General features: G+C 43.5%; 69 protein-coding genes and 1 tRNA gene (2 of these 70 only partly in view). 10 read left to right on the top strand and 60 right to left on the bottom strand.

Translation table 11 applies throughout. The features are described 5' to 3' along the window. The 6 genes from JF50_RS06360 to JF50_RS06335 all read right to left on the bottom strand — a co-directional run. Window positions 1–904, bottom strand: the 5' portion of a protein-coding gene (locus JF50_RS06360) for an ABC transporter permease (RefSeq protein WP_039608589.1). It extends 428 nt beyond the left edge of the window; the window shows 904 of its 1,332 coding nt (coding positions 1–904); it begins with the start codon at window positions 902–904; the stop codon falls past the left edge of the window. A gap of 2 nt (window positions 905–906) precedes the next feature. Further along, window positions 907–1,152, bottom strand: coding sequence for a hypothetical protein (locus tag JF50_RS06355; RefSeq protein ID WP_039608588.1), 246 nt, complete (start codon window positions 1,150–1,152; stop codon window positions 907–909). A gap of 848 nt (window positions 1,153–2,000) precedes the next feature. Continuing rightward, window positions 2,001–4,628 carry a methionine synthase gene (metH, locus tag JF50_RS06350; RefSeq protein WP_039608587.1) on the bottom strand — a complete coding sequence of 876 codons (2,628 nt, stop codon included), beginning with the start codon at window positions 4,626–4,628 and terminating at the stop codon, window positions 2,001–2,003. A gap of 11 nt (window positions 4,629–4,639) precedes the next feature. Further along, window positions 4,640–5,662, bottom strand: coding sequence for a homocysteine S-methyltransferase family protein (locus JF50_RS06345; protein WP_419177499.1), 1,023 nt, complete (start codon window positions 5,660–5,662; stop codon window positions 4,640–4,642). Window positions 5,663–5,720: 58 nt separating this feature from the next. Next, window positions 5,721–6,668, bottom strand: a complete 948-nt coding sequence (locus JF50_RS06340) for a homoserine O-succinyltransferase (RefSeq protein ID WP_039608585.1) — start codon at window positions 6,666–6,668, stop codon at window positions 5,721–5,723. A gap of 300 nt (window positions 6,669–6,968) precedes the next feature. Then, window positions 6,969–7,163 carry a hypothetical protein gene (locus JF50_RS06335; RefSeq protein ID WP_039608584.1) on the bottom strand — a complete coding sequence of 65 codons (195 nt, stop codon included), beginning with the start codon at window positions 7,161–7,163 and terminating at the stop codon, window positions 6,969–6,971. Between the two features lie 233 nt (window positions 7,164–7,396). Between JF50_RS06335 and JF50_RS06330 the strand changes: the two genes are divergently transcribed. Next, window positions 7,397–8,284: a DMT family transporter gene (locus JF50_RS06330; protein WP_039608583.1), complete on the top strand. Its 888-nt coding sequence runs from the start codon at window positions 7,397–7,399 to the stop codon at window positions 8,282–8,284. Between the two features lie 158 nt (window positions 8,285–8,442). On the opposite strand, the gene JF50_RS06325 is transcribed toward JF50_RS06330, so the two are convergent. The 48 genes from JF50_RS06325 to JF50_RS06095 all read right to left on the bottom strand — a co-directional run bounded on the left by JF50_RS06325 (window position 8,443) and on the right by JF50_RS06095 (window position 45,271). Further along, window positions 8,443–9,453, bottom strand: a complete 1,011-nt coding sequence (locus JF50_RS06325) for a phage late control D family protein (RefSeq protein WP_039608582.1) — start codon at window positions 9,451–9,453, stop codon at window positions 8,443–8,445. Window positions 9,454–9,459: 6 nt separating this feature from the next. Further along, window positions 9,460–9,672 (bottom strand): tail protein X, encoded by a 213-nt coding sequence (locus tag JF50_RS06320; protein WP_039608581.1) that lies wholly within the window; start codon window positions 9,670–9,672, stop codon window positions 9,460–9,462. Next, window positions 9,672–10,124, bottom strand: coding sequence for a phage tail protein (locus tag JF50_RS06315; RefSeq protein WP_039608580.1), 453 nt, complete (start codon window positions 10,122–10,124; stop codon window positions 9,672–9,674). The genes JF50_RS06320 and JF50_RS06315 overlap by 1 nt, the downstream gene beginning before the upstream one ends. 37 nt (window positions 10,125–10,161) lie before the next feature. Beyond that, window positions 10,162–13,917, bottom strand: a complete 3,756-nt coding sequence (locus JF50_RS27325) for a hypothetical protein (protein WP_052262154.1) — start codon at window positions 13,915–13,917, stop codon at window positions 10,162–10,164. Window positions 13,918–14,063: 146 nt separating this feature from the next. Further along, on the bottom strand, window positions 14,064–14,189 hold the full coding sequence (locus tag JF50_RS27760) for a hypothetical protein (RefSeq protein WP_256370531.1): 126 nt from the start codon (window positions 14,187–14,189) through the stop codon (window positions 14,064–14,066). 5 nt (window positions 14,190–14,194) lie between these two features. Then, window positions 14,195–14,452, bottom strand: a complete 258-nt coding sequence (locus JF50_RS06305) for a phage tail assembly protein (RefSeq protein ID WP_039608579.1) — start codon at window positions 14,450–14,452, stop codon at window positions 14,195–14,197. Between the two features lie 3 nt (window positions 14,453–14,455). Beyond that, a complete protein-coding gene (locus JF50_RS06300) occupies window positions 14,456–14,971 on the bottom strand; it encodes a phage major tail tube protein (RefSeq protein ID WP_023397066.1) in 516 nt (171 codons plus the stop codon). After that, complete coding sequence (locus tag JF50_RS06295; protein ID WP_039608578.1) at window positions 14,971–16,359, bottom strand: phage tail sheath C-terminal domain-containing protein; 1,389 nt, start codon at window positions 16,357–16,359, stop codon at window positions 14,971–14,973. The genes JF50_RS06300 and JF50_RS06295 overlap by 1 nt, the downstream gene beginning before the upstream one ends. Window positions 16,360–16,528: 169 nt before the next feature. Beyond that, on the bottom strand, window positions 16,529–16,864 hold the full coding sequence (locus tag JF50_RS06290) for a GPW/gp25 family protein (protein ID WP_039608577.1): 336 nt from the start codon (window positions 16,862–16,864) through the stop codon (window positions 16,529–16,531). Continuing rightward, entirely contained in the window at window positions 16,864–17,166 is a 303-nt protein-coding gene (locus JF50_RS06285) for a PAAR domain-containing protein (RefSeq protein ID WP_039608576.1), read from the bottom strand. The genes JF50_RS06290 and JF50_RS06285 overlap by 1 nt, the downstream gene beginning before the upstream one ends. Before the next feature lie 3 nt (window positions 17,167–17,169). Continuing rightward, window positions 17,170–18,000 carry a phage baseplate assembly protein V gene (locus JF50_RS06280; RefSeq protein ID WP_039608575.1) on the bottom strand — a complete coding sequence of 277 codons (831 nt, stop codon included), beginning with the start codon at window positions 17,998–18,000 and terminating at the stop codon, window positions 17,170–17,172. An 8-nt stretch (window positions 18,001–18,008) separates the two neighbouring features. Continuing rightward, complete coding sequence (locus JF50_RS06275; protein ID WP_039608574.1) at window positions 18,009–18,581, bottom strand: hypothetical protein; 573 nt, start codon at window positions 18,579–18,581, stop codon at window positions 18,009–18,011. 94 nt (window positions 18,582–18,675) lie between these two features. After that, window positions 18,676–18,903 (bottom strand): phage tail assembly chaperone, encoded by a 228-nt coding sequence (locus JF50_RS06270; protein WP_039608573.1) that lies wholly within the window; start codon window positions 18,901–18,903, stop codon window positions 18,676–18,678. 2 nt (window positions 18,904–18,905) lie between these two features. Next, entirely contained in the window at window positions 18,906–19,682 is a 777-nt protein-coding gene (locus JF50_RS06265) for a hypothetical protein (RefSeq protein WP_039608572.1), read from the bottom strand. 19 nt (window positions 19,683–19,701) lie between these two features. Next, on the bottom strand, window positions 19,702–19,932 hold the full coding sequence (locus JF50_RS06260) for a tail fiber assembly protein (RefSeq protein ID WP_039608571.1): 231 nt from the start codon (window positions 19,930–19,932) through the stop codon (window positions 19,702–19,704). A 3-nt stretch (window positions 19,933–19,935) separates the two neighbouring features. Then, complete coding sequence (locus JF50_RS06255) at window positions 19,936–20,637, bottom strand: hypothetical protein (RefSeq protein ID WP_039608570.1); 702 nt, start codon at window positions 20,635–20,637, stop codon at window positions 19,936–19,938. 16 nt (window positions 20,638–20,653) lie between these two features. Then, a complete protein-coding gene (locus JF50_RS06250; RefSeq protein ID WP_039608569.1) occupies window positions 20,654–21,220 on the bottom strand; it encodes a phage tail protein in 567 nt (188 codons plus the stop codon). After that, window positions 21,220–22,524, bottom strand: a complete 1,305-nt coding sequence (locus tag JF50_RS25970; protein WP_052262153.1) for a phage tail protein I — start codon at window positions 22,522–22,524, stop codon at window positions 21,220–21,222. Before JF50_RS25970 ends, JF50_RS06250 begins: the two co-directional genes overlap by 1 nt. Then, entirely contained in the window at window positions 22,517–23,416 is a 900-nt protein-coding gene (locus JF50_RS06240) for a baseplate assembly protein (RefSeq protein WP_039608568.1), read from the bottom strand. Before JF50_RS06240 ends, JF50_RS25970 begins: the two co-directional genes overlap by 8 nt. Window positions 23,417–24,673: 1,257 nt before the next feature. Next, entirely contained in the window at window positions 24,674–25,111 is a 438-nt protein-coding gene (locus JF50_RS06235) for a hypothetical protein (RefSeq protein ID WP_039608567.1), read from the bottom strand. A 9-nt stretch (window positions 25,112–25,120) separates the two neighbouring features. Then, on the bottom strand, window positions 25,121–26,587 hold the full coding sequence (locus JF50_RS06230) for a hypothetical protein (protein ID WP_039608566.1): 1,467 nt from the start codon (window positions 26,585–26,587) through the stop codon (window positions 25,121–25,123). A gap of 9 nt (window positions 26,588–26,596) precedes the next feature. Further along, the gene (locus tag JF50_RS06225; RefSeq protein WP_039608565.1) at window positions 26,597–26,815 is read right to left on the bottom strand and encodes a hypothetical protein; all 219 of its coding nucleotides are present in this window, start codon (window positions 26,813–26,815) and stop codon (window positions 26,597–26,599) included. Window positions 26,816–26,823: 8 nt separating this feature from the next. Next, window positions 26,824–28,014, bottom strand: coding sequence for a hypothetical protein (locus JF50_RS06220; protein WP_039608564.1), 1,191 nt, complete (start codon window positions 28,012–28,014; stop codon window positions 26,824–26,826). Further along, window positions 28,011–29,996, bottom strand: a complete 1,986-nt coding sequence (locus JF50_RS06215; RefSeq protein WP_039608563.1) for a DUF4815 domain-containing protein — start codon at window positions 29,994–29,996, stop codon at window positions 28,011–28,013. Before JF50_RS06215 ends, JF50_RS06220 begins: the two co-directional genes overlap by 4 nt. Before the next feature lie 8 nt (window positions 29,997–30,004). Then, the gene (locus JF50_RS06210) at window positions 30,005–30,484 is read right to left on the bottom strand and encodes a hypothetical protein (RefSeq protein WP_039608562.1); all 480 of its coding nucleotides are present in this window, start codon (window positions 30,482–30,484) and stop codon (window positions 30,005–30,007) included. Window positions 30,485–30,641: 157 nt separating this feature from the next. After that, window positions 30,642–31,499 (bottom strand): phage tail protein, encoded by an 858-nt coding sequence (locus JF50_RS06205; RefSeq protein ID WP_039608561.1) that lies wholly within the window; start codon window positions 31,497–31,499, stop codon window positions 30,642–30,644. Further along, window positions 31,484–32,323: a baseplate assembly protein gene (locus tag JF50_RS06200; RefSeq protein ID WP_039608560.1), complete on the bottom strand. Its 840-nt coding sequence runs from the start codon at window positions 32,321–32,323 to the stop codon at window positions 31,484–31,486. Before JF50_RS06200 ends, JF50_RS06205 begins: the two co-directional genes overlap by 16 nt. A 32-nt stretch (window positions 32,324–32,355) precedes the next feature. Next, window positions 32,356–32,709, bottom strand: a complete 354-nt coding sequence (locus tag JF50_RS06195) for a hypothetical protein (RefSeq protein ID WP_039608559.1) — start codon at window positions 32,707–32,709, stop codon at window positions 32,356–32,358. A gap of 7 nt (window positions 32,710–32,716) precedes the next feature. Further along, entirely contained in the window at window positions 32,717–33,505 is a 789-nt protein-coding gene (locus JF50_RS06190) for a hypothetical protein (RefSeq protein WP_039608558.1), read from the bottom strand. Window positions 33,506–33,568: 63 nt separating this feature from the next. Then, window positions 33,569–34,483, bottom strand: a complete 915-nt coding sequence (locus tag JF50_RS06185; protein ID WP_039608557.1) for a hypothetical protein — start codon at window positions 34,481–34,483, stop codon at window positions 33,569–33,571. Between the two features lie 4 nt (window positions 34,484–34,487). Next, the gene (locus tag JF50_RS06180) at window positions 34,488–35,042 is read right to left on the bottom strand and encodes a phage tail protein (protein WP_039608556.1); all 555 of its coding nucleotides are present in this window, start codon (window positions 35,040–35,042) and stop codon (window positions 34,488–34,490) included. A gap of 14 nt (window positions 35,043–35,056) precedes the next feature. Continuing rightward, window positions 35,057–35,947, bottom strand: coding sequence for a phage tail protein I (locus JF50_RS25965; RefSeq protein ID WP_052262152.1), 891 nt, complete (start codon window positions 35,945–35,947; stop codon window positions 35,057–35,059). After that, complete coding sequence (locus tag JF50_RS06170; protein ID WP_039608555.1) at window positions 35,940–36,971, bottom strand: baseplate assembly protein; 1,032 nt, start codon at window positions 36,969–36,971, stop codon at window positions 35,940–35,942. Before JF50_RS06170 ends, JF50_RS25965 begins: the two co-directional genes overlap by 8 nt. A gap of 74 nt (window positions 36,972–37,045) precedes the next feature. Then, window positions 37,046–37,348 carry a hypothetical protein gene (locus tag JF50_RS06165; RefSeq protein WP_039608554.1) on the bottom strand — a complete coding sequence of 101 codons (303 nt, stop codon included), beginning with the start codon at window positions 37,346–37,348 and terminating at the stop codon, window positions 37,046–37,048. A 2-nt stretch (window positions 37,349–37,350) separates the two neighbouring features. Next, the gene (locus tag JF50_RS06160) at window positions 37,351–38,247 is read right to left on the bottom strand and encodes a hypothetical protein (protein ID WP_039608553.1); all 897 of its coding nucleotides are present in this window, start codon (window positions 38,245–38,247) and stop codon (window positions 37,351–37,353) included. A gap of 98 nt (window positions 38,248–38,345) precedes the next feature. Beyond that, a complete protein-coding gene (locus JF50_RS06155) occupies window positions 38,346–38,714 on the bottom strand; it encodes a hypothetical protein (RefSeq protein ID WP_052262151.1) in 369 nt (122 codons plus the stop codon). 10 nt (window positions 38,715–38,724) lie between these two features. Then, a complete protein-coding gene (locus tag JF50_RS06150) occupies window positions 38,725–39,339 on the bottom strand; it encodes a hypothetical protein (RefSeq protein ID WP_039608552.1) in 615 nt (204 codons plus the stop codon). A gap of 108 nt (window positions 39,340–39,447) precedes the next feature. After that, window positions 39,448–39,909 carry a hypothetical protein gene (locus JF50_RS06145; protein WP_039608551.1) on the bottom strand — a complete coding sequence of 154 codons (462 nt, stop codon included), beginning with the start codon at window positions 39,907–39,909 and terminating at the stop codon, window positions 39,448–39,450. Window positions 39,910–39,922: 13 nt separating this feature from the next. Then, window positions 39,923–40,699 carry a hypothetical protein gene (locus tag JF50_RS06140; protein ID WP_039608550.1) on the bottom strand — a complete coding sequence of 259 codons (777 nt, stop codon included), beginning with the start codon at window positions 40,697–40,699 and terminating at the stop codon, window positions 39,923–39,925. A 60-nt stretch (window positions 40,700–40,759) separates the two neighbouring features. After that, window positions 40,760–41,029 carry a hypothetical protein gene (locus JF50_RS06135; RefSeq protein ID WP_052262150.1) on the bottom strand — a complete coding sequence of 90 codons (270 nt, stop codon included), beginning with the start codon at window positions 41,027–41,029 and terminating at the stop codon, window positions 40,760–40,762. 9 nt (window positions 41,030–41,038) lie between these two features. Beyond that, a complete protein-coding gene (locus tag JF50_RS06130; RefSeq protein ID WP_063360345.1) occupies window positions 41,039–41,593 on the bottom strand; it encodes a phage tail protein in 555 nt (184 codons plus the stop codon). Window positions 41,594–41,618: 25 nt separating this feature from the next. Beyond that, window positions 41,619–42,629 (bottom strand): phage tail protein I, encoded by a 1,011-nt coding sequence (locus JF50_RS06125; protein WP_039608548.1) that lies wholly within the window; start codon window positions 42,627–42,629, stop codon window positions 41,619–41,621. Between the two features lie 2 nt (window positions 42,630–42,631). Beyond that, complete coding sequence (locus tag JF50_RS06120; protein ID WP_039608547.1) at window positions 42,632–43,468, bottom strand: baseplate assembly protein; 837 nt, start codon at window positions 43,466–43,468, stop codon at window positions 42,632–42,634. A 118-nt stretch (window positions 43,469–43,586) separates the two neighbouring features. Further along, window positions 43,587–43,835: a hypothetical protein gene (locus JF50_RS06115; RefSeq protein WP_145925043.1), complete on the bottom strand. Its 249-nt coding sequence runs from the start codon at window positions 43,833–43,835 to the stop codon at window positions 43,587–43,589. Beyond that, on the bottom strand, window positions 43,832–44,230 hold the full coding sequence (locus tag JF50_RS06110; protein WP_200890378.1) for a 3TM-type holin: 399 nt from the start codon (window positions 44,228–44,230) through the stop codon (window positions 43,832–43,834). Before JF50_RS06110 ends, JF50_RS06115 begins: the two co-directional genes overlap by 4 nt. After that, complete coding sequence (locus JF50_RS06105; protein WP_039608545.1) at window positions 44,227–44,646, bottom strand: glycoside hydrolase family protein; 420 nt, start codon at window positions 44,644–44,646, stop codon at window positions 44,227–44,229. Before JF50_RS06105 ends, JF50_RS06110 begins: the two co-directional genes overlap by 4 nt. 15 nt (window positions 44,647–44,661) lie before the next feature. Next, a complete protein-coding gene (locus JF50_RS06100; protein ID WP_039608544.1) occupies window positions 44,662–45,021 on the bottom strand; it encodes a hypothetical protein in 360 nt (119 codons plus the stop codon). After that, window positions 44,996–45,271, bottom strand: coding sequence for a helix-turn-helix domain-containing protein (locus tag JF50_RS06095; RefSeq protein WP_039608543.1), 276 nt, complete (start codon window positions 45,269–45,271; stop codon window positions 44,996–44,998). The genes JF50_RS06100 and JF50_RS06095 overlap by 26 nt, the downstream gene beginning before the upstream one ends. Before the next feature lie 582 nt (window positions 45,272–45,853). Between JF50_RS06095 and ettA the strand changes: the two genes are divergently transcribed. From ettA to JF50_RS06070, 5 genes are all read left to right on the top strand, one after another. Next, window positions 45,854–47,518, top strand: coding sequence for an energy-dependent translational throttle protein EttA (gene ettA / locus JF50_RS06090; RefSeq protein ID WP_039608542.1), 1,665 nt, complete (start codon window positions 45,854–45,856; stop codon window positions 47,516–47,518). 110 nt (window positions 47,519–47,628) lie between these two features. Further along, window positions 47,629–47,991 (top strand): PilZ domain-containing protein, encoded by a 363-nt coding sequence (locus JF50_RS06085; RefSeq protein ID WP_039608541.1) that lies wholly within the window; start codon window positions 47,629–47,631, stop codon window positions 47,989–47,991. 23 nt (window positions 47,992–48,014) lie between these two features. Next, entirely contained in the window at window positions 48,015–48,419 is a 405-nt protein-coding gene (locus JF50_RS06080; RefSeq protein ID WP_039608540.1) for a DUF350 domain-containing protein, read from the top strand. A 9-nt stretch (window positions 48,420–48,428) separates the two neighbouring features. Then, window positions 48,429–49,022, top strand: a complete 594-nt coding sequence (locus JF50_RS06075) for a DUF1190 domain-containing protein (protein WP_039608539.1) — start codon at window positions 48,429–48,431, stop codon at window positions 49,020–49,022. A 32-nt stretch (window positions 49,023–49,054) separates the two neighbouring features. Continuing rightward, a complete protein-coding gene (locus tag JF50_RS06070) occupies window positions 49,055–50,224 on the top strand; it encodes a glutathionylspermidine synthase family protein (RefSeq protein WP_039608538.1) in 1,170 nt (389 codons plus the stop codon). 32 nt (window positions 50,225–50,256) lie between these two features. Here JF50_RS06070 and JF50_RS06065 read toward each other — a convergent pair whose 3' ends face one another. Together JF50_RS06065 and JF50_RS06060 are read right to left on the bottom strand one after the other, a co-directional pair. Continuing rightward, window positions 50,257–51,090 (bottom strand): CheR family methyltransferase, encoded by an 834-nt coding sequence (locus JF50_RS06065; protein ID WP_039608537.1) that lies wholly within the window; start codon window positions 51,088–51,090, stop codon window positions 50,257–50,259. Between the two features lie 16 nt (window positions 51,091–51,106). Further along, window positions 51,107–52,039, bottom strand: a complete 933-nt coding sequence (locus JF50_RS06060; protein WP_039608536.1) for a chemotaxis protein CheV — start codon at window positions 52,037–52,039, stop codon at window positions 51,107–51,109. Between the two features lie 140 nt (window positions 52,040–52,179). On the opposite strand from JF50_RS06060, the gene flgA reads away from it, so the two are divergent. From flgA to flgN, 3 genes are all read left to right on the top strand, one after another. Next, window positions 52,180–52,887, top strand: coding sequence for a flagellar basal body P-ring formation chaperone FlgA (flgA, locus tag JF50_RS06055; RefSeq protein WP_039608535.1), 708 nt, complete (start codon window positions 52,180–52,182; stop codon window positions 52,885–52,887). Between the two features lie 71 nt (window positions 52,888–52,958). After that, the gene (flgM, locus tag JF50_RS06050) at window positions 52,959–53,282 is read left to right on the top strand and encodes a flagellar biosynthesis anti-sigma factor FlgM (RefSeq protein ID WP_039608534.1); all 324 of its coding nucleotides are present in this window, start codon (window positions 52,959–52,961) and stop codon (window positions 53,280–53,282) included. Further along, window positions 53,275–53,703, top strand: a complete 429-nt coding sequence (gene flgN / locus JF50_RS06045) for a flagellar export chaperone FlgN (protein ID WP_039608533.1) — start codon at window positions 53,275–53,277, stop codon at window positions 53,701–53,703. The genes flgM and flgN overlap by 8 nt, the downstream gene beginning before the upstream one ends. Before the next feature lie 70 nt (window positions 53,704–53,773). Here flgN and JF50_RS06040 read toward each other — a convergent pair whose 3' ends face one another. Beyond that, complete coding sequence (locus JF50_RS06040) at window positions 53,774–54,244, bottom strand: LPP20 family lipoprotein (RefSeq protein WP_039608532.1); 471 nt, start codon at window positions 54,242–54,244, stop codon at window positions 53,774–53,776. Between the two features lie 125 nt (window positions 54,245–54,369). Here JF50_RS06040 and JF50_RS06035 point away from each other — a divergent pair, with 125 nt between their 5' ends. Next, window positions 54,370–55,563, top strand: a complete 1,194-nt coding sequence (locus JF50_RS06035; protein WP_039608531.1) for a flagellar assembly protein T N-terminal domain-containing protein — start codon at window positions 54,370–54,372, stop codon at window positions 55,561–55,563. Between the two features lie 23 nt (window positions 55,564–55,586). Here the strand turns inward: JF50_RS06035 and JF50_RS06030 are convergent. The 3 genes from JF50_RS06030 to JF50_RS06020 form a co-directional block, all read right to left on the bottom strand. Then, a tRNA-Arg gene (locus JF50_RS06030) sits at window positions 55,587–55,661 on the bottom strand. Window positions 55,662–55,824: 163 nt separating this feature from the next. Continuing rightward, window positions 55,825–56,466: a FlgO family outer membrane protein gene (locus tag JF50_RS06025; protein ID WP_039608530.1), complete on the bottom strand. Its 642-nt coding sequence runs from the start codon at window positions 56,464–56,466 to the stop codon at window positions 55,825–55,827. A gap of 5 nt (window positions 56,467–56,471) precedes the next feature. After that, window positions 56,472–56,583, bottom strand: the final stretch of a protein-coding gene (locus JF50_RS06020; RefSeq protein WP_039608529.1) for a FlgO family outer membrane protein. The gene runs 545 nt beyond the window's last position; 112 of the gene's 657 nt are visible here — the last part of the coding sequence; its start codon lies off the right edge, out of view — the gene reads right to left on this strand; it ends in the stop codon at window positions 56,472–56,474.

The following is a 56,583-nucleotide window of genomic DNA, read 5'->3' as shown; positions in this document are numbered from 1 at the left end:
CATTCACATCAAAAACACGATTCATTTGCTCTCTTGGAAAACGTCCAAATTCGCGTTGCTCCATCGCATAATTGTTCACGAAGTTTAGATAATCACTGCGCTGTTCTGCCGAGTTTAATTCAACCCAAAAGTACAACCAGACGCACTCTGAATTGAGCACTGAGTTCAGTTCATTTAGGTCATAATCGCCCCAGCAATAAATACTGGTATCTTTTGTCGATAACCAGTTATTGTTTACCTGAGTCCGAAAAGGAATAAACATATCGCGAGCTTCAGTGAACATTTCTGAGCCCTCTAAATAGAACCTTGGTATTAATGGCCAATCATCCAAAACACCCACCACACGATATAAAAGGCCACCAATTAATACTTCTTTACCTATGGAGTTCTGCCCATCAAATAATCGTTCATTTCGTTGTTTTGATAAAACCACCACTTGCGTTCCTTGTTCATCCTCAAGTGATGACCACGGATTACCGTATAAAAAAGGCGCCTCGAACATGCCAAAAAACTCGTGTGTTGTCGGCCTGATATAAGTTGATATGGCTTCATTGATAGGCTGCGTCGAGCTACGTGCCATCGCTTTGTGGCTGCTTATAATTGTCTGGTTAACACCGACTTTTTGCCTATATAAATTCATCGCATCTTGGTATGTGACGAACATAGGAATATCTTCCTTACCATCTCGCATCCGAAACATTTGATCCGGACTCCAAGAGCTTAAATGTACCGTAAACAAACGTTCGCTCTTACTTGGAATTGGGTCCTTACTCATCATATAGCTGACTGTATAAGTGATCATGGTTGCTGCTATGCCAACCGAGATCGTCGCAATCATCAAAAAGCTTAAAAGAGGGGTTCTTCTCAAGCTTATGACTGCCAGCTTGATATAATAAATCAGCATATTCACTCCTGAGTAGCTTTGGCGATATTTAATACATTACAGAGTGAAGACAAGTTATACTTTTCAAGTACCTTGCCCTCTTGCCTAAGATTTACTTTCAAACGGTAGTTAACTAGCTGAGAGACATTTATTTTACATATCATTGCAATTAACCCATTAACAAAAATTGCGATACCAAACGGCAGTGAAAAGTATTTTTTAAAAATACACTTGCTGTTTGAATGGGCAAAAATTGAATTACTTATCATTATTATTCCTCACAAATCCTTGATTAATATATGAACTTCCTTTTTCACTTGTAGAGCTACTCGCTCTATTATCTCTTTCATTTTATTACATAGCCATATTAGCGGGCTATTTAATTTGCTCCCGAAAAACAAAAAATACACAATATAAAAACCCAAAAGATACATAACAAACATCTAAAAGTCACCAATAAAGCCGTTTAAACACAAGTTACACCACTAATTAACGCTGACTTCAAAGGGATGATTTTTTGTATGTTATACAAAAGCTGAATTGCATTTAATCTATATAAAAATTGATTTAAGAGCACAAACTTAGCAGCTTAGTGCGCTAGCCTATTAAATTAATTAGGTTACTTAACGGCAGTATCTCAGTAGCAGCTTAACCTTTTTAACTAACCCACCTTAAACCCACTTTTATCCGTGCCTAATGGTCAAAAAACTTTCTTTATTTACCTTCAACGTGACGTATCTGCTTCATAAAATTGAAGTGTTAAACGATACGACAATGTACAAGCATGCAAAGCCAGATAAAATGTCCCATCGATTAACCAAATCTAATATTTTAGTCACGAAATCGATATTAATAATTTCATATCTCAATAAAAGCTAAGTATCTGAAGTTAGGCTTAAACCAATGTTTATTAGATCATATAAATGCTGTGCATCATGTTATATGTCTACTAAACACGCCTATTAGAAAACACTTTTTACCTAAAGTACACACAAAAATATAACATGTTGCTATTTATATGCAACTTACTCATGATAATGGAGACAACTGGGATTAAAAATGAATAAGCGCATCAGAAACATCGCTATCTGATGCACTTCAAGAAGGGTAATTAAGCTTAAGCTTCATAACCTAAGTTAGGGGATAACCATCGCTCAGCTTCCTCTACAGACATATCACTTCTGCGAGCATAATCTTCCACCTGATCTTTTTGGATTGCTGCAACCGCAAAATACTTTGAATCAGGGTGTGAGAAATACCAACCTGAAACCGCAGCACCCGGCCACATAGCATAAGAGCTGGTCAATTTCATATTGATACGATTTTCTACATCCAGTAACGCCCAGATTTTTTTCTTCTCAGTGTGCTCAGGACAGGCAGGATAACCCGGTGCAGGACGAATACCTTGGTAGTTTTCACGGATAAGCTCTTCGTTGGTCAGCGACTCATCCGCCGCAAACCCCCAGTGCTCCTTTCGAACTTGTTCGTGCAAATACTCAGCAAAAGCTTCAGCTAATCTATCTGCAACCGCTTTAACCATGATCTTGTTGTAGTCATCTTGCTGTGCATCAAACGCATCCGCTAAGTCATCCTCTTCAAGACCCCCTGTCACCGCAAATGCGCCAAAATAATCATCTATACCTTTTGGTGCGACATAGTCTGCCAAGCAATAATTCGGAAAATCCGTTTTTTCTGTTTGTTGACGTAACTGACACGATTTTAGAATAACTTCTGAGCGAGACTCATCGGTGTAAATTTCAATATCATCATCCACACGGTTTGCAGGGAATAAACCAATGACGCCAAGCGGTTGTAATTTGCCTGTTTGCTCCAAGTCATCGAGCATGGCGTTGGCATCAGCAAATAACTTTTTGGCTTCTTCACCAACAATCTCATCTTCTAAAATACGCGGATATTTACCCGCTAAAGACCATGTCATGAAGTAAGGTGTCCAATCTATGTATTTACGTAAAGTGGCAATACTGACATCTTTAAACTCCGTAATACCCAGCTTTTTAGGTTTTGGTGGGATATAGTTATCCCAATCCAATTTTGTCGCATTGTCACGCGCACGGGCTAACGTCACCGGCTTTGAACGCGGCTTTTTACGCGCTTGTTGCTCACGTACTTTGACATATTCATTGGCTGTTTTCTCTAGGAACACAGGCTTTTGAGTATCACTTAATAGACTAGAAACCACCCCAACAGCTCGGCTGGCATTATTCACATAAATAACGCCTTTGTCATACTGAGGCTCAATCTTCACCGCAGTATGGGCTTTAGATGTAGTTGCACCACCAATTAATAACGGAATATCAAAGCCGCGACGTGTCATTTCTTTCGCCACATGTACCATTTCATCCAGTGATGGAGTAATAAGGCCAGATAAGCCAATGGCATCTGCTTTTTCATCAATGGCCGTTTGCAAGATCTTTTCAGCAGGGACCATGACACCTAAGTCAACCACTTCATAGTTATTACACTGCAACACAACCCCCACAATATTTTTACCAATATCGTGAACATCGCCTTTTACGGTAGCCATAACGATTTTACCGTTGCTTGCGCCCTCTTCTTTTTCCGCTTCAATAAACGGGTCAAGATAGGCCACAGCTCGCTTCATGACACGGGCCGATTTAACCACCTGAGGCAGGAACATTTTACCGGCACCAAATAAGTCACCGACCACATTCATACCATCCATCAGTGGTCCTTCAATCACTTGGATTGGCTTATCAAAGCTTAAACGACACTCTTCTGTATCTTCATCGATATATTCAGTGATCCCTTTTACAAGGGCATGCTCTAACCTTTTCGCAACTGGCCATGTGCGCCACTCTAAATCTTCTTTTTTCTCAGCTTGCGCCATACCTGAGTATTTAGGAGCAATATCCACTAAGCGCTCACCCGCACCTGGATCAGTATTGAGGATCACATCCTCAACAGCATTTCTCAATTCAAGTGGAATATCGTCATACACCGCCAATTGACTGGCGTTGACTATCCCCATATCCATACCGGCTTTGATGGCATGGTATAAAAAGACTGAATGGATAGCTTCACGAACTGGGTTGTTGCCTCGGAACGAGAACGACACGTTCGACACACCGCCTGATACCTTACAGTGCGGGAGGTTTTGTTTTATGCGGCGCGTGCCCTCAATAAATTCAACGGCATAGTTATCATGTTCTTCAATACCGGTGGCAACGGCAAAGATATTCGGATCAAAGATAATGTCTTCTGGCGGGAAGCCAAGCTCATCGACAAGAATTTTGTACGAGCGCTGACAAATTTCAAACTTACGATCTGCCGTTTCAGCCTGACCAACTTCGTCAAACGCCATCACAACAACAGCTGCACCAAAGCGCTTTAATACCTTAGCCTGTTGTACAAAAGGCTCTCTGCCCTCTTTCAACGAGATAGAGTTTACAATGGCCTTACCCTGAATACACTTCAGGCCAGCGACAATGACATCCCACTTCGAGGAGTCAACCATAATAGGCACTTTTGAGATTTCAGGCTCAGAGGCAATCAAGTTTAAAAACTTCACCATCGCCATTTTTGAGTCCAACATGGCTTCATCCATGTTGATATCAATCACCTGTGCACCGCCTTCAACCTGCTCTCTGGCAACTTCCAGCGCTGTTTCGTAATCTTCTTCTAAAATGAGGCGTTTAAATCGCGCTGATCCTGTGACATTGGTTCTTTCCCCAACGTTAGTAAATACAGCTGTAGATTGCGTCATAATGATACTTCCTAATTCAGATTACAGGCTTCAAGGCCAGATAAACGCATACGTACTTCAAGCTCAGGGAGCTTACGCGGTGACACAGTAGCCAAACCATCCGCAAAGGCTTTAATATGCTCAGGCGTCGTACCACAGCACCCGCCAACTATATTAATAAAACCTTCTTTACCCCAGTCAACAATCTCTTTACTCATGTCATCGGCTTCTAAATCATACTCACCAAATTCATTTGGTAAGCCTGCATTAGGGTGCACGGACGTAAAGGTTTCACATACGCGTGATAACTCTTCAACATAAGGACGCAGTAAATCAGGTCCCAACGCGCAATTTAAACCAATAGAGATCGGTTTGATATGGCGAATAGAGTTATAAAATGCTTCTGTGGTTTGCCCTGATAAAGTACGACCAGACGCATCAGTAATAGTGCCTGAAATCATTACAGGCAACCTAACTCCTGCTTGATCAAATGCCTCTTCTACACCATAGGCAGCCGCTTTTGCATTGAGCGTATCAAAAATTGTTTCAATCAAGATAAGGTGCGCGCCGCCTTCAATTAAGGCAAGGGTTGATTCAATATACGCTTCCACCAGCGCATCAAAAGTCACATTACGATAACCCGGATCATTTACATCAGGAGAAATAGAGCATGTTTTTGACGTCGGACCAAGTACTCCGCCCACATAACGTGGTTTACTTGGATCCTTAGCAGTAAATTCATCACAGACTTGGCGGGCTAATTTCGCTGACTCGAAATTAATTTCACGGCTTAAGCTCGCCATGTCATAGTCTTCCATCGAAATGGTGGTCGAGTTGAAGGTATTAGTTTCGATAATATCAGCACCGGCTTCTAAATATTCACGGTGAATTTGCTTAATCACATCAGGCTGCGTGAGGCTCAATAAATCATTGTTGCCTTTGATCAACACATGCCAATCTTTAAAGCGCTCACCACGGTAATCTTCTTCCTCAAACTTGTGTTTTTGGATCATGGTACCCATGGCACCATCTAAAATGACAATACGCTCTTGCATGGTTTTTTTCAGCGCTTCAGATACGGCTTGGCCATCGACAGGCTCAAATGGCACACTGTTATTCGGCATAATTGTTAGTCCTTACGTCTTGGCTAACGAGATTAATATCGTACGGAGTTGTTTGGTAAACATAATAGTTTAACCAATTTGAAAATAATAAAAAGGCGTGACTTTGCCACGTTTTCGATGGCTTGGCGTCAACGTCATCATTTGGAAAATAATTATCTGGCATTGGGGCATCCGGCGCATTTTGCAAATCACGCAAATATTCTTTTTGCAGTGTATCAGCATCATATTCGGGGTGCCCAGTAATATACACCTGGCTACCTGTTTTATTTTTAAGTAAGTAAGCACCCACAACTTCTGAACCTGCTAATACAACTAAATCTTCCTTATTATTAATCTTATCTATATCGATATAGCCATAGCGAGAATGCGGTACTAAAAATTCATCATCAAATCCGCGTGTCAAAGCGCCGTGATCAAAATATACTTGATGTTTAAACACACCACATAGCTTTTGCGCTTTCAGATCTCGCTTTAAACCATGATGATGAAACAAACCAGCATGAGCTGCCCAACAAGAAAATAACGTTGAGGTCACGTGATTTTCAGCCCAGTCAAAAAACGCTTGTAGTTCTTGCCAGTAGATTACATCGGTGTATTCCAAATGGGCCAATGGTGCACCAGTCACAATCAGTGCATCGTAGTTTTCATCTTGAACTTCAGAAAAGTAACGATAAAACATATTTAAGTGCTGCTCAGAATTTTCCGAGCTACGGTGTGTATCGAGACGCAATAAATCCACATGGACTTGAAGCGGAGTATTGGCCAGCAATCTAATAAATTGAACCTCAGTTTCTACCTTATTTGGCATGAGGTTCAATATGGCTAAACGCATCGGGCGGATCTCTTGAGACATGGCGCGGCTTTTTGGCATCACAAAAACATTTTCGTGACGCAACCTCGCAATCGCGGGTAACTCGTCTTTAACAGTGATCGGCATGAGATCCTCCCCTAATTGGATAAAACTGACAATACTATAGTGGCTGACATTATGAACGAACGCCATAAAATATCAACTTCTAGATGTACAGACGTCCAAATGAAAGACACACTTAAACAGTAAAGGGGAAAACGCACAAAAAAACCAAAATAAGCATTCTAAAGAAAGGTGGACACATAAATCATGAAAGGATAATTGAAGGTGGGAATAAACGACATAAAGCTTAATGAGTCGGAAGGGATTAGAAAAAAAGAATATAGGGTGCTCAAGCAATAAGCACCCTGTCATGCAAGTAGATGATCAACTGAAATAGCCATACCCTAAGACGACACTCGCTATCAACCCTGTTGCTGCAAAAATGCCATATTCAATGCCCACTTTTAAACGCTGCTCTCCTACAAATTGCTTTGACTCCGTCATCGCCATAATTAAGCATGAGATAAACATACAAAAGCCCAAAATAATTAAATTAATTTGAATTGCATCTAGGATCATTTCACTCTCCAGCACAAGGCCATAGGCCGATTTAAGCACACGACTATTTCAACAAAAATGAGTGTAGCAAATTAAGTTCTAAAGTTTCAATAAAAACTGAAAGTTTATTTTCAAGTGGGATATACGAGGAAGGGATTAAGACTCCCACAGACGATTAAACTCAATTTTATTGCATATATATACAAAATAATTACAGTACCGCCACATTAACAAACAAGTAACTAAGTAAATTTGTGGGTATTGGAGAGATCGCTGCGTTTTGTGCAGCTGCAGTATGGGCATTTTCGACCCTACTCTATAAACGATTTAGTCATCATCTAAATCCATTAGAACTGAACGTCGCTAAGGGTGTTATCGCGTCGGCATTAATGGCGGCCGTACTCCTTTTCACGTGGGATACGCAATTGCCATCTAGCCATACGAGTTGGGGATGGTTGATTGCCAGTGGTATTGTCGGCATTGCCATTGGTGACAGCGCTTATTTTGCCGCACTGCGTAATATTGGTCCTGCCCGAACTCTGGTGATTGAATCACTCGCACCTGCCATCGCAGGACTACTCAACATCATTTTGTTAGGTGTCTATCTCTCTGCAACGGCTTGGCTGGGTATTATTATTACTACTATCGGCGTTATTATCGCGGTAAAACCAAGCCAAAAATTGCCAAAACTAGATAAAGATATCTATCGAAAAGGCGTGCTCTTTGCACTTGCCGCAGCCACTTGCCAAGCGGCAGGCATGGTGCTTTCAAAAGGAGCACTCAATGATGACAGTATCAGTAGCCTTTGGGCTGCAATGATACGACTTGCTTCAGGCACCTTAGTCGTCGCTATAATAGTTGCCATACTCAAACAAGCATCACTGACTCGCTCCATCACACTTAAAGGGATTGATGGCAAAGCCTGGTTATTTGCTGCGGTGTTTTTTGGCACCTTTATCGGGCTATGGCTGCAACTTATCTCAGTCAACAATACAGATCCGGCGATTGCACAAACGATATTTTCAGCCGCTCCATTGATGGTCATGACAATGAGTTTAATACGAAAGGAGCATGTTACGCGTGGGATGATATTAGGTGGGATAACCGCATTGAGCGGTATTACTTTACTTTTGAGGGGATAAAAAGTTAGGAAAGAGGCCATCTCAGCCAATTTATGCATAGAGCAATGCACGTGAGCAAATCGGTAAGATGGCCTTGGAGGTAGGAGGTAAGGAAGGAGAAGCACCGCAAGATCAGCAGTGCGATATGAAATATTTAATATAAAAGAGGTTAAAAAAGGTTATTCAGACAAAGTTTCGCATTGCAAATAGGACAAAAAGCCATGCCCATTGATGACATGCCTAACCTCTTTCACAAACCAAGATTTATCAAGCGCGCTTTGTGTGCCTTGTACTTCAACCACAGCGCCCGCCACAATATCTGGATTACCATAGACCACCATGTCTGCACTGACATGCGCTCGATTAAGCTGTGCCAGCTTACTCTCAGCGGCATGTTGCGCACTTGCTTCATCAGCATAGGTATACGGTAAAGTTAAACTGGGTGTACCACCGCCTGCAGAAACCGTTTGTAACTGTGCAATATCCAAATCATGATATTTGGCCACCACTTCTTTGGTTAAGCGGTAATGCAATGTATTGAACTTCCAGTCAACAATCCATTTCGGCTCAAGGCTCACTTGCGGTAGGGGTTGCCCAGACAATGAACGACCAGTGCCCTTTTTCATAAACACCAAGTTATCATTGATGATTTTCATTACTGCATCGTGCTGCTCAGCAAGCTTACTCATCAGCTGCATGTCGCTTTCACTTTGCTCAATATGTGGCAAAGTAATGCTATCAAGCGCAGGGGCAATACGGGGGGTCAGTCCATATTCTTGTGCAATCTCAGAGATCACACTGCCAAGCGTCAATGGATTATCAGGATCGCTGGGCCAAGATTTTAACTTAGCCGCTTTTAAATTTTGATCCCAAAATACTTTGTTACCCACCAGCTCCAGCGCACGCACTGGGCCCACAACTTGATATTCACCGACTTCAAACTCTCCAAGGACAACACTGGGGGCTTTTCCATCTTCAGTGCCTTGCTTATAGCCCATTGCGATTTCAAGCTTGTCAGTTGGTTCCGGCAAAGTAATGGGGGCTTTTTCAAGGTTGTCGAATTTAACAACACACATGTCACTTAATAAACCTGTGCGGAGCGTCACACTGACTTCTGCGATTCTATCTCGCAATTTTTCCGCGACTTCGTTGCCATTGGCTTTTACTGAATATTGTGGCTGTAACTCCATTGCCAATTACTCCCAAATATTGATCTCGCGTTGTACTTTTGGTTTAGGTACATCCGGTAGAACAATTTTAATATTTTCAGGGTATATGGGTCCCAAGTCGGCAAGACCATAGTTGGCTTCAAGTACCCGCTCTACCATCCCTGAACTGCGACCATAATGACGAAAGCAAATCAAATCGAGACAGTCTCCGTCTCGTGTAATGTAACTTACTGCACTCATTATTTATTTCCCTCATTGCCATCATAGCGTGACAGACGCATGCTAAATTGAATCTCTCTTGGAATACCATCGTTCAGAAATAGCGTGCGCGTTTCATTGATTGATTTAATCACCCACTTGCCAAGTACACGACCAACACTCGGGCTGGACTTGCCACTTTCTTCTACATAAGTCAGTGTCAGCGGTACACCAAGGGTTGCCTCATCACGCATAAAATCAAGTTGCTTTAAACCGTTTTCAACCAGCTGTGGAAAGATAGTCCCTTCAAGCTCTAAAGTTTGCTCACCGACCCCAATAAATTGCTTTATCGGGCTATTTTTATCGGTTTGTGACTCAAGATCTTTCCAGCGATATTCGGTATTAAACTGTAATTTTTGAAACGCCGCTGTACTGACAGAAAACTTGTATTCGCCCAGTTGCATCATGTAATTGGCATGATTGATCTTTGCCATCGAAAGTCCTCGTATAAAAGCTTAAGGGGGCTCCCCCTTAAGCTACCTCGTTGTAATATCGAGCACGATAATCGCGCATCGCTTGTTGCTGCTGTTGCTCTAACACTTGCTTCACTTGTTGTGCGATTTCATGAGCTTGTTGTTCAGACTGTGCATTCACCGTGATGTTTGCATTCACTGTGATGTTGCCCGCGACTTGCTGCGCTTGCACATCGCTACTGATTTGCGAGTTCGATGTACTAGACTCAGCAAGGGCCTGAGGTGTAGGCGTTGATAAAGGTGTTTTGGTCTTGGGTGCATCCGCATTGTGCGGCTTATCATCACTAAATAAACTAGCGAAGAAGTCACCACCGACTTGAGACATCACAGCATTCGTTAGATATCCAGCAACTGGCGCTAGGAATTTGCCGTACTTGGGAATTTTTCCAACTAGATTAGAGACTACCTCAGAGCTCAACGCACCAGTCGCCGTACCACCAATGGTGTGTGCTTTTTCCTCTGCTGATAACTCATCATTGGCCGCAGCCTGATAAATGGTATGGCCATTTAACGCATGACCAAGTAATTGCCCTCGCTGAGATGCTTTGTTCCATTTTCCATTAGACGTACCCGAAGCTTGCTCAACCGCCGCCATCGTGCCCGTAAACATATTGGCTTCATTGATGACATTGTCTTTGACAAACTGTAGTGGTGAGTTTGCTGTGTGCGACGTATTGCCTGACACTTGCTGGGTTGACGCACTAAACTCGGTGTCTGCTTGGTCTTTCGCCAAAGTATTCGATACTGACACAACTTCATCTGCTTTAGCTGCTTCCTCTTTAGGTTCATCCTCAAAGAACCAACCGCCCAATGTATCACCTAAGAAGGAGCCAATAGATTCGCCACCAAATGCGCCGATAGCACCGCCAACAATACCACCAATAGCTGTGCCAACAACAGGTACCACGGATCCAATCGCAGCACCCGCAGCAGCGCCAGCCAGAGCACCGCCAGCAGAACCAATAGCCCCACCTACAGCGCTGGTTTTTTCACGTTTACTTAAAGAGTCATCAGTCAAAGCGGAGTAAGCATCCAACCCACTCATTGCAATTGTTGCAGCCGCATTCAATCGACCTACACCCTTTAAGTTATTTTTCGCAAAGTTCGCTATGCCACCGCCTTTTTGGCTGAAGAACTTACCCAACTTCGAGAAAATTGCATCATTAGCAGCCTTGGGCGCTTTAGATGACTTGCTAGGTTTTGACTGGTTAGTCGATTGCTGTTTAGATTGCTTATCTTTGTCTTGCTGATTAGCTGACTCTGTTTTACTGTCTTGGAGTTGCTGCTCTGCTGGTTTTGCTTTGCCACCGTCCAAAATTTTCAATACAGGCTTGGAGCGCTTTTTACGCTTATCCTGCTGTTTCTCAGGCGTCTGATTTAATTTAGTTTCTTTACGGTTATCAGCAGCATCGTTATCAACGTCCGGGGTCTTACTTTGCTTACTCTTTTTATCTCGCTTGGATTTCTTTTTACGCTGTTTTTTGGCGTTTTTCTTCGATTTCTTCTTCGACTTTTTAGACTGCTCCTCTTCCTCTCCATCACCTTCAAATAGTGACTCAAGACCTAGCTCGCCGAGTCCAAACTCAGCTAATAAGTCGGGAACAGCGCCAGTCAATGAAGATAGGTCGCCATTTAAAATACCTTTGAAATCGAGCTTCTCAATCAGCGCAGAGTGCTTTGTGAATAAACTTGCTGCATCTTGCAGCCCAAATGCATTAAGCAGTTGCGGTGCTTGCTGCATCAATGAGCTTAAATCACCCTCTAAAATCGCCTTAGTGTCTAGCTTTTGTAAAGCTGGCAGAGCCGCATCTAACGTTGCGCCGATCTCATCTAAACCTGCCGCCTTTAATAAACCAGGCGCTGCTGACATCAAACTTGAAACATCACCATCGGCAATGCCTTTTAAATCAAGCTGCTGCAATGCTGGTAATGCCGCACCTAAGGTCTCTGATGCTTCATCTAGCCCAGCCGCTTTTAACAAACCCGGTGCTGCCGACATTAAGCTTGAGACATCACCGCTGGCAATACCTTTTAAGTCAAGCTGCTGTAGCGCTGGCAGTGCTGCACCGAATGTTTCAGATGCCTCATTCAACCCAACTGACGCCAGTAAATCGGGCGCAGCATTCATTAAACTTGAGACATCACCACTGGCGATGCCTTTTAAATCAAGCTGCTGTAACGCTGGCAGTGCTGCACCGAGTGTTTCAGATGCCTCATTTAAGCCTACCGAAGCCAATAAATCGGGCGCAGCATTCATTAAACTTGAGACATCACCACTGGCGATGCCTTTTAAATCAAGCTGCTGTAACGCTGGCAGTGCTGCACCGAGTGTTTCAGATGCCTCATTTAAGCCTACCGAAGCCAATAAATCGGGCGCAGCATTCATTAAGCTTGAGACATCACCACTGGCGATGCCTTTTAAATCAAGCTGCTGTAATGCTGGCATGGCTGCGCTGAGCGTATTTGACACCTGCTCAAAGCCAGCTGATTTTAGTAGCTCAGGCGCGATACTCACCACTTGACTTAAGTCGCCATCGATGACGCCTGCCAAGTCAAGTTGAGACAAAGCAGGGATATGTTGTGCTAAAGATTGCTGAACCGATGATAAATCAACCGCTTTAAGTAACTCAGGTGCTGCACTTTGTAATGTACTTAAATCACCCTGCATCACCGCCGCAATATCAACTTGTTCAAGCGCTGGCAATGCCTGCTCTAAAGTTTGCGCAGCACTGGACATATCTAGTGCATTGAGTACTTCAGGTGCCGCATCAACTAAGCTAGATAAGTCACCATTGAGTAGCTCTTTAACATTAAGCGCTTCAACGACAGGCAATGCACCTTCGAGTGTTTTAGCTGCTTCTGATAAATCAAACGCATTCAACAGCTCTGGCGCTGCACTTGCTAAGCTTGTTATATCGCCCTCAAAAACCTCTTTGAAATTCACCGAGGAAATAGCAGGCAACGTTTGCTTAACCACATCACTGGCTTTATCAAAACCAAACGTTTCCAGTACCTGCGGGGCGCTTTGGATCAGCGTATTTAAATCTTCATTGAAGGTCGCACTGCTGGTGCCTTGCGCTATGCCCTGCGTGGCACTGATGATATCGCTACCCATTTGCGCAATACCCAGTGCATCAACCATAACGGGTGCAGCTTGGCGCAATGCATCAAGTTGCAAATCTAAGGTATTTTGCACATCCGCATTTTGTACTTGCGCGGTTGCAGTGGCTAAAGACTCACTCAATGCGTTAATAGGTAAGCCATCATAAAGCTGTGGCAGTGCAGCCTGTAGCTGTGAAAGCTCATTGCTAGCTGCTGTTTGCAATTGCTGAAAATCTAACGCCGACACTTGCTCTGCCAGTGATTTAATGGCACCGCTTAACCCTGTGCCATCACCAATTTTGGCATCCACTTGCGCTTTCAGTGTCTCGGCTTGTTGCTCATCTTGAGCCCCTTGCAGCATCTGTGCACTGTGCGTAACCGCATTATTTGACTTTGCTTGTGCACTGGAAAATTGCGTCAAATGGGTTGAGATTACCTGACTGGTATTGCCCAGTAATTCATTGACATTAACATTGGCTAATTGCCCTATCACAGCCTCTAATGCGCTGGTATCTAATGGCTTTTTAGCTTTAACCAAATTAGCAAGCAAACTGCCTAATTGAACATTTGGATCAACCTGATCCTGCTTAGGTAGGCGGTACTTTACTTTGTTCTTTGAACGGTCTTTTGCAGACAATCCTTGATGTTTCATAATCATACCTAGGAAGAGAAATAAGCGGGAATGTGTGGATTGCACAGCGCAACGAACGGCACTGTGCCAAGGTTGATAGCTCAAGACCCTAAAACTGCGCTTAAGTCCTTGAGCTATCAAACTTGCGCTGGTGAAAAAAAGGCGGGTTACCCCGCCTCTGTTGCTTCTTTATAATCAACCGCTGCTTCAAACCACTCGATGAGTTCGTCTTCAGTCAGCCCGTTGAGTTCTTGCAAGCCCCACCCTGTGTACTTAGCCAGGGCAATCACCATTGCTTTTAGACGCTTGGGCGGGATACGAGAAAAGCCTGGAGCGCCTCGCGTAACTTAACAAAGTCGCTCCAATCTAGCTCTTCGATGATATCTGGAGACACTTCACACAAATGTGAGAAGTAACGGATTTCACTTTCAGATTCGCTAATATCCGCTTTATCAACCATTAACCGATCGCGCACTTTAGGTCGTCTCATTTTTAGTTCTGCATACTCATGCCCATCGACCGTAACAGGGAAAGTCAGTTTAATGATTTCAGTCATAGATTAAGCTCCGATAGTCTTGCGTAGGTTAGCCATGTGATCAACACCCGCGATTTCGCGGATATCGTTGTACAGGTCAATGTTGTAGATAACTTCGTTGTTCACTTCTAACTTGTACTTTTGAACAGCGTATTGCAGCGTCATTTTCGCTTCTTCGCCGTCTTTCCAGCTGCCCATATCTACTTCTTTGAAGAAGCCATGTAGTGTGACAACGACAGGCTCTGGTGCAGCACCTTGCTTTTGGATCGCACCACGTGCAGTCAGATTAATTGTTCTGCCAGTACCGCCCCAATCACCCAGTAGCTTAAGTACATCTGCGTTGTACTCTAGTAACGTGATTGAACCCTCAAGCTTTTCAAGTTGACCTACATCTAGCTCGATTGGCGCTTGGAAACCTGAAGTCACTTCACGTGTTTTAACTGTGACTTTAGGAAGCGAGATTTCGTCTGCAATGCCAAGGTAACCCTTACCATCTACAAACAGCTTTGATTTCTTTAGGATTTTAGGAGACATTGCCATTATACGATTTCCTCTAGGTAGTTGTTAGTTAAGATGCTCTTGAACGTGATGTGCTCAGCAGGTGTTGGCGGAGTGAAATCAAAGCTAAAGTACACTTTACCCGCTTGGATATTTTCAGGCGTGTTAAGGTCTTCATCAGCCCAGATTTGGCCACCAAGGATAGCGCCTTGCGCTTTTAAGCTATCAAGGTAAGCTTGAACGCTTTCTGTCACATCTTTGATGTAAGTTGACGTGATGTTACGGTCAACAGCCCACATATGTGCACGAAGTAGCGAGTCGTTGATCATATCCGCTGTACGAACAACTGATAGGAAAGCCCACTTAGGGTCTGTCGCGCAAGTGCGGTTACCCCAAAGCTTGAAGCCATTTTGACGGATGATTGTTGCTACTTCATTTTCATTTAACAGGTTTGCACGCGCATTTCTATCGCCAAGTTGGAAATCGATTGCTTGCTGTGTACCAACAATGCCATTCATAGCCGTGTTACTTGGGCTCCACCAGAAACCGCGGTCGTTATCAGACTTTGCAATCATACCCGCAACGCGTGCACTTGCTGGCTCTTCTTCTGGTTGGCCGTTTTTGAACACTTTGACATGCGGGTCAACAACAAAAACACGACGTGAGCCAAAATCACTACGATAAGCAATGGCTTCGGAGTTTGTACCGCTTGGGCCATCCGCAATGATCACAGCGCGAAGACGCTCAGCAATACCTTGCATTTCTGCAACAACTGGGTTTTTCAATGGGTTGTCGTCGCTATCTAATGGGCGTTGATGAGTGTAACCAGTCGCAACGAGTATACGAGGAGAGAAACCTAGTTCTGATTCTGCACCTAGGAAAGCGTGAACGCCTTCAAATTCGCCTTGAGCATTAACACCACCAACCATGTTAGACATCACAGTCGCGTCATTAGCATCATCTGCTACACGCACCACCACAATGGCAGCACCTGCTTGGTCAAAAATACCGTCAATCGCAGCAAATAAAGAGCCTTTATCTTTATCTAAAATATCTTTGATTGAGTCTTTTGCGTCTTGCTCAAGCTTAGCTAAGATTTCCGCCTTTTCTTGTGCAGTCAAGTCTGAACCTTTCGCAGCCGCAGCTTTGCCTTCAGCCAGTTGTAATGCTTCACTGCCCGCAACAGCCGCCGCCGCAGCATCTTTACGCTCAGTTAGTTTCTGTTGAAACGCTGCTAAATTAGGGTCAATTAGACCAGCAGCATCAGCGCGTTTACCAGCAACAAGAACAGGCTTATTTAGTGGAAATGCATCTTTGTCAGCAAATGGGGCTGTACCAATCAGACCAATTACTGAACTTTTTACTGTTTTAATTGGGCGCGTGCCAGTTTGCGCTTCAATTACTTCTACACCGTGTAGAAATCCCGACATAGATATCTCCTTTAAAGGTATGTCAATTAGCTAATAAAAAAGCCATGTGACCGAGCTTGAAAATTCAAGTCAGTCGCATGGCTTAAGTTGATTAATTTTTTATCTGTACCAATCAGTACAGAATGAAGTTAAGTGTGAAAAGTTGACTGATATGCCAACCTATTTTGAATTAAAGCAGGATCCCTTCTATTGTCACCGGCTCATTGTTAATCAGATAAAGCCCTTCGATGGTGATATCGACTTTTCCCTCACCGGCTGGATGCACAGATACACCTTCTAAACGAAAGCGCGGCTCCCATCTATCTAGCGCATTGGCAATCGACATGGTGATATCACCAACTAGGTTGTGAGAAAACGGTCTATCGACGAGTTCAAATAACCCACAGCCATAATCACGACGCATCACTCGACTACCGAGCGGCGTTGTTACAATGTCGCGAATACTTTGCTTTAAATGCTCAACGCCACCTAACGGCTTACCCGTTTGAGCGTTCATTCCAATCATCATTTATCTCCTACCGTGAAGCTGCCCACACCAACGGCTATTTTACCGCCGCAATCAGTGGGATCCCCCAACCTCGCAATCGCTTTGCCACCTATCGTAAAATTGGGCGCGCCAGCTTGAACAACCTTTCCCGAGTGTTTAACTTTTGGGTCCGGCATGTAAACATGCTCACTCACACTGTCTCCTTCTCGTAGCACATCAATCCCTCCCACTGTAAATTTGGGACCTGATGCTGAAATAACGCCAGGGGCAAACCCTCCGTGAACATCTGTGATAGCACCATCGACAGAAACTGCTGGCATACACTACCCCTCCTGTGCTTTGATTGCTGAACCGTCTAGCTTCATCACTGCACCTGCTTTGACTGTCATGGCCGCAGCCGTTTTAATAGTGGTGTCAGCTTTTGAGTCTAAAGTCATTGCGCCTTGCATAGTCTGTATAGACATATCGCCTTGCTCTGCAATCACATTGGTTCCTTCCTCTTTAGACGTGATATTGACGGATTTCCCTGTCAAATTTAGCGCTTCTGTTGCGGTAATTGAGATGTTTTTCTTACCATTAATATCGGTTTCACCATGCACCAGTACATTGGCATTTTGCTTACATTCGATATTCACTTCGCCACCGGAAAAGATATTGATTTGGGCTGGGTTATCACCTTGTGATTCTGGCACAAAAATATCATAGGCATGTTTTTCTCGGTCATATTGAACGATTGCACCATCTTGGTAGTGTGTGCGCTGGACATGCTCACGAGACTCCGTTGGTACAGCACTTAGGCTTTGTACTAACTCATCACCTGTCGCACTGGTCGCATCCACCACATGGTTCATTTTAAAATGCGGTTGCTCATGACCATTGGCATACAAACTACCCAGTACAATGCCTTGTGCCATATCTCCGCAAGGAGCAAGCACTAACACTTGCTCACCCACTTCTGGAGCTTGCCATGTCATGTCTTGAGCAGCTTGATTGGTCAACCAGGGTAATTTTGCGGTCAACCACTCACCGATACGCACTTTGACCCTCGCCAAATCATAGTCAACTTCTTCAACCGTCCCGATTGAAATTAATTTGGCAAAGCGATGCTGCATGTCAGACACAGCCAGTTCAGACTGCTGTTGATTTGCTAACATAGTCGCTCCTAAGTTGTGGTGGGTGCTTTATTTATCAACTTATATTCTCCCCCTTTGGGCCCCAAATATACTTCGGTAATGGCAGGCCCTGGAGGATCGTCTGGGTATTCCACTTGATAGTAGAAATCCCAATAAAGCTGCGCTTTCGCCAGTGTTGAGCTGACTTGATGACTAAATGATATATCGCTTTTTTGAGCGATAAAGTGCTGCCAATGGATGGGCATTTCGTCCACCATCACAAGTGCCTCACACTGAGTTATCAACTGATCAAGTCTTTGCAGCAGCTGCGCGTTGTCAGCATCTTCCAACTCTATGTCTAGCTGTAACTGCAACACTCGTCTATCGAGTGAGTTTGGACTGAGGTTTTTATTGTACGACGGTCCATATGTAACGCCTTTGTCGGCGCCTTTTGCCTGCAGTTCACTGGCTTGACGTTCGCCGAGCAGCTTGACTGTCAGTTGGGCTTGCTGCGTCAGATCTGGGTAAGGTTGTGCGGCTTTTAAGAGCCCCACATGTGCCACCCCTTGAAGTCCAGATGATAAGCATTCAAGCACCTTATTAATTAAGGTACATCTTTGCATGAGGTTATTTACTCTTTGAAGTTAAGACTTATGATGGTTGTGACTCGAAGGAAAAGGCGAGTCGAGATGGACGAAATGCCCAAATTTAAGATAATTAGTCTAAAGTAGGCCAAACGACTTCTGAAGGCGATGGAAAATGAGTCGGTAAATCTCGCAGTGCTTGTCGATAATCACTGAGCTCAGTGGGCACTGATTGCGTATTTTCCAGTGCGCGTAATACCAGTAAATCAGACTCTACCAGCAAGTTGTCACGTTTAGACCTCACCGTGACCCAAGTAATATCTTCACCATGCGGCTCTGTTACTATGTTTTCATAGTCCATGCTTATTGCTCCCAAGAAGGTTGATTATGAGAAACGCGTTGAGCACATGGGCGGCCATTGACCGAGGTATATTCACACGTTGCGGTGAATGCTCGCTCAGAACCACAGTGCGGACGAGTATCAACAAACAAAGAGACACGCCCAATACCATTGCCATATCCTTTGCCAATTTGTCGGAAAAATACCGTGAGTGTTTTGCCCACATCCGCTTTAGTAATATCAATAAATCTAGGCGCTTCACCTGGCTCCGAAATGAATAATTTCAATGCGGTATCGTGCATAATATGCTTCACTTCGATACGCGCAGAGACGCAATCATGAGAAGATGCACCATATATCACTAGGTGATCATAATACGTTGCCATGCCTCTGTGCGACATTACAAAGTCACATTTAAATGTATCACCATCTGAACCAAAAGAGTTGCCAATGTGCTGCGCATCAAACTCAATTAAATTAACGTAGTATGGATCTTTTGGCGCTAAACAGTATCTATAGCTCTCATCAGGGCCATCAGCGGCGGATGTGTAACCTCCAGCTGATAAGTGCTGTTTAAAAGAAAAGCGCTTAGTTAAGCCTTCTTTGTAAACATTAAGCCCATTGATGCTCTCAACCATGCCAGCTTTAAAGTTTTCATACTGTGTATCAAGCTCAGTCGATTTTGAATCTAGAGCTTGATTAATCAGACCCATTTGATTTTGGACGGTATCGCACAATGCGTTCGCACGCGCAGAGACGTTAGTAAGACGTTCTGTGATAGTTAAGTTGTTATCCGACATAATACTCTCTTATTCGAGCCTAAGATGCTTTAAGTACGTCTGGCTTTTGTGGCCAGACTACACTTTCAGGGCTGTTGAATTCTTGTGGAATATTTCTCAAAGCTGCACGATATTCTTGAATCAACTGGGAATCCTCAGCACTGAATGGACTGTCATTCACTTGTGTCCAATCCGATTCTCTCAATAACGAGTTACGAATACTTTTTATTTCTAACCATTGCTTTGCTGTAAACAGTTCATGTTCCGTCATCTTTTATACTCCCAAAATAAAATTATTCGCTGCAACATGCGGCTGAACTTCAGTGATTGGTGCCAAAAAGTAATCCGTACTTGCAATACGCTCTACCACTTGTGTTTCAGACTCAATAACCACCGGCCCTTTACTGTAATGACCATTTAAATAAAACTTATAAGACCAGCCACCACGCAGCCAAATAGAAGACGTATAAGGCGTTGAAGCTGCAGAAATTTTCCCAACAAATGCTCGGCCTGAATAAGAGTGATGAAATTGCTTAGCAAACGTAAAGTCGCCACCATTAGACCAGTTTTGCAATTGCACAAAATAATCTAAAATCCCACCACCCGAAACATCATCATGCACATATCTCTCAACACGTACATCGAGCATTTTGCAATGATAAAGTGTCACTGGATAAAATTTAGAATCATCTAAATGCTTTAAATTGACAGGAACAATGACATCGCCTTTAGATAATGCTTTTTGATAACGATTATCACCCGACTCGATAAAGTCATCCATTTTTCCTTGATATTGGCTAATCGAGCTCGCAGCTTGTGCATCAAACTGTGTCTTTTTAGCTTGCAATGCATCCTGCTCTGCTTTTAATGTATTTTTTATGTTATTGATCTGCGCATCCACGGTGTTGCACAGCTCGTTAGCACGCGTGGCTACTTTTGCTAGGCTCTCTGTAATAGTTGTATGTTCGTTTGACATCAGTCTTCCTTAATTCCTATTGCCCGTTTTCTAAAGCGAGTAATCGTAGTTCTTGTTTTAATTGTCGATGCATTGTGTCTAGCTGCACCAAGGTTAAATCTGCAAGTTCGTTATCAAGCAATACGTTAAAATTATCGATACCCGGCTTCACCTCCACACTATCGGATGGAAGCTGAGCAAGGCTCAAGGTCACACTTTGCAGAATTTTCACATCTGGTGTGCGATAACCTAATGTACGATCTGGCTCAGAATATACGCCCAGTAACACTAAATTTTGGTCACTGCCTACTGGTTCATCGATTTGGATAAACACACCGACTTCACGAATGGCATATTCAGGTGCCGACATGGCTTTATCAAACAGTGCAACCACAGTGACTTGGTGGTTTTCATCTGTTTCGTAATTGTCATCCCGAATTGGCTGAAGCTCTTTAAGATTACGCAGACTCGTTTGAGTTTGCGACGGCGTATAACTTGCGTCACCAAATGCCATATGGCTGATCTGTGCTTTTTTACCATTGGCTTTGGCCGCTAACAAAGCATCTAAGCCAACTTGGGTAAACTGCAGCGTTAATGCAGACATTAAGCAGCTCCTTGTAAGTTAAAATGTTGATAAATAATTTGTCTCGTAACACTGAATAAACCCTCATTCCCAGTGCTGTGAGGAGGTAAAACAGTTTGGCCTGAGATATTTAAATGGTGCGATTGATTCGATTTAGACAGGCCAAATACCCCATAGAGGCCTTTACTATTGCCCGGTTTTATACCGCTCCCCGCAACTTGCCAACTACATAATGTATGAGAATTAGTTGCACCAAATGAATGATATGCCCCACTAGGTTTTGGCGGCTTAACACTTTGGCCTGCTATTGCTAAATGCCTAGCAGAACAACTTGCATTCACAGCAAAAAAACCTGCACCACCGGTATTGCTCGGAGGGACAACTCCCTGACCGGCAATAGCTAAATGTTTGATGCCTCTGCTTTGAGCGGCTCCAAATGCCGCGTTTTTTTGCATTGCTTCATTGGGCTTCACACCATTTCCAGTAGGCGCATCCATACGCTGGACTATGGTTGGCGGTAAAGCGCATACCGCGCCTAACTGCTCGCTGTAAGAAAGTCCTAATTGCACATCCACATGAATAGAACCGCGTTTAACTGCTTCAATAATACGGCGCACTCGCTTTAACATTTGGGGGGTCAGCATTCCTTGCTGCTGCTCATCCAAATTACTATTGATAAGTGCCCACACTTGCACAGTGCCTCGGGGCAACGCTTCTAAATTGTTTCCTTGCCACCACTCTTTGATTTCGGTTTTAATATTTAAACTATCGAGCGCTTTTTGCAGCGCGTAAGGCGTGCCTTTCACTTGGTGTACGGCGAATGCGTCATTAATCACTTGGCGCTTTAGGGCTTCGCTCCATGCCTCGTCCCACTCATCCACAGACACGGACCAAGCTAACCAAGGCAGCAACGCCGCAGGGCACAAAAAAGGGTCCCACACACTGGCAAGCAACAAGCGGCTATCATTCAACACACATGCAGATTTTACTTGGCTGCGTTTCACAGCATCAGACTCATCAGACTGCCAGTTTTCAATGCTAAGTTGAGTAGCAAATTCATTGAGCTGTTGAGCATCACAGAATTCAGGGTGATCCACCAGTGTTAACAGTTGCTTAGCACTGCATTGTAATAAGATACTAGGATTCACCAGTACCGCACTGGGTTGCATGCCACACAGCTTTGCTAGCCAAACTAATTGCGCATCACTTCGACTAGACAGTGCTAATAGAGAGAGCAGTAATTGTCGAACAATTTGATGAGACGGAACCTGCTGACTAAGTGCTTTGACTAGCTCACTGGCATTAGTTGGGATCAATTTATCCATAGACATTTTCCATCAATACTGAGATAGACTCGCAATAAGGCGCTTCTGTCGCCTGACAGACAATATCGTCGACTGGCGTCAACAAAGTCACATCCTCTACACCCGATTGATGCAGTGCGGCGTAAATCCCTGCCCGCGTGACTTTTTTACCGAGATAATGTCGTGATTCACAATATGCTTGCACCGCTTGCTCAGCCGCTGAAACAAGCGCATTACCGGAAGGGCCATGTAAAATAGAGAGCTCTGCGTTCACCGAAAATGGTTTTATTTGTGCCTTGTGCACCGTCACTCTATCCCCTAATGGACGCACTTTCGATGCCACTTCGTCGATACCAGCCTGCTCTGTGCCTTGTGCAGAAAAATAGTGCTTTACCTTATTAATCAGCGCATCGTTTGGCTGACCGGCGTCACTGTTACTCAGTATGGTCAATTCTATATCGCAAGGTTCTGGACTACTTACCGCCACATCTTTTACCTGCGGGTCGCATGACATGGAATGATAAATGTATGACTCGCGACTGCCTGCCGTATTAAGGCCATCAAATGCCAATTGTATGCGCTGTCTAAAAGCAGCATCAGACTCACTTGGAGATGCTTTACGTGACAGATTATACCGTGCAGCAATGGCATCTAAATCATGCCCTTGTGCTGATGCCAACATATTACTCTTCACTGCATCATTGAGTTTTTGTTTTTGTAGTACCTTTTGATATGCGAGTGTTTGTAACAGCAAGGCAACAGGATCGCTTTCTAATGAAAGGGCGGCTTGATACTGTGGGTTTTGTAATAAAAATTGGGCTTTGAGCTGCTCATACTCTTGTTCATAATCAAGCGTGTCAATCACGTCTGGAACAGGAACTTTCGATAAGTCTAATTTAGTAAAGCCGCTCATAATATTCCTATCTGCAATAAAAAACCCGTACTCATTCAAGTACGGGTTTTGATTCATGGGATAACTGTGTAAAGCTCTCTCAAGCTTAAGGTCATTTTACTGATTTTAAGGGGTTAAAACAGGTCATTTATGACCGCCTTTAAACCGCTAAATTTGTGCGTAATACAGAAAACGCCACGCGCTCATTTATCGAAGATGCAGAGCGACATGGCGTTGAAACTGTTGGGTCTTTTTCAGCTAGATGTAAATCAAAAGCTATTTAAGCTGTTCTAAAGCTTAGGTGTATTTTACTGATTTTAAGGAGTTAAAACAGGTCATTTATGACCGCCTTAAAACCGCTAAACTTGTGCTTCATACAAAAAACGCCAGGTGCTCGTTTATCGAAATAAAAAAGCAACATGGCGTTGAAACTGTTGGGTCTTTTTCAGCTAGATGTAAATCAAAAGCTATTTAAGCTGTTCTCAAGCTTAGGTGTATTTTACTGATTTTAAGGAGTTAAAACAGGTCATTTATGACCGCCTTAAAACCGCTAAACTTATGCGTAATACAAAAAAACGCCAGGTGCTCGCTTATCGAAATAAAAGGGCAACATGGCGTTGAAACTGTTGGGTCTTTTTCAGCTAGATGTGAACCTTAAGCTGTCTAAGCGTTTCTCAAGCTTAGGTGTATTTTACTGATTTTAAGGAGATAAAACAGGTCATTTATGACCGCCTTAAAACCGCTAAACTTGTGCGTAATACAAAAAACGCCAGGTGCTCATTTATCGAAGATAAACCAGCCAAGTGGCGCATTATATTGTTAGGTAATGTATCAGCTCAGTGTCAATCACAAGCTGTTTAAACTTTTCTCAAGCTTAGGTGTATTTTACTGATTTTATGGAATTAAAACAGGTCATTTATGACCGCCTTAAAACCGCTAAATTTGTGCGTAATACAAAAAACGCCACGCGCTCATTTATCGAAGATAAACCAGCCAAGTGGCGCATTATATTGTTAGGTAATGTATCAGCTCAGTGTCAATCACAAGCTGTTTAAACTTTTCTCAAGCTTAGGTGTATTTTACTGATTTTAAGGAATTAAAACAGGTCATTCCTGCCCTATATGCAACAATTTAAAAGCAGCATAAAACTCAATAAAAGAAAACCCGCTCGACACGGCTAAGCGGGTTTAGGTTGTTGGAATAACAAGTCTGTTGCTTTCTCAAGCACACATGATACTAACCCGTTTATTGGGAATAAAACGGGTCATTACACCAAATTTATAATGAAATATTTACATCAAACGTAAATTCTTTCAGTTCTTCGGATGTTGAGATATCCGCAAGAGTCAGCTCAGCTTTGTCACTGGCTAAACGGATCTGCTCTCGTTGCGCCAATAATTCGGCCAAATGTGCCTTACTTAACCCAATCTCGGCCTGATCGCCCGCAAGCTCAGCCATCAATAGGTGCTCTTGGGCTTTTTGCACACGCCACTGCTCATCATTGAGTTTATTAAACACAGCCTCTTTGATCGCAGTAAGCTGATCGGCCTTTTCAGATTCCAATCTTTCTTGTGCCAGCAAGATTTGTTGCGCTTCATACGTTTTTTTGTAATCCTCAATCGAGGTGCTATTCCAAGCAACCCCAGTTTGAGGGTGAACCAACCAAAAGTTTCCATCAATTTTCATGCCTTTATCGGCAAAATATTCACAACTCATGTTTTCTCCTTAAAATGCACGACAAGTACGGCCTAAACCATAATTATTGTGTGTATAGTGCTCATTCAAAATGCCTGCGCCAGAATATGGATTAATGCAGCTGATTACCCCGCCCATCAGGCCGTTATCGTATGCTGCATGGTAAGGTCTTGAATGATAAGAGTATGCCCCTAATATTTCGCCAGACATCGTCTCAAGTATCACTTTAGTTTCAGCATCTGGTGAATTGTGAGCATTGTAATGACCCGTGCTACAGCTGAAGAAGTAGTTAAGCGGCTCTAAACGTCTTTCATGAGTGAAACGGTAATGGGCACTGAATTTATTTTCACCCATTTTGGTCACGCCATTGTAGTGACCAAAATAGCCATAATAACTCACACCATAGCTACTCATCGGTGTTTCAGAATGGTTGAAATAATGTCTGCCATAAGCGTGCTGTAAACTGTGGTACATAAATTTCACAACCGTGAAGTCACCAGCATCCACATAGGCTTGTAACTCTTCATTGTTCGCGATAGCTGTCGTTGTGACAACGTTACCATCACGGTACTTTTCAACCAATACAGATGTGCCTTCATCAACCATAACAAGACAATGTTTATTGTTATCGTACAAAACACCTACTTGATGATGAGCATGAGTCGTTGCTGTGCTAATACCAAATTGATCGGTTGCATCTAAATTTTGTTTTGGCTTAGTAATAGAGGTAAAGCCTGATGATTTACAAAATATACCGCCATAGTTTGCAATAGCGGTGGTCTGAGAGTCCTGCGTGCTATACACGATTTCATACTGAATATCTGCCGCATTGCTTTTGCTCGCAAGCGGTAAATACGCACTGGTGCCGTAGTAGTAAATTTTACTCGCTGGATTTTGCTCAAATGCATTCGTATGAACAAAGCTGGTATGCGTCGTCGTTTTTTCTGCTGCATTGGCATTGAGCTTTAAATACTCTAATCGACACTGCTCAGTTGTCGCATTGTGAGTAAAGCTCGGCCTAATAACATAAGTATCTCCACTATTATCGTAAACAGCAAATGTGCCTGTCGCCCTTCGATTGTTTGCAGAGGTGCTCGGAGAATCTATTGGCGTCATCCCAAATAAAGGCCTGATATGCAAAGCATTACTGGTAGCCTGTAACGACTCCACACGATTTAGATTCGGCGCCATCGCATCTAATAAGTCTAATTTGCTAGACTTTGTATCCAGTGTTGTACTGGTTTGCGTGAGCGACTCAGTCGCGCTTTGCAAAGCCGCACCACTGGATTGAGATACTTGCTGTAGTGTCGATGTGGCATCATTGATGTGTGACTCTGCAACCGCCACAACGGCTTGCTCTAGCTTTGCATTATCAGTCAGTTTGGTAATTGCATTACTCACTAATGCTTGTTCTTCGGCTGTAAGCGGCTGATTGCCTTCCATATCGGCAACTAGCTTATCTACCATGACTTGCACGGCATTTTGAATACTCGCCATAATATCCTCTTATAAAGTTAATAGTGGTTCGCCGAGTAGCTGGTTAAGCTTGACTCGTCTGAGTTTCTCGTTCAGTAGCGTATCTTGCTGCTGGTCAAGATTGGTTTGCATATAGAGCACCTGATCAATATCGATTATCGCTTGTCGAATTCGCTCTACATCTTGTTGTAATAAATTGTCGGGGTGTGGGAGAGGGAGTGCATAAGAAAGGGTTTTATCGTCTATCATACCCCCTCCTAAATTGAGAAGGTTCTGAGAGACCGAACTCGAGGCCTGTCTATGTGTGTACCTGATAACACCAGCTTCACGCGCGCTTGTGATTCACTCAGGTTAGAAAACTCGTAATTGCACAATAGCCAACCATCTCCCTGTGGCTGAGTTGTTTTCTGCGGTATGTTTACCCATTGACCTTGTTGCTGAATAAACACATCCACTTTAGCCGTACCGGGCAGCTGCCCTTCGAAACTCACTTTCAAACTGCCACCGATTTGGCATGGAATGGCACGAGTCACATAATCAGCTTCATTACTCACTTTACCCAATGCAGTTTGCACACTATCGAACAACACCGGTGTTTGCGTTTCGGTCCCTGTTAATCTCGCGCTCACCTGCAATGGTTCTTTCACCTTGTTAGCCAAACGCAGTGCTTGCCACTCTTGCAAATTAAATTGACCTAATTGCGCACCGCTGAATTCAAAATGCAGTTGAGTTTCACTGCTTGGACGCTCAATCACGGCCATTGCTAAAATATCGCTGTGTTCATCCAGCTCAACTTGACCAAGGGGGACTGTCTGCGTTGTTTGTGTAAAACGAGCCGCTTTTAATCTAAAGGTTAAATCTCTATTTTGATGCGGTGTCCAGGTAGACGCGTTACTTGATGAAAGTAATACGCCAACTTGATATGGCTGTGTGGTCACCCAGCCACTTTCACTATCAAACTTACCGAGTTCCGCAATCGCCACTTCATGATCAGGGTCGTCCGTTAACACCACAATGGCATATTCTTGCCCCGCATTAAGCGAGACCGGATCAAACTCAAATAAGGTTGGCTCACCATTCACTTTAAACATAGAGCGCTCAAGTGATGCTTCCGCCAAAACGGTCTGATTGGGAATGCCCACTTCGGTTTCTCTAATCTGAACGCGAACGGGTTTATCACCCCCTATTTTTTTAAACCACAGCTCAACACCCGCAATAAAGCGCCTTTGTGGTAACGTAAATGTTTGTGCTAAAGGGTCAAAGCGTACCGTTGTAATTGTGGTAATACGGCGCGCTGTTTCACTCACGATGGTGCCACTACCAGTGTAAGTTGCCTCACCGAATGAGCCTTTTTCTCCCTCAAACCTCACGGTTTTACTGCCAACAGGAATGTTTGCGGGAATATAAAAACGGCCGCTTAAGCGGCCGTTTGGGTCTGCGTTAATCATGATGTCTCCTCTGGTGTCACCACAATGCCATCAAAAATTACCCGTTTCAGTGCTTCACCTTCGCCAAAACCAGACAAGGAGAAATTCACCCAACGGCGGCGTAATAGTTCAGCACTTCGCGTTGTGCGGCCAATCACCTGTGTTTGCGTTGATTGCGTGGTACGAGTGCGCCATCCTCCACCTCGAGTAAACCGTTGCGTAATCGGGCTCGTCCAACTGCGCTGCGTTTGCGTCCAGTGGTCTAGACTCGGTGTCAAGGTAATCGTGGCAGGGATAGGCTCAACGGCTTGATAAGGGTTTATTTTCATACTGCCCGTCTGTTTGGGCTGCTCGAGCACATTTTCTAACTCATAAGGTAAGGTCAGTAACCCATCGTTTGGTACGGGCAAATCTGCAATATCCGCACTGAGGGGGAGTACTAACTCACCATCAACAATGGCAGCCGTTTGTGCAATGCCCGCATCACGCATATCGTCATCGATGAACGGATCTACAAACACCCCATATTTACTGGCTGGGTCTTGGCTATTGGCATCATTGCGAAGACGCTCAATTGCCAACAATTGGTAAAGATCACCAATTTGATTTTGCATTTGCTCAAGCTGCGACATAGAAACTGCGCGTACAGCTAAGTTTTCAATCGCAGGCGCTTGCTCACTTAACCAAGATTGAGTAACTTGCGCCAAAGCTAAATGATGCGCGGGTGCTTTAGGCGCAATAGGAAATTGATGTGCCGCCTGCCCTTTAATCCGCTTAATTTGGCCAAAGCGATCAAGCACAATTAAATCAATACGTGGACGGTGCCACTGGTAGTCAATTGTCACTAAGGTGTTATCGACAATTACGCCACCATCAGCCAACTGCCTATCTAGATTAAAACCGTATTCATCAAAGTCGAGCATAAGCTGCTTTCTGTAACGGTACGTTACCTCATATTGACTGCCGCCAGCAGGTTCTTCGCCACTGAGCTGCCAACTGATGTGGTTTCGCAAAAAGATAAAATCCGTTCCTTGAATATACGTCGTACTCTCTTGAGAATTTGTATCACCTTGCGTAATGCTTAAGATTTCTAAGACAGAATCATCCGGTAATAGATCTTCACCACCAGACAGTTGGCCCCGGGTAAGCTGGGTCGTTTTTTCGACAGTCACATTGACTTCTTCTATCTGTTTAACAGGAAAAAAGTCCGTATCAATGCGCATGATACCTTGGCCATCGGATTGAAAAGTCTTAGGTTCTTCTTTGACCTCACCTACATCAGGATCATAATCAAATTCAGCCGTTCTCGAGGTTGCAAACGCCACTTCATAGCCTTCGATATGGGCTTTGCCCTCTTCTAGACTAAAGCTCTGAACGGTTTGATCTGCACCTCGATAACTTAAAGACATCCCTTCAACCACATAGCTTCCGCCGTTTGACTCTCTGTCATAACGTGCAAGCGCTTGTGTAACCGCATCAAGCTGCGGTGGCGGTTGTTTTATGATTAACGTGCCCTGCTCTATTTTATGCACAGGGTAAAATGCATCATCAGGGCCAATCGCATCACTGCGTAATCCCCATTGGCAAACTTGTTGCAAACGGGCAGCCCCAGGTTCATCAAAGTTTATTGCATCAACAGCAGGGTCTCTTAGGCTTGGATCTTGCTCCTCAGTCACCACATTGTGCGTGAGCCACACACCAACATCGACACTGCCAGCCATATCGATAGGTACAGCGCTGCTTGATACCGGCCTTACTTGCCCGGCAATGTACACTTCACCGTCTGTTACTAAAGCAGTGGCCAACTTTGCATCAATGATCACTTCGCCACCTTTGACCAAATCACCATCTTTTAAGAGTACATCCGCAACCCCCTTTATTTGGTGATTGACTTGTGACTGTAAATCATTGAGCTCTCTGCTTTGCAGTCCCTTACCGGCTCTGAACAGTAAACGTTCATAACCTGAGTCTGCATGAAATTTTTCATAATAATCGTCAAGCATAAACACCTCTAAAAGCTAACAACAAATTCGAAGCTTTCTCGCACGCCCTGCTCACGAATAAGCGGAGCACGATGTTCAAGAAGCAATAAAGTGCCAGAGTTAGCGACCTGTTCCGGCGTCAAATATACCAAGCCATCGGGGAGCTGAGCATCTGCTTGCAAGCCTGACATTAAGCCAAGTTCGCGCACGGTTTCTCCTGCGCCATCAGTAAAGTCAAAGGTAAATTCACAATAAATATGCTGAGTTGGCTCAGAAGATAAGCTAAAGCGACCACCTTGAATAAAGATGTCACCTTGATCATCGGGATAACAAAATCCGACTTTTTTTGCTTTACGATAACCTATAGGATCAGCAAGATTTGTCGCGGCAATAGGTTCGGCAGGTGGCATTTGCCACTGAGACGCGCCGCGTCCCCAAGCCAAATAAATGGAAGTTTGTGCAATTGTTTGAGCGAGCATAGTTCGCCCTGCACGGGTAAGAATAGCCAAAATATTTCCTTATCGTCCTTCACTCGGTCCATGTACCGCATTAACTCATTTACCAAGTGTCTCAACGCGCCTTCCTAGGCATGACATAACTATCCTTGCAAACACTCATGAAGAGTTGCATAAAACCAAGCTCAAGATTTGTTAATATTTGAAAAAGTTAACGATTTTGCTGGTGTGCAATAATCACTTGAGGTGATTGAATTGCAGACCAACTGCTCGCTTGCCAATGACCAAACCACTGCGCTTGGTCAAGAGTATAAGCACGACTCGACTGACGACTGTGCACCGAAGTCGCACCAAATTGGTTTATAAGCGGCTCACTAAGACGTAAAACGCCTAAAATTTCAGAAGAGTAACTCTGCCAAGCACTATTATGTTTGCGCGTTAAACCACTGCTGTGCGTATCACTGCTAAAGCTATGGTGTTCTGGGTGAGTACGCTTAGTGCTTATTCGCAGTAGCTTGCCATTTTTAAGGTGATGCCTAAATCCGGAGTGATCACTTAGCAGCGAGCCGAAAGGTTTTGCTGATAAAGTGAGTTCTCGGATATCAAATTGATAAGTGACACGAGTCAGCTCACTCCGTGCGGGTGCACTGAGCTCAGCCAGTTGAGACATGCGCTCAACATCATTTAAGTTGGGCAATTGCTCAAGGTGACATTGGTAGCGGTAAAAGTGACGATAGGACGTTGACTCTTCAACATCTTTAAGTGAAAAGCCAAGCCATCCATACGCCATTTCAAGACTTTTTCGCGTTCCTCGGATCCGCTGCCAAGTCAGGCCTTGTTGCAGTACTTGGTCAAGGTCATCTAAGTAAGGTACCAAAGCACCTAAACCATATTCCCAAATGAGCCAAGGTAACAAAGATTGTTGAGGGTGAGATTTAAAGCCACGTAATAGCGATATGCCCTCACCCAGCATCAACTCTAACTGCCCGTGCTTAACAACAGCAGCTTGCATCTCACTGTGGTTGTAAGGCAGTAATGCGTCGCTTTTTTTATCTAGGTGATCAGACATAATTGAATTTGCCCTAACTGAGCATATTGATTGGACTCGATATTGATCAAGCTATCTGGCGTGTGTATTTCAACATGTTTTACCCCTTCGACATGCAGTTGAGCACTCAGCCAGCTAGGGGTCATCGCAACGCCAAGCGCCATGGCATCTTGCCAAGCAGCGCGGAGCTTTTCTTCTAACTGTGTAAATACCCAGTTAGGTACATTGTGTTGCAGATAAATATCCGCTTTTACATCAATAGGCACTTCTTCTGCATGATTGACTTCTACCTGATCCGTTAAAACCTTAACTTGATCGCTCAGTACGTATTCTCGTACTTGCTGTAAAAGCGCATCAGCAGAGTCTGTATCTTGAAATAATATCGACACGCGAACACGTCCGGAGGCAGGGCTATCCACTTCTACATCACGAATAGCATTGGGAGCAGCGGTGAGCGCTGCATTACGGTAATGATCTTTACTACCAGCGGTACTGGAAGCCAGAGTTTTTTGCCGAATGCGAAGACGGTAGTTACCGTCTTCTTCACCCTCGGCACGCCCTAGACCATAAAATACACCAAGTTGATCTAAATCGCCGCCTTGCGCCGTCGCTAACAAGTTAGCATACGCCGCTTCATTGATACGCTGACGCAACAACAGTTCTCGATAGCTTTCTACTTGCAGACAGACTGTCAGCGGGTCGCTTTCAAGATCTAGTGCATCAGCGTATTGCGGTGCAATGGATTTAAATCTATCTTTGCGGGCTTGGTATATACGTTCATAGTCCAGTGGCTCAATGATATCTGGCGCTGGGAGCGCAGAAAAATCAAAGTACTGGGAGTTCATAGGGGATCTCTTGGGAAGGAAATAGTCAATTATTACTTGATAATATCAGCCACACCTTGCGCGCGGGCTTCAATCTCAGCAAACACACTGTCAGTCCCTTTATGCTGATATGGAAAAGTCAACTGATCCGCATTGTGCTTTTCTACTATCGGTGCAAACAAGCTCGCTGATTGTGACGCTGCTAATTTTACGTCATCAAGAGAAGTTGCGGTTGAAATTGCCTGTGTTAATTTAGCAAATTCAACTAAGATCATATGGGTAGTGTCAGAAGTTGTGCCAATCAACGAGTCCGCATCTGCAACTTCATAATGAATGCGCGAGCGCTGCTCTACTTTAACATCATTTAAACTAATGTCTTTATTATCAAAAGGGTTTGTCTCAGACATGCATCACCTATAGTGGAATTTTAGGGTAGTTAACAACACGATCAATGGAAAAATAACTATTACCACCAAACTGTAAAATATTCTGCGGTAGCAGGCTCTGTGGGTTAGACACACCATCAGAGACCACATTCACTAGTCTTGCAAATAAACAGCTGTATGGGTGTAAGCCTGCGATATTCATACATGGAATATCCTTAACTAGAGAGCCATTCCACCAGCCGCCCATTTGAGATTGATGTATATCAACGCCTTGTGACGCAATATTGTCATTTATCTGCTCACTGGTCGCACTTTCATTGGTTAATATGAATTGCATATACGTGCGACTCCAATCAGCCACATATTTTTCAGGGGTTTCATAATAACCAGGCGAGTATGAATAACCCGACACGGTATGAACCTTAGTGAGTGCTTTGGCAGCTGGATATGTATTGTAACCACTTGTCCCCCCCCCATTTGGTACTTTAATCCAAATAGAGCGCGTTTCATCATTTGGGTCTGCAACTAACCCATTATCTTGAATAAGTGTACTTTTACTATGTACCTTACGGTCATAGTAGTTAATACGCATATCAGCATGGCTTTGAGCCAAATTAATGATGGCTTGTTGAATACGGCTATCACCAGCTGTAACTGCTGCGCTCACATCCGCTTGCGCTTTTGCTACCGCAGCATCAATTTCACCGGTTTTGTTTATCACTGTATTTGCTAAGTCATTATTCGATGTGATTAATTCACCATTGGTCGTATGTAGCTCTGTGATGAGCTGCTCAAGCGTTTTAGCTTGTGTAGACATAAATATTGTCCTCAATATAAATTTGAAATATAGGTAGTAAAAAAGAAAGGAAAGGTTGCAGAGTTAGCTCGTTGCAGCAACGGGTGGAGCAACATGATTTAGCCCTGTCACCTTGGAGATCAAATAGCACCCTGTAGCCAACTCCACACCGGGGTTAGACAGTTGCCCACAATGCATATCAACGTTATTAAATACTGCCAGTACGGCACCGCCCACTGGAGCTGTGTCCAATCGAATATGTGGCATAGGCTCATAAACTATCTCACCTGCACTATTAGAAATATGCGAGGCAAATGTGACGTTACTCATTGAGAACATCCCAATTTTGCTAAACTTGGCATAATTGGCTGCAACAAAGTAAGGAAAAAATTGCCCTGTCGTATTGCGGTGAAACACCACCACTGGAAAGCTGGCACTGTCACTGGCCAATGAGTAAGCAGCCTTGCCTAAGTTTTCAAATAATCGATTACCTGCCATCAATATGGTCTTTTGGAATTCTCCAAACAGCTCAAGTGTAATTGATGCATTGTCACCACTGGTGTTAAACGCAATTGCACCGGTAAAATGCAGTTTTAACCCAATAGATTGCCAATCATTCTCGGTATACGTATTAAAAATAACTGAGCAATCTGGCACCACCACGGTCGTGGAAACATGCTCTACATTATTTGCAGCAAGCATGATGCGAGCAGAGCAACCCGGTACCAGTTTAGCCACCGCTGCTTTGATTGTGTTTAGTGGCGCTTGTGCACTTAAACCATCATTGCTGTCACTACCAACCGTTCGATCAGCATTGACATACAAGGTCTGCGCAAATGTGCTTTTTATTTCGCCATTGACTTTAGAAAACGCCGAATCAACTTTACTGTCAACGTTGAGTAATAACTGGTTGATATCATTTGTCAGTTCGCTACATTGCTGAGTCAAATTTGCGTTGTTACTGGCAAGCTCAGCCACACTTTTTGATAAACTAGACATGGTGTTACCCCTCCAGCTTTAAAAGGCGGTCATTAAAGTGTATTTGCCTCAAATTTGACTGAATTTGCGCTGTGAGTGCTTTGGTTTGTGCAATGGTCAGTGCGGCAAATTCATCGGCGTAATATAGACTTAAATCCCCCGATACATTGAAGTCCAAGCTTTCCGGCGGAACCGCCGTTAAAAGCAAATCGAACCCTTGGACAATTTTCGCAATCGGCGTCTGAAAAAAAAGCACATTCTCAGGGTGAGACCAGACAGCAAACAAGGTCCGTTGGCTTTCGTCTTGATGGTCATTGAGGTAAAAACCTACTTCTTTTACCGCATACTGATTATCATCAGTAAATTCTGCTGTGACATGGAACTGACCATTACCCACTACTTCAGCACCCGATACAGGTGCTGTATTTTTTTGACTTTTTAAAGCCGTTTGATTTCTATCGGGTGTATAACCCGCATCACCCACAGCAATATGGCCAATTTGAATTTTAACCCCTTGTTCAAGGGCACTGACCGCTGCGTTTATCCCCTGCTGTGTCACAACAGGTGTATATACATTCATATAGGTACCTCAGATTATAAATTAAGCGTGATATTTTGAATGGAAACGGTGTAAGCACCGCTTGCTATTGAACTATTTGATGTATGTTGAAATTTAGGATTGTCTTTCAACGAAGTACTTGAGAGGTGAGCCGTAACCGCAGAAGCGGATATAACGGCACCCGAGCTAAAATATGCCATTGCTTTATCTGCAAACGACTGTGTCCCAACATGATTAGATGCACTCATCGATGCAACATGTACTGAGCTTAAGTTAAAATCAAAACTCGGGTTATCTACTAGCTTTGACGCATGTACACTGCCTATTTGAGCTGCCGCAAAATGACATACATTAACTGGTGCAAAGTTAAATATCGGTTCATCACGGTGCATGGCGATTTGCATCGATGCGCTTTGCCCTCCACCAATCACTTGGATGCCCGTGTTGAGGTTAACACCAATATTAAAATCGATATTCGTCCGCATTGGCTTTGTCGCCACCACAGATTGCCACATTTGCCCCTGCAATTTAGGACTTAAAAAAGTGCTACCATTGCTGTCTAGATTCTCATTGGCAATGGCCAGCAACTTTGCGCTATGTGGTACACCACCATATTGCCACCACTCTTGTAGCTCAACCTTGGCATTGAGCACTTTCAATGCATTATTTACCGCACTGATCGTCCCCTTATATCTGTGCCGTGGCACACTGTCCGCAATGACCTTGCGCTGCACATGCTCTGGCCAAGCACTATCCCAAACATCCACACTCAATGAGTCGGCAAGCCAAGGCAAAAACCGTACAGGGCATGTCCATGGATCCCATAACTGCTTATGCGATACTGGGATATTCAATATTCGGTCACTACAATGCTCAAGTGCCAACTCCAACTCGGAAGTATTTCCCTGCAATGTGAAGTTAGACATGCTCGTCTCCCACAGAGATCGTCGCCCGAGAGCAAAACGCAGCCTGATGTGCTTGCACAGCAATATCCCACTGCGGCGCGCTCAGCTCAACTCGTTGCACGCCCTCACGATGCAATACTGCATATAAACCAGACAGAGAAATGTCATGTCCCAATTTATGATGCTCAGCCAACCACGCCGCTAAGCTTACTTTCGCTTCCTCAACCAATGCCGGCCCATCCATGCCTGGGTAAATGTGCAATACCGCGTCTAGCTCAAATTCGATGATATCTGCGGATTTGATATGCACTCTGTCAGTCATCGGCCTGACACTTTCCTTGTTTAACTGTGTTCTGACATGCTCTATGACCTCTGGGGTTGCCTGGCCATTTCCTTGGCTTGTTAGTAATGTTACCACCACGTCCCCAGGTGCTGGCTCTGACGGTTCAGCACCTGATAGCACTTCTGGCGTCAAACCAGCGTCATCTGTACATACCAATATTCGCGCACTAGGCGGCAATAAGTTAGCGACTTGCTCAGGTAAGTCGATATAAGCAAACTCGGGCGCATCTACAAACACATCTTTGACATATTGTGATCCCTTCAGTGCATGAAAAGCATATGCGCCTGCGGGGCCCGCGGTGCTAAATCCTTCTAGCGCCAATGCAATACGTTCACGATACCGCTCATCACTTTCATAAATAGCTGGTTTCGGAGGTATCTGTGCACTGTCAGCTGGCTCTAATACTGCACGCTCGACTTCAAAGCGATTACCCAAATAATCAAGTTCACTGCTTGTAGCATGTGCCAGTAACACGCCATGTGCACTGTCATTGATTCGCTGACGCAGTAACAATTCCCGGTAGGCAAATGACTCCACTAACTTAACCACAGGATCGCTGATAAGGTTAAGCTCAGCGTCAGGAAAGCGTGTTTTAAAGTCATCTAAAATCTCAGCCCTAATCTTTTCAAAGCTTAGTGACTCAATGAGGTTTGGCGCCGGCAAACGGCTGAGATCTATGGCGCTAAAGTTTGTCAATGACATAACTAAGCTCAGGATTAAAGTTATGAAAAATGCCTGACTAACGCATAGACAGGCACATAAGGATTGTTAACAAGCTATGATTTAGGAAAGCTTGCTTTAACATTGGCTCTGGCATCTAACCACACCTGCTTTGCATCAATGGTTTTTTGCGCAGTATCACCAGATTCAGTTAGGCTTGCCATGTAATCTATAAAGAGATGGTCACAGACATGAGCATATCGCTCTCGACGGTTATCTTGCACTTCTTGCTCGGAGAAAATAAGCTGATAATCCCCCTCATCAACTCCGGCATTTTTTGCTATTTTCTGAGCGTTTTCTGGTGTAGTTAGTCCACCTGCCACAATGCGACCTGTTGAGATTTGTTTCAATAATGCCATGTTTATACTCCTACGTATCCAGCTGCGTCAGTATGTGTATAAGGGAAACCTACACTGTCTGCCCAAACCATATTATCGCCATGATTACCCGTACCAACATAAGGCAGGCATATTGCCACTTTCATTTTCCCCAACCCCACAAACAAAGGCTGATGACATCCACCCCAACCTTGTCGAACAGCGTGTTTGTACTGCCAGCCTTTACCGACATCCGTGTGATCACATGTAATTTGAGCAGAGCGGTTTGAAGACGGGTGAAATCTTATCGTGCCTGAACTTTCCAGCACATTTATCCAGCAACTGGCTTGCGTTAAAAACTCTCCTTTACTCCATCCAACATGAGTATCACAGCCTTGTGATAGCACGAAGAAATAACCATTATCTGCATCGTTAGTGCGGCCTTTGGTAATTTCAATGTCAATCAGTAAAACACGATAATTAGAGCCATAATAATGCTCTCCACCATGGTTTTTTGACCCAATACCACGGCTCTGAAAATCCTGATTTGGTGTCAGGCCATATTCGTCTAATTTGTCTAGTGTTAAGCGAGTAACAGTGCCACTGCCTTCAGTCCCATCGTGCAAAAAAGACGTCCAGGGCGCTTTATGTGCCGTCAATATATCTGTTGGGGTATTGTTAGCTTCACAAATAGAATTAAAATATTTTGAGTCCACAAGTGTGTTAGGTGCCAGTGGTAACGCTTTTTGAAACGCTTGAATTTTGGCATCAACCGCTTGCTCTTTGGCAGTCAAACGACTCTCAACGGCCGCATTTTTTTGATCAATCTCGATAGCCTTTTGTGCCACACGAGCGTCGATATCTTCAATTTTGGTATCAACGATATCACTTAACTTTTCCGCCGCCTCAACGACGCGTGTAATGTCTTGCTCTAAAGACATGGTTTAACCTCCGTTTAAAATAAAAAGCCCACCGAATAGGTGGGCTGGATTTGTTGATCGTTCTGTTTGCTGACAACTACTCGGCAAACTAAACCAATTTATTTCAATAGACTGCTGACGCCGTGGGCACGTACAACCGCTTCTTCTAAAGCGGCTTTTTGACCTTTTACTTGATAAGGTAATTCAACCTCACCACTGGCCACTTTCCCCTCAATTGCACCAATCGCGTTTTTCAAAGATTCTGTTGAAGCGCGCATGTCTGCCAAAGAATTAGCCGTTGATAGCTTATTTATAAATATGCTCAGTTCATGAAGGAGGATGTGAGAAATATCTGATGTACTCCCTAACATACTGTCGGTATCTGCAATGCGATTGCTAATCTTATGCCTAACGTTAATACGTGCATTCTCAAGTGCGATTTTTTCTTCAACTGCCGGACTTTGCGCGTTTGCGATTAAATTTTCCATTATAAGCTCCCTATAGCTGCGCTTCTGTACTACTGATAAATTGAACATCGCCAGGCTTAAGCACTTTGCCGTTACCTACGTAAACGGAGTCAACACTCAAAGTTAAGTAATACTGACTTTCAAGTGTTATTCGTAAATAAACATGTTGATCTGTCCCTACATAAACAACAGGCTCATGAGTTCCTGCTGTCTTTGACTGATGTAATCTATTGTTATCCGCATAGCAGTAACCAGTAAAGGTTGCATCTACAATATTGTTTTTACCATATTCATAGCCATAGATATTCAGATGGAACATACTGTTGTGTCTATCGATCTTAAACGGCAGCTTGAGGTGCATATTGGTTGCACCACCTTCATTAGTAAAGAAGCTTGCAATGGCTACGCTTTTTGTTCCCCTTCCACCATCGCCCAGTATTTGTTTATTCTCTAAGGCAGTATCAACGCGCTGCACTTGCTGAGAAATTGCCGTATCAATTTCATTCTTTTTTACAGCAACTTGCGAGTTCATCTCTGCAACTTTGTTATTTACTGTCGTGTTAATATCTTCAATTTTTGTATCTACGATGCCAGTTAGCTGCTCTGCTGCACTGACTACATTTGCAATGTCTTGCTCTAAAGACATAATTTACCTCCAATTTAAAATAAAAAAGCCCACCAAATGGTGGGCTTCACGTTTGAGTTTTTTAACTCAGCATCAACACGGTGTGCTCAGAACCGTGTTATGCCTGACTTACTTTGCTTTGATTACAGTATCAACGCCGTTTGCACGCGTCATAATATCTGTCATCACCGCATCTTGACCTTTGGTCTGATAAGGAAAGCTCAGCTCACCTGCTGCAACTTTTGTTTCAATATCGCCAATGGCCGCTTTAAGTGATGTCGTAGAAGTACGCATCTCAGCTAAGGTGGATGCATCGCTTAATTTATTAACAAAGCCACTTAACTCATTAAGTAACATATGTACTGTGTCTGACGTTGTGCCCAGCAAAGACTCGGTATCCGCCACTTGCTGCTCGATAGATAAACGAACATCATCACGACTCTTTTGCTGTGCTTCTTCAACAGATAATTCGACTGAGAACGTGCTGTCTTTACCAAAGTTTTCTTCAACCAGTTGCGCTACCGCGTACTGCTGCATACTGGCATCAAAAAACTGCTCGACCACCTGCCCATTTACGATTAATTTAGCCATTTAATTTATCTCCTTATGCAATCACGTCGTATGCACCGTCACCGATGTAAGCAAACTGACCCCAAGACTTATCCAAAGGCACATGACCTGTCACAACCGCTGGCAATGCAACCTGAATCACACCCGTTTGATCAGCCGGTAAGTTTCTGCCTGACACATAGGGGTGGCAATGCGTATAGTGATTTCGGCTATTATGGTGAATATGAAGTCCACATACTTTGGCAGGCTCCCCGGCTTTCAGGCCATGGCACCAAAAGTTTGTAGGCACAGTTCCACGAATGTGCTTAACAACGGCACCTGCTGTTATATGCGTTGGCCTTCTTAAGTACTGATACATTAAATAGGCATCGACATGGCTGTTATCACCGCCTCGGTTCGGCGCATATTCCAGCTCCCAAATATTAAAGTTCTGAGCAAACCACTTTGTGTCTGAATTAATGGCTTTTAGAAACTCTCTTGCCAGTGGCGTACGCTGAGTAGGCTCAACATTGGTTTCAACTTTTTCTAGCAGAGTTGCTTTTGTTACAAAACCACTAGCCCAAGCTTCTGGGAAGGTACCCGCTTGGTTTGCCACCAAGGCTTGGTTTTTTGTCACTCGAAAGTGTGACTGACGCTCTTCATAAGAGTTAAGTAAGGCATCAGCGCTGGCTAGATGCGCATCCACCTTGGTTTTCGTCTCAGCCACCGCGGTGTTTAATTTGTTTGTGATCTCACTGATCTGATTATCAACGGTCGCAGTCAACCCTTCAGTGGCCTCAACAACGCGTGTGATATCCTGTTCTAAAGACATTTATGTTCTCCATTTATAAAAAAACCCGCTTAAAGCGGGCTTTTTAAAATCTGTTTTGAATTATTTTCCATGAAATTTTGGATAACGCGCCTGCACCGACTTTCGCGCATGGAGCCATGCTTGTTTTGCATCAAATGCTTGCTGGCTATGTTCGCCATGCTCAGCTTTCGCTGCTAAATATTTAAATGCCAAGCCATCACTTTGCTGTTGATAGCCCAAAATACGCGCTGCCTGACATTGCGCTTGTTGCTGCAGTACTTTTGCTTCTTGCATCAACTTAAGTGCCTCTTCTGCTAACGTTTGTGCACGCTGGTTATCTACTTTTTTCATGAAATTTCCTTACAAAATACCTTTGTCAATTAATGCAAACTTTTGTTTTAAATGACGATACATATTCATGATCTGTGAACGCGCCATTTTGGCAAGCTCAGGGGCTATTAAGATATTAAAATCAACCCCTTTATCAATAATGGTAATCGCATCGCCCGGCACACCTGTCAGTGTCAGGTCAAACGCTAATAACAGATCAATATCATTAGATTTGTACGCAATCGGATCTGTCGCAGAATAAACGGCAAACAACACATGACGTATTTGACCGTTTACTTCTTCTTCGGTGTAAAAGCCAACCTCGTTGACAAAAAATCCGTCATCCGCCACTTTAGAGTCGTCGCGTACGGTTAAGTGAAGCTGCTTATTTGCTTCATCATATTCTGCGCAGTCAATATCTAGACGATATCGCTCCGCTTTCAGATTGGTAGTGTTTTCATCCACTTGATGCACACCTGAGCCAATCCCGATTTTGGTGATTTTCGCTTTAAAGCCATTTTGCTGTGCTCTGAACACAGCAGCCAGTCCCGCTGACGTGATCACCGGTTGTAAAATCGTGCTCACTATTGCACTCCTTGTTTGTCGATATTTATGATGCAGACACTGCATTGAAGTACAAACGACACACGGTCGTTTGCTTTGCGCTGTTTGACATCGCACCCGCAATACGGCTGCTAAATTCAATCATGCGCGAAGGCATGGTTTGGTCACTGCGTATATAAGTTCTAACGACTTGACCTGAACCCGTTGAAAGCGATGCGCCAAATCCGAGTTTGGCACCCGCCCTTAACTTTCGCTCACTGGCAGTATTGATGCGCTGGCGACTAACCAATGGCACCTGTTTTCTAATAACAAGGGCGCAGCCTGGCTGAGCAGATGATGTAATCTTACGCTCAGAAGAGGATGCTGCATAATAGCGAGAAGAGGCTGTGCGATGCCCAGAAATAGCACCAGCGAGTGAAAGCGTGTTACTGCCCGCACGTTTTTTTGTGTGCGGCATAACTTTGGCATAAAGCCGACTAGACGCAAAACCGTGGCCACTACTGGCCGCTGCAATTTGCGATGACATCTTCATGCCAACTAAAAAATCAAAATGTGCCCGTTGTGGCTTAGTTTGATTGGTCACGCGGTGTATTGCATCATACAACTTTTGATCAAGCACCACCGCGCGACTGGTATAAGGTACATCATTGGCCCATGCAATGAAGGTAAAAGTATGCGGCTCACCGCTGTGGTGCGGTGCTAAATACACATCATCTACATCATCGAACCATTCAAAAAATTCAATCTCAAGACCCAGTGACGCCAATGCGCGCTTAACCGCGCCAACGGTTCCCTTATGTTTATGAACCGTCACTGAGTTGGCTATCATTGCCCGTTTTGTTTCTACAGGCCAATCTTCTTTCCATTCGTCGACAGATAATGCCCACGCGAGCCAAGGTAACAAAGATTCAGGACAAGTCATCGGATCCCATTGAGACCCAATGTATTCAGGGATAACTGTTCTGGTATCAAACTGTTCACGGGTATGGGATAAACGCTGCTCAAGATGGTGCTCTAAATTGCTTCCATTATGAGGCAGAAGTGATTTGTCGCTCATGATTAGGCCTCATTTGGAAACTGTAAATTAATATCTAAGCTATACGCCTGATTGACGCTTGGTTGTAAATCTTCAGTGGGGGCGAGAACTTTTACTTTTCTCACTCCGGGCTGGTGCAATGCATCAATGATCCCTGAGTGAGGTACTTCTTCTCCTAATTTACAGTGTTGTGTCATAAACACATCTAGCGCCTGCATAATGGCCAGTTCAACCTGTGCCTTATTTGCACCAATATTTAAATAGATTTGCGCACTCAACACCTGCCTCGTTGGCATTACCCACTGCGTCACCACTTTATCTGTTATTGGGCGGATATCTTCATCATGTAGTCGCGTTTCAATATCCGCTTTAATTTCATTTGCTTGAGCTTCTGTCATGGTATTGATCAATGCATACACATTGACATAACCCGGATGCTCAGAGTCTACATACACATCTTTAACCTGATCGTTCGCGGTGAGCGTATGATACTCGTAGGCGCCTTTAGTACCGGCCATACTGTAGCTTTCTAGTGACAGAGGTATTCTTTGTCGATACCGCTCATCGCCTTCATTTTCGTCTCGCCCAATGCCAAATAAGGCGCCTAAATTGTCTAAGTCGCTGCCTTGTGAAAATGCCAGCATCACGGATTTAGCCGCGTCATTAATCCGTTGCCTGAGCAACAGTTCACGATATGACGCTATTTCAATTAGTTTAATTGCAGGATCAGAGGCCAATAAAGCATGATCCGGCAACTTTTCGAGCAAAGCCTGCTCCATTTGCTTATAAATCTCATCATAACTAAGCGCTTCAATAACCTGAGGTGGTGGCAATTTAGCTAATTCGATGGCTGTACTCACAATTCGTCTCCTAATAATACGTTTGCGCACGAACGCACATGCAATCTCATAGCTTGTGCACATGGATTTAAGTGATTAATTACAAAAAAGGGATTTTTAAACAGTGGCCAGATAGGCCTTAAAGGGAGGTACGCTTTGCACTCAGCAGCGCATCAAGTTTTTTGTCTATAGAGTCAAGACGCTTTTCAATCCGTTTTTGATCTTCCTTACGGATTTGTTTTAAATGGGCTAACTCTTGAGAGTTAGAGGTAATACGTTTATCTAAGTCACTTAGATACAAGATGCTTGATACAACCAAGGCAATCGTTGTAAGAATGTGGGCTAAACTCAACTCCTTTTTCATTTGCCAATTTTCAGGTTGTCTCACTTTGCCACTCCTTTCAACTTTTCAATGGTCCGAAGGCCAGCTAGTCCCAACATACCTAAAGTCAATTCCAACATCACGTCTAGTGGCAGTACCGGCACCCCATGCTCTGGAAACAGCCACTGTAAAATTGGGTTGATCACAAAAGCAAATAAAAAACCAAGCCCACATACCCACATCAAAAATGGCCGAGCACCAGCAACAAATCGACTGCGATGACTTGCCTGTACTGAATTAATATGTGCTTGTATTTCACTTTGCTTATTAAGTAGCCTTGCCTTAATGACATGCTGTTCGAGTACTTCTTCTTCACTCGTATACAGCTCATCTATGATTTCACTGACTACCTGCAGTGGTTCTCTCACACTGCCAGTGAACAAATTTGTTAGCCAGTTCATGATTGCCACTCCCCACTTAACATTTGCTGCGCCAATTCCTGTGCTCGACTCGGCACTTGATTAGCCCAACGGCTATCAAGCATTTCAACTGCAGCACTTTCAAACTCTCCTTGTTGCACGTGTTCAAGCATCCTTTTGAACCCCATCAGTCCTTGTAAGCCAATATTGAATGCCATATTCGTCAGCACTGCTACCCGAGCTTCATTACAGTGCGAAATATCAATACGACGCTTTACACCTGCAAGCGCATTTTGAATATCTTGTGCAAGTAAATACTCGGCCTCTTCTTTATCCACTCCTTTATTGTCTAAATTTCTACCATAACCTATCGTGAGTTTGCCTCCCGTGCAGTAATACGGAAAGCGTCGATAGCCCTCATGTTTCTTGATTTGCTCAACCGTATTCATGATCGACATCTATTTTCCTACTCGTTAGTAGCTTAACTCCAACATGAGTGTTCTTTCAGCTTTGGTAAGCCAAAACTCTGCAGAGCGTTTTGTATCAAAACCAAGCATTTTTGCCGCTTGGCTTAGTTCAACATCCAATAAATACTTAGCGCGTATTGCTCGGATGCATTCTGGTCGCAGTTTGCTGATTAACTGCCCCAGTAATTCAATTTCTTCAGGTACATTCATCATGTCACTAGAGAAGTAATTGCTTCGGCCTCCTCCACTTTGCTCAGTAACAGCTTGGCGACTAAAGCCTTTGCCCAGTTCACGCTGTCGCCAATACTTGCCCCAACGTCTGAGGGCGCTGCGAATTTGTTTAATGGTTATTTGTGTCGCAATCATTGAGCTTTCCTATTACTTCTATAATATCGAGTGAATAAACGTCTTCTACTAAACCAACCACATCATTCCATTTCGGGCTGTATTCTTTATTTTCCCAGCGCCTAAGTGTGCGCTCTTCAATGCCATAATTGGCCGCCGACTCTGCCTGAGTGAATCCGCGTATACGCCTTGCGAAGCGAAGGATTTCAGCCCCTAGAGGTGTTCGCTTCTCTTTAAATATTCTGCTTGATGTGTAACTTGACTGTGTCATTGCGATCCCTACCGATAGTTCAGCTAAGCTTTATGGTGATGTGAAGTTGTGTTTGGCTTGAGGTGAATGTTCGAAGCCACAAGCCGTGAAGTTATTAATGACTGTAATAATGAGAAAATAATTCGCCTATCTTTTCAGTCTGGCTTCCTAAATAGGAAGTATCAGTACTCACACGCAATGTGAGCTATTTAGAGGTACTCATTGCATCAATGAAGTTAACCGCTTTACTTCATAGCTTTGCTGAGCATAGGTAAATAATACCTTTTTTTAGGAATTGAAACAGGTCAAAAATGCCCTAACAATAAAGACTTAAAAAAAATGCTTGTTTTTTATATAGAAAAATCGACCTGTACTCTTTTTATATTTCTTCCAATGATAAATAAGCAAAACAGAACATGTTTGTTGCGAAAAAAAGGGGAAAATAAGGCGGATTTATTTATCAAAATCACACTGTGAATAAAAAGTAATCACGACTATTCGATAAATTCGTCACAGCTCTTTCACTAATCTGATCACTTACATTGAATGCACCGTAAGTTGTAACTACAATAGCGGAAATAAAAAATAAGTCGGACTATATTCATGGCTCAATATATATATACAATGTCGCGTGTGAGCAAAGTTGTTCCACCAAAGCGCACAATCCTCAAAGATATCTCGTTATGCTTTTTCCCAGGCGCAAAAATCGGCGTATTGGGTTTAAATGGTGCGGGTAAATCAACGTTACTTCGTATCATGGCGGGTGTTGACACTGAATTTGAAGGTGAGGCACGCCCACAACCAGGTACAAAAATCGGCTACCTACCACAGGAGCCAGTGTTAGATGAAAGCAAAACTGTACGCGAAACGATTGAAGAAGCTGTCAGTGAAGTAAAAAATGCACTGACTCGCTTAGATGAAGTCTATGCAGAATATGCGATGGACGGTGCTGACTTTGACGCACTTGCAAAAGAGCAAGGTGAATTGGAAGCTATTATTCAAGCACATGATGGCCACAATCTAGATAATGCATTAGAGCGTGCTGCAGATGCACTGCGTTTACCTGAGTGGGACGCCAAGATTGAGCACCTCTCTGGTGGTGAAAGACGCCGAGTCGCAATTTGCCGCCTATTGCTTGAAAAGCCAGATATGCTGCTACTGGACGAACCGACCAACCACCTTGACGCCGAATCAGTCGCTTGGCTTGAGCGCTTCCTACATGATTACGAAGGTACCGTAGTTGCAATCACCCACGACCGTTACTTCTTAGATAACGTTGCTGGCTGGATCTTGGAACTAGACCGTGGCCACGGCATTCCTTGGGAAGGTAACTATACGTCTTGGCTTGAACAAAAAGATGCGCGTCTTAAACAAGAAGAGAAATCTGAGAAAGCACGTCAAAAGTCAATTGAGAAAGAACTTGAGTGGGTGCGCTCAAACCCTAAAGGTCGTCAAGCAAAATCAAAAGCGCGTATGGCACAGTTTACTGAGCTACAGCAATCTGATTACCAAAAGCGCAATGAAACTAACGAGCTATTTATTCCACCGGGTCCACGTTTAGGCGACCAAGTTATCGAAGTCAATAACCTGAAAAAAGGCTTTGGCGACCGAGTACTGATTGATGATTTAAGCTTCTCAATGCCAAAAGGGGCCATTGTTGGTATTATCGGCGCTAACGGTGCGGGTAAATCAACGCTATTTAGAATGCTAAGTGGTGAAGAACAGCCTGATAGTGGTGAGATTAAACTTGGTGACACAGTTGAGCTGGCTACTGTTGAACAATTCCGTGACAATATGGATGATGGCAATACTGTTTTCCAAGAAATTTCTAACGGTCAAGATATCTTAAAAATTGGCAACTTCGAAATTCCGAGCCGAGCTTATGTGGGCCGCTTTAATTTCAAAGGCAATGACCAGCAAAAATTCGTCAAAGAACTCTCTGGTGGTGAGCGTAACCGTTTACACCTAGCCAAGCTTCTAAAGGCGGGTGGTAACGTTATCCTGCTGGATGAGCCAACCAATGACTTAGATGTAGAAACGCTTCGTGCACTTGAAAATGCGATTTTAGAATTCCCTGGCTGTGTAATGTGTATCTCGCACGACCGTTGGTTCTTAGACCGTATTGCGACACATATCTTAGATTATCGTGACGAAGGACAAATTAATTTCTTCGACGGTAACTACACTGAATACGAAGAGTGGCTAAAGAAAACATTTGGTGCAGAGGCTGCTGAGCCTAAGCGTATCAAATACAAAAAAATTGGCTAATTCTGTACGCCAATAATAAAAGGCCCTGAATTAACTCAGGGCTTTTTTATATCTGGTTAGTCAGCGAAAACATGACTAAACTTGAAATAACAGCATGACGAGATCGACTTATGACAGAACGCAGAAAGTTTTCTAGAATTTTATTCTCTAACACCGCATCATTAATGACAACGTCGGGTGACTATCAATGTGAAATCATTGATTTATCACTAAATGGGGCACTGATCACACTCCCTTTGGGACTTACCCCAATGAAAGGGCAACCTGCGAGTTTAAAGTTCGTTCTCCCTGGCAGTGAAATAGAAATAAACATGGAAGTCGAAATTCGCCATATAGAAGAAGCACATTTAGGCTTGCACTGTGCGCAAATTGATATAGACAGTGTCACCCACCTAAAACGTTTGATAGAATTGAACATTGGAGATGATGATATACTCCACCGAGAACTGGAGCACTTACTGCTTCACGAATAATAATACGTAGGGCAAGCATCACGATGATTTTGGAATCTTTGCAAGGATTTATTCCATTTATTTTATATTTTTTAATTGGCTACTTGCTAATACTCACCTTTCTGTATGTATACACTAAAGTTACTCCACACTGTGAATGGAGGCTGGTCAAAGAAGATAACCCATCTGCTGCAGCTGCTTTTGGTGGGGCCCTAATCGGCTTTACATTGCCGGTAGCCAGTGCCGCTATCAATGCCGTGTCATTAATTGATTTTGCAATTTGGGGGATCATTGCTGGTGTTATACAACTACTGACTTTCTTTCTTGTTCGCTTGTATATGCCAAAGCTCTCAGAAAAAATTGAAAATAACCATATCAGTGCAGGCCTGTTTTTAGGCGGTGCTTCACTGGCAACCGGTATTCTCAATGCTGCATGTATGACCTATTAAGGAGTGAGTATGAAACGCAGTAAGCAAATCAAACTCACTTTAATGATGGGCACAACCGCAGGCCTGATTGGGTGTTCTGATTCAGATGAATCAGCGCTGCTTTTTAAAGATGTGGATGAATGCTCATCGTTTGGTGTAGAAACTGCATCATGCCTATTTCATTATGAGCAAGCCAAAGATCAACATTTATCCGAAGCACCGAGATATGCCACGGAGCAACTGTGTGAAAGCGATTTTGGTTATGAGCGCTGTGAAAATAATGGCGGCCTATGGCGACCTGTCATGGCCGGCTTTATGGTTGCACTACTCGCTGAGGCGGTTGATGAAGGCTTAGATGCCATGAAAAAGCGCAAGAAAAGAAAAGCCGCTTTTTTAAGTGGTAAATACTACTCTGGTGCCAAACCACTTTATCGCAGCAAAGATGACTTCTTTAAATATCGTAATGCACAAAACAGTGTCGTGGCAAGCGTTAACTCAGCAGGTACTACATCAGTAAAAAGCACAGCGATCAACTATAAACCTAAAGTTAGCAAAACAGTTACGCGCGCTAAAAGTCGCGGTGGCTTTGGTCGCAGCGCCAGTTCTAGAAGTTGGGGCGGATAAACTCCTCCCCCTTTTACAAACCAAAAAAACACATGATCAGAATCCCTATTCAGCCAAGATCAGATTGGCAGGCTCAAGCCAATGCGCTAGGGTTTAAATTTCACACCATGCATGGCGCTCCTTACTGGGATGAAAGTGCATATTATCAGTTTACCTTGTCACAAATTGAACAGGATATTGAGCAGCCAACACAAGAGCTTCATGACATGCTGCTTCACCTTATAAACAAAGTGTGTAACGACGACGAGCTAATGCGTCGTTTTGCAGTGCCACAAGCCTATTGGAATATGATTAGGCGCTCATGGCTGCGCAGAGATCCCCATTTGTACGGTCGTTTCGACTTTTGTTATGACGGGGTTTCACCCGCAAAGCTCTTAGAAGCAAACTATGACACACCGACTTCTCTATTTGAATCAGCATATTGGCAATGGATGTGGTTAGAGCAACAAGTAAACACAGGAAAGCTGCCCACACATAGCGACCAATTTAACAGTATTCAAGAACAATTAATTGCGCGCTTTTTGCATATTCATAAATTTAACCGCACTCGAACACTACATTTCAGTTGCTGCAAAAACACCGAAGAGGATAAAGGGACTGTTGACTATATAAGAAGCTGTGCACTAGAAGCTGGGATTCGGAGTCGATTTACGTTTATCGAAGATATTGGCATCAACACCGATAACCAATTTATGGATCTAGAAGACAATCCGATAGAATGGTGTTTCAAACTCTACCCATGGGAGTTTATGTTTGATGATGAGTATGGGCAATCACTCAACCAAATGTCGGTGCAGTGGTTAGAGCCGCCATGGAAATCCCTGCTTTCTAATAAAGCGATATTGCCCTTACTTTGGCAGCACTTCCCAAACCACCCAAATCTATTACCTGCTTATTTTAGCGATCAAAAGCATATGCTGGATAAAAATATTGGGGTTGTTAAAAAACCCATATTTTCTCGCGAAGGAGCAAATATTGAAATCATGAAGGCAGATAAGCTGATTGCGAAATCAAGTGGAGGGTATGGTGATGAAGGTTATATTTATCAAGCATTTAAACCGCTTCCTAAATTCGCAAATGAGCATATTGTAATTGGAAGCTGGGTCATTGGTGATCAGCCTGCGGGGATCGGTCTTAGAGCGGATCCTAGTTTAATCACACAAGATCTTAGCCGCTTTGTACCTCATATCATTTTAAACTGACAAAAAAAGCAGCCTATCGGCTGCTCTTCTCATTAAGATTTCTTTTGGTAAATAATACCTGGATTGCATCGCAACATTTCAAAATCATCGCTTAAACCAGCCATCGATTCTGATGCCCCTAAAAATAAGTAACCATTAGGGTTCAATGCTTGCGCAAACTGAGAAATAATTTTTGCTTTAACTTCAGGCGAGAAGTAGATAAGCACATTTCGACAAAAAATAACATCAAACTTCCCTAGCAAGGCATAAGAGTCCAATAAGTTTAAATGACGGAAGTTAACCATTTTTCGGATCGGGTCAACCACCCTCGCCATTCCATTACCACTGTCGATAAAAAACTTTTTACGTCTTTCTGGAGATAATCCTCTAGCTAGTGCCAATGCGTCATATTCCGCATTTTTACACATATCCAGCATCGTGTTGGAAATATCAGTGCCAACAACTTGCGCACCCATTTTCATCGCACCAGGATTTTGCGTCTGAAATTCACTTGTCGACATTGCTATTGAATAAGGCTCTTGTCCTGAGGAACTTGCCGCTGACCAAATTTTTACAGGGCGTCGTAAGTCTTTAAACTCAGGGTAAATTTTCTTTTTCAATAACTCGAACGGATACTGATCCCTAAACCATAAGGTTTCATTTGTCGTCATCGCATCGACTACAGCGGCGCGCAATTGCCTCTCGTGCGGACTAAGCGTTTTTGTTACTAATGATGATAATGAGTCAACATTAAACCGAGACATCAAAGGCGCAAGGCGGCTTTTGACCAAATAAAGCTTATTGTCACCAAGTACAATGCCACACTGCTGCTCTAAAAAGGTGCGAAACTGATCGTACTCGCTTTGCTCTAAATGTTTATTTTCCAATGTTTACCACCACTTATTAATCACAATGTACCCATTTTTTCACTGCCGAAGCCAGTTCATCTGGGTTGAATTTGGCAATAAAGTCATCTGCACCCACTTTTTCAATCATTGCCTGATTGAATACACCACTGAGTGAAGTATGCAAGATAACATGCAAAGGGGCTAATTTAGGATCTGCTTTGATTTCCGCGGTTAATGTATAGCCATCCATCTCTGGCATTTCAACATCCGAAATCAGCAATCCAACACGCTCTGTGATGTCGTTTTGGCAATCAACTTCAGCAATCTCTTTCAACCTAATGAGCGCTTCTTTACCGTTTTTAGCTAGCTCCGTTTGCACGCCTAACGGCTCAAGCGCACGCTTCACCTGATTTCGTGCGACAGCAGAATCATCCGCGATAAATACAATACGCTCGCCGAGATCTTTTTGCATCTCACCATCAGCGACGATTTCTTCACTGACTTCGGTATTAATTGGGCAAATCTCATTCAGTATTTTCTCTACGTCTAAGATTTCAACCAACTCTTCCTCAATTTCTGTGACGGCCGTTACATATGAGTATCTACCAGCACCAGATGGCGGAGGCATAATACGTTCCCAGTTCATATTGACAATGCGTTCAACCGCACCAACGAGGAAGCCTTGCACAGAGCGGTTGTACTCCGCAATAATTACAAAACAGTTTTTAATATCTTCGATAGGTGGACCGCCAACGGCCAAAGACATATCAATGACAGAAATAGTTTGCCCACGGATATGTGCAACACCTCGCACATAAGAATTTGATTTTGGCATAGCAGTGAGGGGTGGACATTGAAGCACTTCTCTCACTTTAAAAACATTGATACCGAAGCGTTGCCGCCCCTTCAAACGAAAGAGTAATAGTTCAAGTCGGTTTTGACCCACCAACTGAGTTCGTTGGTTAACTGAGTCTAAAATACCTGCCATTTCATTCTCCTACTCAAAATACAGCTTATCGGAACAATGTTTGCTTGTTATATAGCATTCAAAGTTGCCCTTGAAGCGGTGAAGCAATTCACGCAAAATCTTTATACCTTGTTTCACCCCATAAGCATAGTCGAAACATCATGAGTTTGTTAAAAAATACAATTGCAGTTCAATTCTTTCTCATTCTGGCATACTTTTTAGTCAAGCAGCCTGTATATGCTCACACCTATGAGCCAGCAAAAGTTCAGGAACTCGCAATAAAGTATGTGCAAGAACACAGCGCAAAGGATCCAAAAGGAAAACTAACAATTTCCGCATTACCTCTGGATGCAAGGATCCCGAATAGACGCTGCCAGACTCCATTAGAAGTCAATTCAAAAGCTGCACCGCCCTTTAATCGTCAAGTCACGGTACAAGTGCGATGTAATGATAAACGAAACTGGGTACAGTTCGTGCATGTAAAAATTGAAACTTTATATCCTGTGATTGTCACCACACAGCAACTTGATAAAGGTACAGTGCTAAAACAAGAAGATTTAAAAGTTGCGATGCGCCCTAAACATTTTGTTCGAGCCTCAAACATCGATACGATTGATATGCTGGTGGGCAGCAAGACCAAACGTCGTATTCAAGCCGACAAAGCCATCAATTTGCGACACATTTGTATGGTGTGTAAAGGGGACTCCGTCATAATCTTGGCAGGTAACGAACATTTTGCGATTAAAACGCAAGGAATAGCGCTGCAAGACGGCAATCTAGGCGAGCAAATTAGAGTGAAAAACGTAAAATCTGGAAAAACAATTCGAGCAAGAGTAAAAGATGTTGATTCCGTTGCAGTCAATATTTAAAATTTTTGCTAAAGTTAGTAGTGGAATGGTCGATAATAAGACTGAGACAACTATTTATATGGGTCACTATCATGGTTAATAACATTAACGGTCAAAACCAGCCGAACAATGTTGCTAATAATATTAAGCAACAACGTGCTGAATTGCAAAGAAATGATGCAAACAATACCGCAACCAAACCCGCTTCACAGCAAAAAGCGGCTGCGGATTCTGTGAGCTTAACACCACAGGCACAACAACTTAAAGGCTTGCAAGATAAAGCGCAACAAGCGCCAGCATTCGACAGCAAAAAAGTGGAAGAGCTAAAAAAAGCAATCGCTGAGGGTAAATACCAAGTCGATGCTGAGAAGCTGGCTAAAAATATAGCTGCATTTGAATTTGATTTGTATGGATAAAACAATTGAGCTGTGTGTACAGCAGTTAACCGCGCAAATTACCTCTCTAGAAGCTTTGACCCTGCTTCTGGACGAAGAATTGGATGCGCTTAGCGCCAGAAATGGTGAAGGTTTAAAAGACATTGCACGGCAAAAAATTACTTTTTTGAATAGCATTCAAAAAACAGATAAAGATCTGTCAAACTTTCCCAAAGAGTTGTTTCAAGACCCGGATGTAGTGCCTTTAACTGAGCAAATAGAGCACTTACTAATAAAGTGTAAAAACAAAAACGAAGTGAATGCAAAAGCAGCTCACCTAGCACATATGACGGTTCGCGAGCTGAAGGAAATTCTCATCGGTAGACCGATGTCAACGACCTACACCGAAGAAGGTAATGTGGTAGAAAATGTTGGTGAGATAGTTAAAAACCTAAAAGCGTAATCACCCACCTAATTGCAAAAAAAGCACGGTCAATACCGTGCTTTTTTGTGTCAGCGGATCGTGACTTTAACTAGTAATAAGTCACCCTTTGGATCTTTTTAGGTTTAACTTGACCTATATACAAATCATAAACTGTCTTCATATCTAGCTCCAGCTCAGTGGTATAAATGTCCCCTACCGCGTAAGATTTAAGGACACGTGCGCCTCTGATGACGCCCTGAACTTGACTGCGCAATCCGTCATTTTGTGCAATGACACCTCGCACAGTGGTCGTCGCATTCAATTGATGACCATATACTTGCTCTGCGAGTTCTCGGTATGCCTCTAACTTGGATACCTTGATGGCCATAAGCATTTTTTCACTGTCGGTCGCTCCAGGCTGGGCTTGCAACGGAGCATAACCTATCGCTTTTAACACCGGATAACTGTCTGGCTGTACATAACTATATTCTACATGTTTGTCGATAATTGAGCTGCATCCAGTCAGACCAACGGCTACACCAATGGCGAGAATTTTGCTAATTTTAAATAATCCACGCATACGATATCGACTCCTAATTACAAAGTTTGCCTGTATAACGATTAATATGCACAAATTAAGCCAATACTGTTGGCATAGGACTTGCTCCTCTACACTTAATAGATAAAATTTTGATACGGTATTGAATGATGAATAGAGTAAGTTGTACAGCCATCACTGCCTGTTTACTGAGCTTTAGTGTCCAAGCTGAATGGTTTGAGGTGACAGGGTATGCAAATGCATACACCAGTGATCGAGCAGCAGCGCGGCAAGAAGCTGTGCAAGATGCCATTACCCAAGCGCTCATTTTCTCTGGTGCCACTGTCTCTAGTGTGCAGACATTGGCAGATGGTGTCCTCGCACAAGATCATATTAAAATAAAAAGTCATGGCGAAATACAAGAGATAAACTTAGTCTCAGAAAATACCCAAGATGGTGTGATGAGTGTGACTCTGCATTTAGATATTTTTCCTAAGCAGCAGCAATGTCCAGAAGAGTCTTTCCATAAACAAATCACCGTCACTCAAAGCCAATTAATACAACCTCATCAAGCCAGGCTAGGTCAAATTTTTGACATTCATAAATCCGCCAGCGAACGCATGTATCAAACTCTGATGCAACGCAATATGACGGTCAAGCCTATTCCTTTTATTGATAAAAGCATTAATGTTCGCGCTTTCTTTTCACAAAACTTTGATTACAACGCACAGCTAATTGAGAGTTTAACCTCTGCCAGCAATAGTCAATATGTATTGCTCAGTCAAATCACCGATCTAGCTAACACACATAAGTTAAATAGTGACTACGCGTTTTGGCAAGATGATGAATATGTCAGAAGCTTTAAAATAGATTTTGTCGCTTTTGACGCCATCAGCAAAGACAAAGTGTGGCAACAACACTACAGCGTGACCGGAATTTGGCCTTATGAGAAAACCAAGATTATCGACGTTTATAGTGATACATTTTGGCACACCGATTATGGTAAACGCATTCAAGGCGTGTTCAATAGCCTTGCCCAAGACCTTAATCAAGCATTTGCCTGTTTACCAACTAGAGGGAGAATACTCCACAAAGACCAAGATCAATTGGTCATTAATTTGGGAAGTGCACACGGATTAAAAGTGGGTCAAGAATTGAGTATTGCCCATCGCAGTGATGTTGCAGGTGAAAGAAATCAATTTTTCTCCCACAGTATCCAAACCATTAATCGTGTTAAAGTCACACAAGTGAATGCACAAAACGCCATTGCGAAGAACATTCAAAGTAGACCGATGAATAATATTCAAATCAACGACATCGTTGAGCTTATCATTACACCTACTGAAGATTTTGCTTTATAACTGTTAAGGTTTGTGTGGCAACTTGGCGTCCCCGGTAGGAATCGAACCTACATCAAAGCCTTAGGAGGGCCCCGTTTTATCCATTAAACTACGGGGACACAGCATCGTGCCAAAATAAGATAAGCAATTGTTTACGTTATTATATTTATAACAGTGGAACACTGCCTATGACAAGCAAATTAGTGACATTAAATGAGATACAAAAAACAGTTACACCGCTATGGAAGGTAACGGTAGGCCACAGCGGTTGTGGCCTACCCATTATTTATAGGTTACTGTCGCGCTTGGGTGGAGTATAAAATAAGGAATAACGACGTTGCTGCTTGCAACAACTAACCTGCTATCAAAGTCCAGCAAGCGAGTATTCACTTCAACCCCTCTATCACGATAGATCATAGTCCCTGTTAACACATGACTGGGTACAGGATCCTTAGGTAATTTTTTCGCATCCCTCGACAGAATAAAGTCCCCGTTAGTTGTCACTGCTATGCCTCGATGAGACTTAAAGTCCAGTGCCGGGTAACCCATTTTTTGAAATTGATGGATCATCGACTCAGCGAGTTGATTTCCTAACTGGTTGCTGCGCCTTAAACTTCTATCAAAACTAACAAAACTGGTTATCGCAACCGCATTCGGAGCAATACCTGACATAGAGTCAGAAAGCTCTAATGCAATCTGTCCGGCATAGTTGCTTAACTGCTTATTGTGGGCGTAAGTCACAAAGCCGGGGTCGCTATACACCAATTCCGGCTGCATATTCAGCTCATTAGCAAGCGCCGCCAATTGCTGGGCTTGTTGCGCTTTTGGTGATGGTTGCTCTTGAGGCACTATTTGTGCGTGCCTTGAACTCTCACACCCAGCGAGAAAAGCAAAGCAACTCAACATGATGATGCTTGATTTCATGGGTCTCACCTACTTGCTCTCTCTAAGCGAATGCCGTCGTGGCCAATACCATCTCGCAGTGCGTTCACCACTGACTGTGGCAGGAAGCCTTGAGCAGTCCCGACAACCGCTTTGCTT

Origin of the sequence: Pseudoalteromonas luteoviolacea (genome assembly GCF_000814765.1) — a bacterium.
GTDB lineage: Bacteria > Pseudomonadota > Gammaproteobacteria > Enterobacterales > Alteromonadaceae > Pseudoalteromonas > Pseudoalteromonas luteoviolacea_H.
This window is presented reverse-complemented; position numbering and strand designations above follow the sequence as displayed.

Coding starts and splice junctions, on each gene's coding strand:
- JF50_RS06355 (WP_039608588.1), bottom strand. CDS start 1,152: ATGATAAGTAATTCAATTTTTGCCCATTCAAACAGCAAGTGTATTTTT.
- metH (WP_039608587.1), bottom strand. CDS start 4,628: ATGACGCAATCTACAGCTGTATTTACTAACGTTGGGGAAAGAACCAAT.
- JF50_RS06345 (WP_419177499.1), bottom strand. CDS start 5,662: ATGCAAGAGCGTATTGTCATTTTAGATGGTGCCATGGGTACCATGATC.
- JF50_RS06340 (WP_039608585.1), bottom strand. CDS start 6,668: ATGCCGATCACTGTTAAAGACGAGTTACCCGCGATTGCGAGGTTGCGT.
- JF50_RS06335 (WP_039608584.1), bottom strand. CDS start 7,163: ATGATCCTAGATGCAATTCAAATTAATTTAATTATTTTGGGCTTTTGT.
- JF50_RS06325 (WP_039608582.1), bottom strand. CDS start 9,453: ATGGAGTTACAGCCACAATATTCAGTAAAAGCCAATGGCAACGAAGTC.
- JF50_RS06320 (WP_039608581.1), bottom strand. CDS start 9,672: ATGAGTGCAGTAAGTTACATTACACGAGACGGAGACTGTCTCGATTTG.
- JF50_RS06315 (WP_039608580.1), bottom strand. CDS start 10,124: ATGGCAAAGATCAATCATGCCAATTACATGATGCAACTGGGCGAATAC.
- JF50_RS27325 (WP_052262154.1), bottom strand. CDS start 13,917: ATGAAACATCAAGGATTGTCTGCAAAAGACCGTTCAAAGAACAAAGTA.
- JF50_RS27760 (WP_256370531.1), bottom strand. CDS start 14,189: ATGGTGATTGCCCTGGCTAAGTACACAGGGTGGGGCTTGCAAGAACTC.
- JF50_RS06305 (WP_039608579.1), bottom strand. CDS start 14,452: ATGACTGAAATCATTAAACTGACTTTCCCTGTTACGGTCGATGGGCAT.
- JF50_RS06300 (WP_023397066.1), bottom strand. CDS start 14,971: ATGGCAATGTCTCCTAAAATCCTAAAGAAATCAAAGCTGTTTGTAGAT.
- JF50_RS06295 (WP_039608578.1), bottom strand. CDS start 16,359: ATGTCGGGATTTCTACACGGTGTAGAAGTAATTGAAGCGCAAACTGGC.
- JF50_RS06290 (WP_039608577.1), bottom strand. CDS start 16,864: ATGATTGGAATGAACGCTCAAACGGGTAAGCCGTTAGGTGGCGTTGAG.
- JF50_RS06285 (WP_039608576.1), bottom strand. CDS start 17,166: ATGCCAGCAGTTTCTGTCGATGGTGCTATCACAGATGTTCACGGAGGG.
- JF50_RS06280 (WP_039608575.1), bottom strand. CDS start 18,000: ATGTTAGCAAATCAACAGCAGTCTGAACTGGCTGTGTCTGACATGCAG.
- JF50_RS06275 (WP_039608574.1), bottom strand. CDS start 18,581: ATGCAAAGATGTACCTTAATTAATAAGGTGCTTGAATGCTTATCATCT.
- JF50_RS06270 (WP_039608573.1), bottom strand. CDS start 18,903: ATGGACTATGAAAACATAGTAACAGAGCCGCATGGTGAAGATATTACT.
- JF50_RS06265 (WP_039608572.1), bottom strand. CDS start 19,682: ATGTCGGATAACAACTTAACTATCACAGAACGTCTTACTAACGTCTCT.
- JF50_RS06260 (WP_039608571.1), bottom strand. CDS start 19,932: ATGACGGAACATGAACTGTTTACAGCAAAGCAATGGTTAGAAATAAAA.
- JF50_RS06255 (WP_039608570.1), bottom strand. CDS start 20,637: ATGTCAAACGAACATACAACTATTACAGAGAGCCTAGCAAAAGTAGCC.
- JF50_RS06250 (WP_039608569.1), bottom strand. CDS start 21,220: ATGTCTGCATTAACGCTGCAGTTTACCCAAGTTGGCTTAGATGCTTTG.
- JF50_RS25970 (WP_052262153.1), bottom strand. CDS start 22,524: ATGGATAAATTGATCCCAACTAATGCCAGTGAGCTAGTCAAAGCACTT.
- JF50_RS06240 (WP_039608568.1), bottom strand. CDS start 23,416: ATGAGCGGCTTTACTAAATTAGACTTATCGAAAGTTCCTGTTCCAGAC.
- JF50_RS06235 (WP_039608567.1), bottom strand. CDS start 25,111: ATGAGTTGTGAATATTTTGCCGATAAAGGCATGAAAATTGATGGAAAC.
- JF50_RS06230 (WP_039608566.1), bottom strand. CDS start 26,587: ATGGCGAGTATTCAAAATGCCGTGCAAGTCATGGTAGATAAGCTAGTT.
- JF50_RS06225 (WP_039608565.1), bottom strand. CDS start 26,815: ATGATAGACGATAAAACCCTTTCTTATGCACTCCCTCTCCCACACCCC.
- JF50_RS06220 (WP_039608564.1), bottom strand. CDS start 28,014: ATGATTAACGCAGACCCAAACGGCCGCTTAAGCGGCCGTTTTTATATT.
- JF50_RS06215 (WP_039608563.1), bottom strand. CDS start 29,996: ATGCTTGACGATTATTATGAAAAATTTCATGCAGACTCAGGTTATGAA.
- JF50_RS06205 (WP_039608561.1), bottom strand. CDS start 31,499: ATGTCTGATCACCTAGATAAAAAAAGCGACGCATTACTGCCTTACAAC.
- JF50_RS06200 (WP_039608560.1), bottom strand. CDS start 32,323: ATGAACTCCCAGTACTTTGATTTTTCTGCGCTCCCAGCGCCAGATATC.
- JF50_RS06195 (WP_039608559.1), bottom strand. CDS start 32,709: ATGTCTGAGACAAACCCTTTTGATAATAAAGACATTAGTTTAAATGAT.
- JF50_RS06190 (WP_039608558.1), bottom strand. CDS start 33,505: ATGTCTACACAAGCTAAAACGCTTGAGCAGCTCATCACAGAGCTACAT.
- JF50_RS06185 (WP_039608557.1), bottom strand. CDS start 34,483: ATGTCTAGTTTATCAAAAAGTGTGGCTGAGCTTGCCAGTAACAACGCA.
- JF50_RS06180 (WP_039608556.1), bottom strand. CDS start 35,042: ATGAATGTATATACACCTGTTGTGACACAGCAGGGGATAAACGCAGCG.
- JF50_RS25965 (WP_052262152.1), bottom strand. CDS start 35,947: ATGTCTAACTTCACATTGCAGGGAAATACTTCCGAGTTGGAGTTGGCA.
- JF50_RS06170 (WP_039608555.1), bottom strand. CDS start 36,971: ATGTCATTGACAAACTTTAGCGCCATAGATCTCAGCCGTTTGCCGGCG.
- JF50_RS06165 (WP_039608554.1), bottom strand. CDS start 37,348: ATGGCATTATTGAAACAAATCTCAACAGGTCGCATTGTGGCAGGTGGA.
- JF50_RS06160 (WP_039608553.1), bottom strand. CDS start 38,247: ATGTCTTTAGAGCAAGACATTACACGCGTCGTTGAGGCGGCGGAAAAG.
- JF50_RS06155 (WP_052262151.1), bottom strand. CDS start 38,714: ATGGAAAATTTAATCGCAAACGCGCAAAGTCCGGCAGTTGAAGAAAAA.
- JF50_RS06150 (WP_039608552.1), bottom strand. CDS start 39,339: ATGTCTTTAGAGCAAGACATTGCAAATGTAGTCAGTGCAGCAGAGCAG.
- JF50_RS06145 (WP_039608551.1), bottom strand. CDS start 39,909: ATGGCTAAATTAATCGTAAATGGGCAGGTGGTCGAGCAGTTTTTTGAT.
- JF50_RS06140 (WP_039608550.1), bottom strand. CDS start 40,699: ATGTCTTTAGAACAGGATATCACACGCGTTGTTGAGGCCACTGAAGGG.
- JF50_RS06135 (WP_052262150.1), bottom strand. CDS start 41,029: ATGAAAAAAGTAGATAACCAGCGTGCACAAACGTTAGCAGAAGAGGCA.
- JF50_RS06125 (WP_039608548.1), bottom strand. CDS start 42,629: ATGAGCGACAAATCACTTCTGCCTCATAATGGAAGCAATTTAGAGCAC.
- JF50_RS06110 (WP_200890378.1), bottom strand. CDS start 44,230: ATGAACTGGCTAACAAATTTGTTCACTGGCAGTGTGAGAGAACCACTG.
- JF50_RS06105 (WP_039608545.1), bottom strand. CDS start 44,646: ATGTCGATCATGAATACGGTTGAGCAAATCAAGAAACATGAGGGCTAT.
- JF50_RS06100 (WP_039608544.1), bottom strand. CDS start 45,021: ATGATTGCGACACAAATAACCATTAAACAAATTCGCAGCGCCCTCAGA.
- JF50_RS06095 (WP_039608543.1), bottom strand. CDS start 45,271: ATGACACAGTCAAGTTACACATCAAGCAGAATATTTAAAGAGAAGCGA.
- ettA (WP_039608542.1), top strand. CDS start 45,854: ATGGCTCAATATATATATACAATGTCGCGTGTGAGCAAAGTTGTTCCA.
- JF50_RS06085 (WP_039608541.1), top strand. CDS start 47,629: ATGACAGAACGCAGAAAGTTTTCTAGAATTTTATTCTCTAACACCGCA.
- JF50_RS06080 (WP_039608540.1), top strand. CDS start 48,015: ATGATTTTGGAATCTTTGCAAGGATTTATTCCATTTATTTTATATTTT.
- JF50_RS06075 (WP_039608539.1), top strand. CDS start 48,429: ATGAAACGCAGTAAGCAAATCAAACTCACTTTAATGATGGGCACAACC.
- JF50_RS06070 (WP_039608538.1), top strand. CDS start 49,055: ATGATCAGAATCCCTATTCAGCCAAGATCAGATTGGCAGGCTCAAGCC.
- JF50_RS06060 (WP_039608536.1), bottom strand. CDS start 52,039: ATGGCAGGTATTTTAGACTCAGTTAACCAACGAACTCAGTTGGTGGGT.
- flgA (WP_039608535.1), top strand. CDS start 52,180: ATGAGTTTGTTAAAAAATACAATTGCAGTTCAATTCTTTCTCATTCTG.
- flgM (WP_039608534.1), top strand. CDS start 52,959: ATGGTTAATAACATTAACGGTCAAAACCAGCCGAACAATGTTGCTAAT.
- flgN (WP_039608533.1), top strand. CDS start 53,275: ATGGATAAAACAATTGAGCTGTGTGTACAGCAGTTAACCGCGCAAATT.
- JF50_RS06040 (WP_039608532.1), bottom strand. CDS start 54,244: ATGCGTGGATTATTTAAAATTAGCAAAATTCTCGCCATTGGTGTAGCC.
- JF50_RS06035 (WP_039608531.1), top strand. CDS start 54,370: ATGATGAATAGAGTAAGTTGTACAGCCATCACTGCCTGTTTACTGAGC.
- JF50_RS06025 (WP_039608530.1), bottom strand. CDS start 56,466: ATGAAATCAAGCATCATCATGTTGAGTTGCTTTGCTTTTCTCGCTGGG.